At 62.1% G+C, this 43,426-nt stretch carries 38 protein-coding genes, 1 tRNA gene and 4 pseudogenes; 19 read left to right on the top strand and 24 right to left on the bottom strand.

All coding sequences use genetic code 11. From position 1 onward, the window contains the following. Positions 1-119: pseudogene (locus tag ACZIRK_RS38225) on the top strand (ISAs1 family transposase); the annotation flags it as partial. 175 nt (positions 120-294) lie between these two features. Continuing rightward, a complete protein-coding gene (locus ACZIRK_RS38220) occupies positions 295-996 on the top strand; it encodes a fumarylacetoacetate hydrolase family protein (RefSeq protein ID WP_474419273.1) in 702 nt (233 codons plus the stop codon). Positions 997-1,251: 255 nt separating this feature from the next. Here the strand turns inward: ACZIRK_RS38220 and ACZIRK_RS38215 are convergent, their stop codons facing one another. Continuing rightward, positions 1,252-1,626, bottom strand: coding sequence for an SPW repeat protein (locus ACZIRK_RS38215; RefSeq protein WP_474419272.1), 375 nt, complete (start codon positions 1,624-1,626; stop codon positions 1,252-1,254). Between the two features lie 22 nt (positions 1,627-1,648). After that, the gene (locus ACZIRK_RS38210; RefSeq protein ID WP_474419271.1) at positions 1,649-2,989 is read right to left on the bottom strand and encodes an MFS transporter; all 1,341 of its coding nucleotides are present in this window, start codon (positions 2,987-2,989) and stop codon (positions 1,649-1,651) included. A 404-nt stretch (positions 2,990-3,393) separates the two neighbouring features. On the opposite strand from ACZIRK_RS38210, the gene ACZIRK_RS38205 reads away from it, so the two are divergent. Beyond that, a complete protein-coding gene (locus ACZIRK_RS38205; protein ID WP_474419270.1) occupies positions 3,394-4,230 on the top strand; it encodes an alpha/beta fold hydrolase in 837 nt (278 codons plus the stop codon). Between the two features lie 106 nt (positions 4,231-4,336). Here ACZIRK_RS38205 and ACZIRK_RS38200 read toward each other — a convergent pair whose 3' ends face one another. From ACZIRK_RS38200 to ACZIRK_RS38145, 12 genes are all read right to left on the bottom strand, one after another. Next, positions 4,337-5,266, bottom strand: a complete 930-nt coding sequence (locus tag ACZIRK_RS38200) for an aspartyl/asparaginyl beta-hydroxylase domain-containing protein (RefSeq protein ID WP_474419269.1) — start codon at positions 5,264-5,266, stop codon at positions 4,337-4,339. Positions 5,267-6,378: 1,112 nt separating this feature from the next. Beyond that, positions 6,379-6,531, bottom strand: coding sequence for a hypothetical protein (locus tag ACZIRK_RS38195; RefSeq protein WP_165435298.1), 153 nt, complete (start codon positions 6,529-6,531; stop codon positions 6,379-6,381). A 163-nt stretch (positions 6,532-6,694) separates the two neighbouring features. Continuing rightward, positions 6,695-8,149, bottom strand: a complete 1,455-nt coding sequence (locus ACZIRK_RS38190; protein WP_474419268.1) for a flavin-containing monooxygenase — start codon at positions 8,147-8,149, stop codon at positions 6,695-6,697. A 148-nt stretch (positions 8,150-8,297) separates the two neighbouring features. After that, positions 8,298-9,725, bottom strand: coding sequence for an adenosylhomocysteinase (ahcY, locus tag ACZIRK_RS38185; protein WP_474419267.1), 1,428 nt, complete (start codon positions 9,723-9,725; stop codon positions 8,298-8,300). Positions 9,726-9,854: 129 nt separating this feature from the next. Further along, positions 9,855-11,051: a methionine adenosyltransferase gene (gene metK, locus ACZIRK_RS38180; protein ID WP_474419266.1), complete on the bottom strand. Its 1,197-nt coding sequence runs from the start codon at positions 11,049-11,051 to the stop codon at positions 9,855-9,857. 58 nt (positions 11,052-11,109) lie between these two features. Continuing rightward, the gene (locus tag ACZIRK_RS38175) at positions 11,110-12,465 is read right to left on the bottom strand and encodes a hypothetical protein (protein WP_474419265.1); all 1,356 of its coding nucleotides are present in this window, start codon (positions 12,463-12,465) and stop codon (positions 11,110-11,112) included. A gap of 241 nt (positions 12,466-12,706) precedes the next feature. Beyond that, complete coding sequence (locus ACZIRK_RS38170; RefSeq protein ID WP_208824341.1) at positions 12,707-13,825, bottom strand: cobalamin-independent methionine synthase II family protein; 1,119 nt, start codon at positions 13,823-13,825, stop codon at positions 12,707-12,709. A gap of 24 nt (positions 13,826-13,849) precedes the next feature. Continuing rightward, on the bottom strand, positions 13,850-14,566 hold the full coding sequence (locus tag ACZIRK_RS38165) for an ABC transporter ATP-binding protein (protein WP_474419264.1): 717 nt from the start codon (positions 14,564-14,566) through the stop codon (positions 13,850-13,852). After that, complete coding sequence (locus ACZIRK_RS38160; RefSeq protein ID WP_474419263.1) at positions 14,559-15,311, bottom strand: ABC transporter ATP-binding protein; 753 nt, start codon at positions 15,309-15,311, stop codon at positions 14,559-14,561. The genes ACZIRK_RS38165 and ACZIRK_RS38160 overlap by 8 nt, the downstream gene beginning before the upstream one ends. Continuing rightward, positions 15,308-16,339: a branched-chain amino acid ABC transporter permease gene (locus ACZIRK_RS38155; protein WP_474419262.1), complete on the bottom strand. Its 1,032-nt coding sequence runs from the start codon at positions 16,337-16,339 to the stop codon at positions 15,308-15,310. Before ACZIRK_RS38155 ends, ACZIRK_RS38160 begins: the two co-directional genes overlap by 4 nt. A gap of 8 nt (positions 16,340-16,347) precedes the next feature. Then, positions 16,348-17,217, bottom strand: coding sequence for a branched-chain amino acid ABC transporter permease (locus ACZIRK_RS38150; RefSeq protein ID WP_474419261.1), 870 nt, complete (start codon positions 17,215-17,217; stop codon positions 16,348-16,350). Positions 17,218-17,394: 177 nt separating this feature from the next. Further along, a complete protein-coding gene (locus tag ACZIRK_RS38145; protein WP_474419260.1) occupies positions 17,395-18,567 on the bottom strand; it encodes an ABC transporter substrate-binding protein in 1,173 nt (390 codons plus the stop codon). Positions 18,568-18,873: 306 nt separating this feature from the next. On the opposite strand from ACZIRK_RS38145, the gene ACZIRK_RS38140 reads away from it, so the two are divergent. Continuing rightward, positions 18,874-19,152: a hypothetical protein gene (locus ACZIRK_RS38140; protein WP_028164929.1), complete on the top strand. Its 279-nt coding sequence runs from the start codon at positions 18,874-18,876 to the stop codon at positions 19,150-19,152. Positions 19,153-19,174: 22 nt separating this feature from the next. Here the strand turns inward: ACZIRK_RS38140 and purU are convergent, their stop codons facing one another. Continuing rightward, the gene (gene purU, locus ACZIRK_RS38135; protein WP_474419259.1) at positions 19,175-20,038 is read right to left on the bottom strand and encodes a formyltetrahydrofolate deformylase; all 864 of its coding nucleotides are present in this window, start codon (positions 20,036-20,038) and stop codon (positions 19,175-19,177) included. A gap of 169 nt (positions 20,039-20,207) precedes the next feature. Between purU and ACZIRK_RS38130 the strand changes: the two genes are divergently transcribed. Further along, positions 20,208-21,050 (top strand): uroporphyrinogen-III synthase, encoded by an 843-nt coding sequence (locus ACZIRK_RS38130; RefSeq protein WP_474419258.1) that lies wholly within the window; start codon positions 20,208-20,210, stop codon positions 21,048-21,050. Between the two features lie 150 nt (positions 21,051-21,200). On the opposite strand, the gene fcl is transcribed toward ACZIRK_RS38130, so the two are convergent. From fcl to ACZIRK_RS38115, 3 genes are all read right to left on the bottom strand, one after another. Next, positions 21,201-22,157 carry a GDP-L-fucose synthase gene (gene fcl / locus ACZIRK_RS38125; RefSeq protein ID WP_474419257.1) on the bottom strand — a complete coding sequence of 319 codons (957 nt, stop codon included), beginning with the start codon at positions 22,155-22,157 and terminating at the stop codon, positions 21,201-21,203. Further along, positions 22,138-23,223, bottom strand: a complete 1,086-nt coding sequence (gmd, locus tag ACZIRK_RS38120) for a GDP-mannose 4,6-dehydratase (protein ID WP_130227074.1) — start codon at positions 23,221-23,223, stop codon at positions 22,138-22,140. Before gmd ends, fcl begins: the two co-directional genes overlap by 20 nt. A 150-nt stretch (positions 23,224-23,373) precedes the next feature. After that, on the bottom strand, positions 23,374-24,048 hold the full coding sequence (locus ACZIRK_RS38115; protein ID WP_474419256.1) for a Crp/Fnr family transcriptional regulator: 675 nt from the start codon (positions 24,046-24,048) through the stop codon (positions 23,374-23,376). Positions 24,049-24,381: 333 nt separating this feature from the next. Here ACZIRK_RS38115 and ACZIRK_RS38110 point away from each other — a divergent pair, with 333 nt between their 5' ends. The 6 genes from ACZIRK_RS38110 to ACZIRK_RS38085 all read left to right on the top strand — a co-directional run bounded on the left by ACZIRK_RS38110 (position 24,382) and on the right by ACZIRK_RS38085 (position 31,635). After that, positions 24,382-25,203 (top strand): ABC transporter ATP-binding protein, encoded by an 822-nt coding sequence (locus ACZIRK_RS38110; protein WP_474419255.1) that lies wholly within the window; start codon positions 24,382-24,384, stop codon positions 25,201-25,203. Beyond that, the gene (locus tag ACZIRK_RS38105) at positions 25,200-27,128 is read left to right on the top strand and encodes an AMP-binding protein (protein WP_474419254.1); all 1,929 of its coding nucleotides are present in this window, start codon (positions 25,200-25,202) and stop codon (positions 27,126-27,128) included. Before ACZIRK_RS38110 ends, ACZIRK_RS38105 begins: the two co-directional genes overlap by 4 nt. Positions 27,129-27,351: 223 nt before the next feature. Then, positions 27,352-28,245 carry a branched-chain amino acid ABC transporter permease gene (locus tag ACZIRK_RS38100; RefSeq protein WP_474419253.1) on the top strand — a complete coding sequence of 298 codons (894 nt, stop codon included), beginning with the start codon at positions 27,352-27,354 and terminating at the stop codon, positions 28,243-28,245. 2 nt (positions 28,246-28,247) lie between these two features. Further along, positions 28,248-29,321 carry a branched-chain amino acid ABC transporter permease gene (locus ACZIRK_RS38095; RefSeq protein ID WP_130227079.1) on the top strand — a complete coding sequence of 358 codons (1,074 nt, stop codon included), beginning with the start codon at positions 28,248-28,250 and terminating at the stop codon, positions 29,319-29,321. 49 nt (positions 29,322-29,370) lie between these two features. Then, positions 29,371-30,654 carry an ABC transporter substrate-binding protein gene (locus ACZIRK_RS38090; protein WP_474419252.1) on the top strand — a complete coding sequence of 428 codons (1,284 nt, stop codon included), beginning with the start codon at positions 29,371-29,373 and terminating at the stop codon, positions 30,652-30,654. Positions 30,655-30,795: 141 nt separating this feature from the next. After that, positions 30,796-31,635: an ABC transporter ATP-binding protein gene (locus ACZIRK_RS38085; protein WP_474419251.1), complete on the top strand. Its 840-nt coding sequence runs from the start codon at positions 30,796-30,798 to the stop codon at positions 31,633-31,635. A 14-nt stretch (positions 31,636-31,649) separates the two neighbouring features. On the opposite strand, the gene ACZIRK_RS38080 is transcribed toward ACZIRK_RS38085, so the two are convergent. Beyond that, positions 31,650-32,798 carry an AGE family epimerase/isomerase gene (locus tag ACZIRK_RS38080; protein ID WP_474419275.1) on the bottom strand — a complete coding sequence of 383 codons (1,149 nt, stop codon included), beginning with the start codon at positions 32,796-32,798 and terminating at the stop codon, positions 31,650-31,652. A 102-nt stretch (positions 32,799-32,900) separates the two neighbouring features. Between ACZIRK_RS38080 and ACZIRK_RS38075 the strand changes: the two genes are divergently transcribed. Continuing rightward, entirely contained in the window at positions 32,901-34,124 is a 1,224-nt protein-coding gene (locus ACZIRK_RS38075; protein ID WP_474419250.1) for a phenylacetate--CoA ligase family protein, read from the top strand. A gap of 507 nt (positions 34,125-34,631) precedes the next feature. Here the strand turns inward: ACZIRK_RS38075 and ACZIRK_RS38070 are convergent. The 3 genes from ACZIRK_RS38070 to ACZIRK_RS38060 all read right to left on the bottom strand — a co-directional run bounded on the left by ACZIRK_RS38070 (position 34,632) and on the right by ACZIRK_RS38060 (position 36,088). Further along, positions 34,632-34,817 (bottom strand): hypothetical protein, encoded by a 186-nt coding sequence (locus ACZIRK_RS38070; RefSeq protein WP_474419249.1) that lies wholly within the window; start codon positions 34,815-34,817, stop codon positions 34,632-34,634. Between the two features lie 145 nt (positions 34,818-34,962). Beyond that, the gene (locus ACZIRK_RS38065) at positions 34,963-35,574 is read right to left on the bottom strand and encodes a hypothetical protein (protein WP_474419248.1); all 612 of its coding nucleotides are present in this window, start codon (positions 35,572-35,574) and stop codon (positions 34,963-34,965) included. Between the two features lie 139 nt (positions 35,575-35,713). After that, complete coding sequence (locus tag ACZIRK_RS38060) at positions 35,714-36,088, bottom strand: hypothetical protein (protein WP_474419247.1); 375 nt, start codon at positions 36,086-36,088, stop codon at positions 35,714-35,716. Positions 36,089-37,244: 1,156 nt separating this feature from the next. Between ACZIRK_RS38060 and ACZIRK_RS38055 the strand changes: the two genes are divergently transcribed. From ACZIRK_RS38055 to ACZIRK_RS38045, 3 genes are all read left to right on the top strand, one after another. Further along, positions 37,245-37,598, top strand: a complete 354-nt coding sequence (locus tag ACZIRK_RS38055) for a hypothetical protein (RefSeq protein WP_474419246.1) — start codon at positions 37,245-37,247, stop codon at positions 37,596-37,598. Continuing rightward, positions 37,598-37,969: a hypothetical protein gene (locus ACZIRK_RS38050; RefSeq protein ID WP_474419245.1), complete on the top strand. Its 372-nt coding sequence runs from the start codon at positions 37,598-37,600 to the stop codon at positions 37,967-37,969. The genes ACZIRK_RS38055 and ACZIRK_RS38050 overlap by 1 nt, the downstream gene beginning before the upstream one ends. Positions 37,970-38,088: 119 nt before the next feature. Next, entirely contained in the window at positions 38,089-38,496 is a 408-nt protein-coding gene (locus ACZIRK_RS38045; RefSeq protein WP_474419244.1) for a hypothetical protein, read from the top strand. A gap of 49 nt (positions 38,497-38,545) precedes the next feature. On the opposite strand, the gene ACZIRK_RS38040 is transcribed toward ACZIRK_RS38045, so the two are convergent. Continuing rightward, positions 38,546-38,637: transfer RNA gene (locus tag ACZIRK_RS38040), tRNA-Ile, on the bottom strand. A gap of 356 nt (positions 38,638-38,993) precedes the next feature. Here ACZIRK_RS38040 and ACZIRK_RS38035 point away from each other — a divergent pair. After that, positions 38,994-40,062 (top strand): annotated as a pseudogene (locus ACZIRK_RS38035) (IS630 family transposase). Between the two features lie 60 nt (positions 40,063-40,122). On the opposite strand, the gene ACZIRK_RS38030 reads toward ACZIRK_RS38035, so the two are convergent. After that, the gene (locus tag ACZIRK_RS38030; RefSeq protein ID WP_474419243.1) at positions 40,123-41,019 is read right to left on the bottom strand and encodes a recombinase family protein; all 897 of its coding nucleotides are present in this window, start codon (positions 41,017-41,019) and stop codon (positions 40,123-40,125) included. A 1,180-nt stretch (positions 41,020-42,199) separates the two neighbouring features. Here ACZIRK_RS38030 and ACZIRK_RS38025 point away from each other — a divergent pair. The 3 genes and pseudogenes from ACZIRK_RS38025 to ACZIRK_RS38015 all read left to right on the top strand — a co-directional run. Further along, positions 42,200-43,032: pseudogene (locus ACZIRK_RS38025) on the top strand (YqaJ viral recombinase family protein). Then, positions 43,016-43,168: pseudogene (locus ACZIRK_RS38020) on the top strand (ERF family protein); the annotation flags it as partial. The pseudogenes ACZIRK_RS38025 and ACZIRK_RS38020, both read left to right, overlap by 17 nt. 92 nt (positions 43,169-43,260) lie before the next feature. Next, positions 43,261-43,426, top strand: a 166-nt coding sequence (locus ACZIRK_RS38015) for a transposase (RefSeq protein ID WP_474419274.1), incomplete at its 3' end; no start/stop codon positions are given.

Below are 43,426 nucleotides of genomic sequence, written 5' to 3'. Positions count from 1 at the left end.
GCAGGCTCGCGCTCAACATCCTTCGGTCTTGTCCTGGTCCCACCTCCATACGTCGAAAAATCAAGCGCGCCGGCTGGGACGACAGCTTCCTCCTCACCTTGCTCGGCCATATGCGATAGCCCTGCGCTTGCGGGAGAGGGTCTGGGTGAGGGTGTCTCCACGATGGGACTTTCCGTGGGGAGAGAACCCTCGCCCGGCGCTACGCGCCGACCTCTCCCGCAAGCGGGAGAGGTGAAGTAAGCTCGCCGCACCGATCGATGCCGTAACTCATTCACTCAACAACGAGAGCGCTTCATGACCGCCGCAGACTACGTCATCCCCGCCCCGCCGCAGCCTTCGCTCCCCGTCGTCGGCGAGACGAAATCCTTCCCCGTCCGCCGCATCTGGTGCGTCGGGCGCAACTACCTCGAACACATCAGGGAGATGGGCAATGACGAGCGCGCGCCGCCGTTCTTCTTCGCCAAGCACGCCGACATGCTGGTGCCTGACGGAGCTACCATCCCCTACCCACCGCTGACCAAGGACTTGCACCACGAGGTCGAACTGGTGGTCGCAATGAAGAGCGGCGGCCTCAACATTCCCGCCGACAAGGCGCTGGACCATGTCTATGGCTACGCCGTCGGCATCGATCTCACCCGCCGCGATCTGCAGATCGCCTCGCGCAAGAAGGAGCGTCCCTGGGAGATCGGAAAGTCCTTCGACTATTCGGCGCCCTGCTCTGCGCTGCAGCCCGCCTCCAAGATCGGCCATCCGTCAAAGGGCAGGATCTGGCTCACCGTCAACGGCAAGGAAACCCAGAAGGGCGACCTCACCGAACTGATCTGGAACGTGCCCGAGATCATCTGGCAGCTCTCCCAGCAGGTGAAGCTCGCCGCCGGCGACCTCATCATGACGGGAACACCAGCCGGCGTCTCCCAGCTCCAGCCCGGCGATCAAATGGAATGCGGCGTCGACGGCGTCGGCACGCTGAAGGTCTCGATCGGCCAGCCGGAGTAATACTCCGCCCTAACCACGCCAACCGCTGTCATTCCGGGGCGCGCGCAGCGCGAACCCGGAATCCATCAAGCGGCAGGTGACGGCGGAGAAATGGATTCCGGGCTCGAGCTGCGCATCGCCCCGGAATGACTGCCCCGTCATTGCTAAGCTTCGTAGCCCGGGTGGAGCGAATCGCAACCCGGGACTTTTGCGCCCGCATCGAGAGCGGCCCCGGGTACGCTGGCGCTCCGCCCGGGCTACGACCGGAATCGCCTACTAGCTCTCGGACTCCTCCGACGCGCCCGGGCCGAGATGCGTCTTCTCGTATTCCAGCCACAGCTCAAGCAGCGACATGAACATCACCACGCCGCCGGCGATGATGCTGAAATGCATTGCGCGGGTGTGCGCGAAGCCGAGCAGCCAGGGCGACACGATCAGCCAGCCCCCGACGAGCAGGTTGACCCATTCTTCCCAAGCGGAAAATGCAATGATCGCCGCTAGCGACAGGATCGCGATCGCCGCGCCGCTTGCCCGCAGATCGATTGCCGCCATCGGGTTGACACGGACAAACATCCACGGTGCCGCAAGCAGGAAGATCGCTGCCGCCAGATTGTAGAGATCGAGCGCCGATTCATTCCGCCATTTCAACATGCCCTTTCCTCCATTTGCTGCCTTATGCCCGCCGGTCGTGTGCGTCGGCCGTGTTGATGTCCTTTCCCGTGTAGTCGGTCATCAGCGCAGTCGCGACCAGGGTGATGACGGCGCAGATCGCGATGTAGATCGCGATTGCGGTCGCCGACTGGTACATGCCGAACAGCCAGGCCGCGATCAGCGGCGCCGGACCGCCGGCGATCACCGACGCGAGCTGATAGCCGAGCGATGAGCCGCTGTAGCGCAGGCGTCCGGTAAAGCTCTCCGCAATCAGCGCGGCCTGCGGCCCGTACATCATGTCGTGCGGGATCAGCGACAGGACGATCGCGAGGAAGATGATCGTCAAAGATCCCGTGTTGAGCATCGCGAAGTAGATGAAGCCAAAGATGCCGGTCACGACGGCACCGATCATATACATGTTCTTGCGTCCGATCCGGTCAGACAGATGCCCGAACAGCGGGATCGAGACGAACGACAGCACCGAAGCCGTGAGCACCGCAGTGAGCAGGAAGTCGCGCGAGACGTGCAGCGTGGCAATGCCGTAGGAAAAGACGAAGGCGGTGAAGATGTAGAACGGCGCCTGCTCGGCCATGCGCGCGAAGGCGGACAGCAGGATTTCCTTCGGATACTCCTTGATCACCGTCAGCATCGGCGTGCGGTCGAGCTTTTGCTCGGCCTGCAGTTTGCTGAACACCGGCGTTTCCAGAATGCCGAGCCTGATGTAGAGACCGACGACGACCAGGATGAGGCTGAGCGCAAACGGAAGCCGCCAGCCCCAGGCGAGAAACTGGTCCCCAGCCATCTGGCTGAACGCCAGAACGGCAAGATTGGCGAGGAACAGGCCGCACGGAACGCCGAATTGCGGCCATGACGCGATGAACCCGCGGGAGTGGTTGTCGCGCGCCCATTCCATCGACATCAGCACCGAGCCGCCCCATTCGCCGCCGACACCGACGCCCTGGATGAAGCGCAGCACCGTCAGGATCACCGCACCCCAGATGCCGACGCGCTCATAGGTCGGCACCACGGCCACCGCCGCGGTCGCCAGTCCCATCAGGAGCAGAGTCGCGATCAGCGTCGCTTTGCGGCCGATGCGGTCGCCATAATGCCCGAAGATCGCAGCACCGATCGGCCGCGCGACGAAGCCGACAGCATAAATGGCAAATGCCTCCAGCGTGCCGACCCAGGGGTCGGAGTGCGGGAAGAACAGCTTTGCGAAAACCAGCCCGGTGACGGTGCTGTAAAGGAAGAAATCATACCATTCGATCGCGGTCCCAATCGTGGAGGCGATGACGGCGCGACGAAGCTGGCGCTGATGCTCGGATGGAGTCAGTTGGGTGGCGTCGAGGCCGAGCGTTGCCATGGGAGCATCTCCCTCGGACAAGCCCCCCGGCAAATTTCACTTTGTTGGGTCGTTTAATCGCAAAACGATATGACGCGCCGAAAGTTCCATCGACCAGGAAATAGAGGCTAGAACTTTAGTCCAGCGGAGCAAGGATCTTAGGGCGGATTAGCGCAGCGTAATCCGCCGTCTTCTACGGGAGCTGGGGGCGACAGCTAGACCTTAAGCGGATCGGTTGGACCGAAGGCGAACATAGCCGCTTGTATCCTCGCAAGCATCGCGCCGCTTCATTCCTGCGCGGGGCGCAGCGATGCCCGCGCACGGCAAGAAGCTGACAGAAATTTAATATGGCCGCAGGACTTAGAGCCTTTTCCGTCACCCACTCAGCGAGTTAATACCGAAAAAAGAACGACGGGATGGAGGCAATGAAGCGAGGAATTGTCGTTTTCGCCTGTCTCTGCGCCCTTTCCGGCGCCGCCTACTTTGGCGTGAGCAAGTGGGGAATTCGGCACGAAAGCTTGAGCCTCTATGATCAGACCCGACAACGGCTGGTGCCGGTCGATCTTGCCGTGCGTGCGGATTACGAGATGAAGGCCAATGCCGGAATCTGGAAGCTTCCGGTCGCGATCATCAGCAACGGCAACACGGTCAAGAACACCGAATATTCGTTCCTGGAAAACGTGCTGGCCGCGGATGGATATCTGGTCGCCAGCATCCAGCAGGATATTCCATCCGACCCTCCGCTGATGACGAGTGTCGGACTACCCTATGTGGGCAGGATTGGCGTCTACAAAAAGGGCGAAGCCAACATCGGCTTTGTGCTCGCGAAGCTGAAGGCGCTTGAGCCCAATGCCGTCTACGATCATCTGACCCTCGTGGGCCATTCAAACGGCGGCGATATCGCCATGTACTACGCCAAGCAACATCCCGAACTGGTGTCAAAGGTGATCACGCTGGACAATTTGCGCGTCCCCTTCGTGCTTGACCACAGACTTAAGATCCTGTCGTTCCGCTCGAAAGATCCCAACTTCAAGACCGATCCCGGCGTGTTGCCGGCTCCCGAACAGGCCAAGAAGCAAGTTATCGATATCATCAATACGCAATTCCGGCACACTGACATGTGCGACCGTGGACCTTATTCCGTCAAGCACAGGATCCAGGCCACGCTCGACGAGTTTCTCACCAAGGGCAGCAGCAGCGAACTGGCGCCTGCGCCGACCGACAGTCCGCTCGTTGTCAACGCCGCTGCAGCGCTTCCCTAGAGCATGATCCGGAAAAGGACCGTGGGCGGATACGCGAAGCGTAATCCGCCATTCCACCATTGCACAAAAGACGGCGGATTACGCTTCGCTAATCCGCCCTACGCACTCACCGCAACGCCGATGCAACGATCAGCCCGAGGATCAAGACCGTCAGCGAATATTTCAGCGTGTAGTACACGTTGCGGTTCCACTCCTTGACCTTGCGGCTGGCGAGATGGACCTCGTAGAGCTTGCCGAACACCTTGTTGAGCACGCCGACATGTTCGCCGTCCACGTTCTGCGTGGCGGAGGCCTTGACGATGTGATGGCTGACCCAGCGGTTGATCGCGGTCATGAAGCCATACTTCATCGGGCGCTCGACGTCGCAGAACAGGATGATGCGGTTGACGTCGGTGGCGTTTTCGGCGTGGTGGATGAAGGTCTCGTCGAACATGAAGGCCTGGCCGTCGCGCCAGACGCATTCCACGCCGTCGACCATGATCCGACATTTGTTCGAGTTGGGGGTGACCAGCCCGAGGTGATAGCGCAGCGAGCCGGCAAAAGGATCGCGGTGCGCGCCGAGCTTGCCGCCGGGCGGCAGCATCGCAAACATCGCGCCGTGCACGGACGGAATCGAATTCAGCAATTCCACGGTCTTTGGGCACAGCGTGCGCGCCGAGGGCAGGAAGTCGTCATACCACTTCAGGTAAAAGCGCTTCCAGCCGCTCTTGAAGAACGAATAGAAGCCCCAGTCGTTGTTCTTGGCGGCTGCTCGGATAAAGCCCTCGTCGAACAGCCGCACCGCCTCTTCGCGGATGGTCTCCCAATTCTCGCTCAGCTTGGCGAGCTCGGGAAATTTCTCGACCGGGATCACCGGCGTGTTCGGAACGGCCGAGCCCGCATACATCAGCACATTGTAGGGCGCGAGATAGGTCGAGTGATCGCCGAGCTGACGCGCGAAGCGGAGCCGCTCGCGGCCGCGGAAATGCACATAAACTGTCGATGCCGCCAGGATGTAGAGGATAACAAGCTGCGGTGCGAATACCGTTTTCAGCATATCAGTCCCTGCCGTGGCCCCCAGCCACGTCCTGCGTCCATATAGCGCAAGCGGGTCCCGCAAGCCAATCCTGGAGGGGGCTTCCGGATCGCGCCGACCTGCGCGCAGAGATAAATTTTCCGTGCAATTTCAAAGCGAATCGGGCGGTCCAGTCCCTGTTCACCAAAATTTCCTGTTAACCCGTCGGGCAAATCACCTCTATAACCCGCGCCGTCTCACCCGATGAGAGGGGCGGATCGCGATCGTCACGAACGCGCGGTGAGATGCGGTGGACGCTGACGTTGCGACTGACGAGCGTGACATCAGCGGACGGCGAAGTCGTGTGGTCCTGGCGCCCCGACGCTGGCGCTAAGCTCGCGAGCAGCAAGAGCTGCCGCGGGTGACGGTGGCAAGAAAGCCCGGTCACCGGGGAGAGCGCGAAGTAAGTCGTAAAACCATCGCGCAGGGAAAGCCGGAATGCTTCGGTTGAACCTGTGGTCCTACCCCCGTGCTTTTTGTTGCACGGGACCCATGGGTGCAACCGGCACCCGGCTTTCCCTGCGCCCTCTGTCTTCGAGGAGGGTGAAACGAGATGCAAAGCTCGGGCGTAACGCGCCGCGAGAATGCGGAGTTACACCACCTCACACACTCCACCGTCATGCCCGCCAAGGCGGGCATCCAGTACTCCGCGGCGCTTCGGATCAGCCTCGAACGCTTCTGGAATACTTCATCGTCCGGTCAAGCCGGACGATGACAGTGGAGAGCTGTTTGACATTTGAATCAGAACCTCTCCCCTCGTCATTGCGAGGAGCGAAGCGACGAAGCAATCCACGCCTCCGCAAGCGGCGCGATGGATTGCTTCGCTCCGCTCGCAATGACAATGGCGAGGGCAGCGCACTCCAACCTGTCCCCTCACTCTGAGGAGACTGCGCAGCGGTCGTCTCGAAGGGCGAGGCCACCGGCGAAGCCTCATCCTTCGAGACGCGGCCAAATGGCCGCTCCTCAGGATGAGGGGCTAACGGCGCACGCCAAATTCGTAAGATGGGTAGAGCGAAGCGAAACCCATCATTCACGCCGCGTGCACTATGGCGATGGGTTTCGCTCCGCTCTACCCATCCTACGGCACGGCTCCCTCAGGCGCGCATCGCCTGCAGGCCCTTGAAGGTCAGGCGCTTGGGGTCCTTGATGCCGGCGAGGTAGAAGCGGCGGATGAAGGCAACGGCGGCGTCGCGGTCGCAATCGGTCAGCGCCACGAGGGCATCGACGGCAATTCGCTGGGCGTCCATGGGCTTCCTCATGCTATCAGCAGCCACAGGCCGTGCAGTGTAGGGCGTCTTGGTTAATCCGACGTTAACCGTCGCGGCAGAATGGCTGATTCGGCAGGAAGCCTGAATACGCAAACCAACCCATGGGACGCTTGGACACGCCGCGCCAGAACAACGAGGACTGTCACGAATACTGCATCACGCCGTCATCCACCTTGCCGTAGCGCAGGGAGACGATGTCGAGCGCATAGTTCTGGTAGAGCCGCCACGGCCGCTTCGAGCCCTGCTTGGGCAATTTCGCGATCGAGCGCTGGACATAGCCGGACGAGAAATCCAGCGCCGGCAGCGCCTCGATCGAAGGATCGAGATTATGCGCCACGCACTGCCTGAAACCGTGCCGGTCCATGTAGTTGATCAGACGGCAGGCATATTCGCAGGTGAGGTCGCATTTCAGCGTCCACGACGCGTTGGTGTAGCCGAGCGTCGCCGCGAGGTTCGGCACATCCGAATACATCATGCCCTTGTAGCTCAGCGTTTTCGCGAAATCGACGATGCGACCGTCGACGCTGACCTCGACGCCGCCGAGCACCTGCAGGACCAGCCCGGTAGCGGTGATGATGATGTCGGCCGGAAGCTCGCTGCCGTCCTTCAGGCGAATGCCGTTCCTGGTGAAGGTATCGATCTGGCTGGTGACGACGGAGGCGCGCTTCTCGCGGATCGATTTGAACAGGTCGCCGTCCGGCACGAGGCAGAGCCGCTGCTCCCACGGATTGTAGCGCGGCGTGAAATGCGTGCCGATGTCGTATTCCGGACCGAGCGCCATCTTGATGCCGCCGACGATGAGCTGCTTGGCGCGCTCCGGCTTGCGGCGGCAGAGCTGGAAGAAATACATGCCGAGCAGCACGTTGCGCCAGCGGATCAGATGATAAGCGAGCCCCGCCGAGAGATTGCGCCGGAGCTTGTTGGCGAGCGCATCCTCCGCCGGACGCGCCACCACGTAAGTCGGCGAGCGCTGCAGCATGGTGACATGCGCGGCTGTCTTGGCGAGCTCCGGCACCAGCGTCACCGCTGTCGCGCCCGAGCCGATTACGACCACGCGCTTGCCGGCGTAGTCGAGATGCTCGGGCCATTTCTGCGGATGCACGATCTGACCCTCGAAGTCGGCGGCACCAGCGAAGTCCGGCGTGTAGCCTTCCTCGTATCTGTAATAGCCCGAGCACATGAGGAGGAAATTGCAGGTGATGCGCACGATCTCGGCCGCGCCCTCGCCTGCCCTGCGCTCCGCCTCGACGGTCCAGCGCGCCTCGTCGGACGACCACGAGACACGCTTGACGCGATGGTTGAAGCGGATCTTGCGGTCGATCCCGTTCTGCGCCGCGGTCTCGCGTACATAGTTCAGGATGCGCGGCCCGTCCGCGATCGCCTTCGGTTCGGTCCACGGGCGGAACGAATAGCCGAGCGTGTACATGTCGCTGTCGGAGCGGATGCCGGGATAGCGGAACAGATCCCAGGTGCCACCGATGCAGTCGCGGCCCTCGAGGATGACGTAGCTCTTGCTCGGGCACTTCTGCTGCAGGTGATAGCCCGCGCCGATGCCGGACAGCCCGGCGCCGACGATCAGAACATCGAAATGCTCCATTGGGACCTCCCCAGGAGCCCGCAAGCGCCGCCGTCATGCCCGGGCTCGTCCCGGGCATCCACGTCCTTTCTGCGCCGCTAGTCAAGCCAGAACGTGGATGGCCGGGACAAGCCCGGCCATGACGCAGAAGGATCCCAGAGAGCCTGGATCAGTAGCGGTAATGATCCGACTTGTACGGCCCTTCCGTCTTGACGCCGATATAGTCGGCCTGGTCTTTGCGCAGCTCGGTCAGCTTGACGCCGATCTTGGCGAGGTGCAGGCGGGCGACCTTTTCGTCCAGCGTCTTCGGCAGCACGTAGACCTTCTTCTCGTACTTGCCGTTCTTGTTGTTGGCGAACAGCTCGATCTGCGCCAGCGTCTGGTTGGTGAAGGAGGCCGACATCACGAAGGACGGATGGCCCATGGCGTTGCCGAGGTTCACGAGGCGGCCTTCCGACAGCAGGATGATGCGGTGCTTGTCGGGGAATTCGATCTCGTCGACCTGCGGCTTGATGTTGGTCCATTTCAGATTGCGCAGCGACGCGATCTGGATCTCGTTGTCGAAGTGGCCGATGTTGCAGACGATGGCACGATCCTTCATCGCGCGCATGTGCTCGATGGTGATGATGTCCTTGTTGCCGGTGGCGGTAACGAAGATGTCGGCGCGCGGCGCGGCATCTTCCATGGTCACGACCTCATAGCCTTCCATCGCCGCCTGCAGCGCGCAGATCGGATCGACCTCGGAGACCATCACGCGGCAGCCGGCCTGGCGCAGCGAAGCCGCCGAGCCCTTGCCGACGTCGCCGAAGCCCGCGACCATCGCGACCTTGCCCGACAACATCACGTCGGTGCCGCGGCGGATGCCGTCGACCAGCGACTCGCGGCACCCATAGAGGTTGTCGAACTTCGACTTGGTAACGCTGTCGTTGACGTTGATGGCCGGGAACAGCAGCGTGCCCTTGTTCGCCATCTCGTAGAGGCGGTGCACGCCCGTCGTCGTCTCCTCGGAGACGCCCTTGATGTTCTTGGCGATCTCGGCGAACCAGCCCTTCGGCTTCTCCTTCAGGAGCCGCTTGATCAGCGCGTAGAAGATCTCTTCTTCCTCAGAGGCGGGCTTGTCGAGGAAAGCCGTGTCGCCCTGCTCGGCGCGGTAGCCGGCATGCACCAGCATGGTGGCGTCGCCGCCGTCGTCGAGGATCATGTTGGGCGTGCCGCCGCCGTGCCAGTCGAACAGCTTGGCGGTGTAGTCCCAGTATTCGGTGAGCGTCTCGCCCTTCACCGCGAACACCGGAATGCCGGCAGCAGCGATCGCGGCCGCGGCGTGGTCCTGGGTCGAATAGATGTTGCAGGAGACCCAGCGGATGTCGGCGCCGAGCGCGGCCAGCGTCTCGATCAAGACAGCGGTCTGGATGGTCATGTGCAGGGAGCCGGCAATACGCGCGCCCTTCAGGGGCTGCTTGGGGCCGAACTCCTCACGTGTCGCCATCAACCCGGGCATCTCGGTTTCTGCGAGCGAGATTTCCTTGCGGCCGAAGTCGGCGAGCGAGATGTCCTTGACGATATAGTCGGTGAAGCCAGGCTTTGTCGGGGCGTTCATCGCGAGATTCCTGTTGTTAAACTCGTCATTCCGGGGCGCCTCGAAGAGGCGAACCCGGAATCTCAAAATGATGGACAAGGATTCCGGGTTTGCTCGCTCTCGCGAGCGCCCCGGAATGACGTACGCTGCTTAGACTGCGCGCTTGAGCGGCTCGACGAGATCGGTCTTCTCCCAGGAGAAGCCGCCCTCATTGTCGGGCGTGCGGCCGAAATGACCGTAGGCCGAGGTCCGCGCGTAGATCGGACGGTTGAGGTCGAGATGGGTGCGGATGCCGCGCGGGGTCAGGTCCATCGCCTGCGCCACCGCCTTCTCGAGCTTGTCCTCCGGCACCTTACCGGTGCCATGGGTGTCGATGTAGATCGACAGCGGCCGCGCCACGCCGATCGCGTAAGCGAGCTGCAGGGTGCAGCGGTCGGCGAGACCGGCGGCGACAATGTTCTTGGCCACATAGCGCGCGGCATAGGCGGCCGAGCGGTCGACCTTGGTCGGATCCTTGCCGGAGAAAGCGCCGCCGCCATGCGGGGCCGCACCGCCATAGGTGTCGACGATGATCTTGCGGCCGGTGAGACCGGAGTCGCCATCGGGGCCGCCGATGAAGAACTTGCCGGTCGGGTTGATGTGCCAGATGGTCTTGCCGTTGATCCACTCCTTCGGCAGCGCCTCGCGCACATAGGGCTCGACGATGTCGCGAACCTGATTGGAGGAGAGATCCTCGACCAGATGCTGGTGCGAGACCACGATCTCGCGCACGCCGACCGGCTTGCCGTTCTCGTACTGCACGGTGACCTGGCTCTTGGAGTCTGGCCCCAAAACCTTCTCGCGGCCGGAGTGGCGCGCTTCGGAAATCAGCCGCAGGATCTTGTGGGCATAGAAGATCGGCGCCGGCATCAGGTCCGGCGTCTCATTGGTGGCGTAACCGAACATGATGCCCTGGTCGCCCGCCCCCTCTTCCTTCTTCTCGCCCGGCTGCAGCGCGTCGACGCCCTGCGCGATATCGGCCGACTGCGGATGCAGGAGGATCTCGATGTCGCAGTTCTTCCAGTGGAAGCCCTCCTGCTCGTAGCCGATGTCCTTGATCGCCTCGCGGACGGTGCTTTCGATCTGGTCGTTGGTTACCGACTGGGGCCCACGGGTTTCGCCGGCGATCACCACCTTGTTGGTCGTGGCGAGCGTTTCGCAGGCGGCGCGGATCTGCCACGGGTCGATGCCGGCTTTCGGCCCTTCCCGATAGAACAGATCGACGATCTCGTCCGAGATCCGGTCGCAGACCTTGTCTGGATGCCCTTCGGAGACCGACTCGCTGGTGAACAGGTAAGACGCGCGCATCAAGCAAACCCCTTGTTATGTCGACTTCCGACGTTTGTGTGAGTGTGTTCCTGACATGTCAGTCCCGGCGACGCGAGATGACGTAGGATTCGTCGTAGAACCAAAGCCCATTATGTTTGCGCAGAACGTCGCGGGTGGCTTCGAGAGTTCGGCCGCTTTCCGCCAACTCCGCCAACCGGTCGTCTTCAACCTGGGCGACATACACCGCCGCGTTCCACGCTGCAAAGGCAGTCGAGGTTCCGATCGAGCCGGTGACCTCGTTAGGCAAGGCTTCCATATCATAGCGAAAGATCGAGCGGTTATCCGCGTATGCGTTAAAGTTAAGGTCGCGCCCGGCCGACCCCAGCTCGTATTTGACCGCGCGCAGTATCTCATGGCGGCTGACGGCGAAAGGATTTTCTCCGGGCCACACGGCCTGGATAATTTCCAAACCCGGATCGTCGCCATGGGAGTGAATACCGATCAGGCGACCGCCGCTGCCCAAGGCGCGCGCCAGTGGCGCAATGATGCGCTTGGCCCGGAAATTCACCGAGGATTTCGCCCGGTATGGCTGGGATGCGATGACGAGGTCGAAATTGGCCTCGGTCTTGCCGGCCCGCGGGATGATCGAATCGAGCAGGAATCTCTGGTCCTCCCGGTAGAGCACCAAAACCACCGGACGCTCATAGATGGGCATCCCGGATCGTGGGCTGACGCGGGCACGCCAATTCTGCTCGAGAAACGGGCCGAGTTCCGCGATCTGGGCCTCGAATTCGCCCGACGAGCCGCCCCGCAGCGGCACCTCGTGCCAGAGCGTGCTGGCGGCCGCCACCGGGGATTTGGGGGTCAGCCAGGGCGCCTCGTCGTAATACATGTTGGTCAGCACGAACACGGTCGAAGGGTGCTCGAACAGCCGGTCCGGCACCTTGTCGAGGGTCAGCCGGACGTCCTCCAGGCTGAGTTCCTTGCCAGCCACGTAGAACGGCATATGAGGAAAGCGGCTATGCATGGCGCGCAGCACCCGCGCCAGCACCGTGCCATCGCCGACGCCGGCGTCGAACACCCGCAGCGCCGGCGGCCGGGGATGGATGGCGGAAAGCTCCAGCGCCACCCGCTGCGCGATCACCCGCTTCTCGCCGCAGGTATGGACGAACAGCAAATACCGCTGCCGGTTCTCGAAAAAACGGAAATTCTGCCGCGGATCGCGCTTCTCCAGCGGCACCACCAGCCCCCGCGGCGGCGCCACACCGCCCGGCGTCGAGGTGGCAATGAAGGCCTGGATGCGGTCCAGCGTGTCAATGGTGATCTTTTTGCCCTCCCGCAGCCGGTGCACCAGCTTGCCGTCATTGACCGCACGCCGGCCGAACGTGGACTCGGCCATGTCGGCCCCCCGGCAGAAGTCAGTGATCTGGCTCAGGATTTGGTCGTTCTTCATCGGGCCAAGAGAGTGGGACGCCAGTGGGCAGCGATAGAGCGTGATGTCTTCTTAGCACAAATTTCCCACTCTTTGAACCCCCTAGCCTCTCCCGCCACAGGGCGAGTGGAATGCGCAATCGCGCCGTCATTGCGAGCGAAGCGAAGCAATCCATTTCACCACTTGTCGAGGCCATGGATTGCTTCGCTTCGCTCGCAATGACAGGGGAGAAAGCGGTGCTCGCAGTGACGGCAGGCGGCGGCTACCTGCCCCACACCTCTTCGGCGACTTCCACCGCGAGCCTGAGCTTCGCCCATTGCTCGTCTTCGGAGAGGATGTTGCCTTCCTCGGTCGAGGCGAAGCCGCATTGCGGCGAGAGCGCGAGCTGGTCGAGCGGCGCAAATTTGGAAGCTTCCTCCAGACGTCGCTTGATGGCGTCCCTGCTCTCGAGCTCGCCGAATTTGGAAGTAATGACGCCGACCACCACGACCTTGTTGCCCTTTGGCAAATAGCGCAGCGGCTCGAAACCGCCGGCACGGTCGGAATCATATTCAAGGAAATAGCCATCGTAGTTAGTGCCGCCGAGCAGCGTTTCCGCCACCGGCTCGTAGCCGCCGGACGAAATCCAGGTGGAACGGAAATTGCCGCGGCAGACATGGGTCGAGATCACCATGTCGGACGGACGGTCCGCGATCGCGTAGTTGATGACGCGGGCGTAGATCTCCTGCAGGCCATCGGGATTGTCGCCGCGCTCGCGCGCCTTCTGCAATTCGTCCTGCGAGCAGAGATAGGCCCACACCGTGTCATCGAACTGCAGATAGCGGCAGCCGGCGTCATAAAACGCCTTCACGGCCTTGCGGTAGGTCTTGCCGAGATCCTCGAAGAACGGTTCGAGGTCGGGATAGACCTCCTTCGAGATCAGCTTGCGGCCACCGCGGAAGTGCAGCACCGACGGCGCCGGGATCGTCATCTTGGCCGTGACATGAGCCTGGTCGGCGTATTTCTTCAGAAACCTGAAGTGATCGAGCATCGGGTGGTCGTCGGGGAAATCCAATTTGTCGATCACGCGGATTGCGTCATGGCGCGTCTGCACGCCTGCGAACTGGATGCCGGCGTCCGGGTGGAACAGTTCGCAGCCGGTCAGCTTGGCGAGAAAATCAAAGTGCCACCAGGAGCGACGGAATTCACCGTCGGTCGCGAGCTTCAGCCCGGTGGAGGCCTGGCGGTGCACGACCTTCTCGATCTCGATGTCCTCGATCTTGCGCAGATCCTCGGGCGTGATCTCGCCCTTTTCAAGCTTGGCGCGCGCCTCCTTGATCTTCGGTGGCCGCAGCAGGCTGCCGACCTCGTCGGCGCGGAAAGGAGGTTTTGTTCGTTGCATGGTTTCGACTCCCTAGGGACGGAATTAATGCGCTTTGGCGCCGGAGACCCCAAGATGCCGCTCGAGCACCGTGGGATCGGCTTTCAAGGCATCGCTTGCCGCATCGTGCACGATTGTGCCGCGTTCCAATATCACGACGCGGTCCGCGAGCCCCAGAACCTTTTGCGCGTGCTGTTCTACGATGATCGAGCAGATACCACCAGAGCGGGTGATCGTGCCGAGCGCTTTCAGCAATTCCTCAACGATGATCGGCGCCAGTCCCTCTGTCGGCTCGTCCAAGAGCAGCACCTTTGGGTTCAAGGTCAGCGCGCGGCCGATCGCCAGCATCTGCTGCTCGCCACCGGAGAGCTGGTTGCCGAAATTGCCGCGCCGCTCCTTCAGCCGGGGGAACATCCGGTAGATCCTCTCCACCGTCCATGGCCCCGGCTGGGCCACGGCGGTCATATTCTCCTCGACCGTGAGGGAGCGAAAGATATTGCGTTCCTGCGGCACCCAGCCGACCCCAGCGCGGGCCCGCTGATCCGGACGCAGCGCCGTGATGTCCTGCCCGGCCAGCGCAATGCGGCCGCCGAAACGGCGGGTGACGCCGACGATGGAATTGATCAGCGTGGTCTTGCCTGTGCCGTTGCGCCCGAGCAGCGCCAGCACCTGGCCTTCGGGGAGCGACAGCGTCACGCCCGGCAGCACCACCGCCTCGCCATAGCCAGCACGCAGGCCCTCGATCGCGAGCAGCTCAGGCATCGGCCGCCTCGCCGAGATAGACCGCCTTCACTTGCGGGTCGCGCGCCACGGCATCCGGCGGACCTTCGGTCAATAGCGCACCGTTGACCAGCACCGAGATGCGGTCGGCGAAGGAGAATACGAGATCCATGTCGTGCTCGATCAGGAGCACCGTTACCTCGCGCGGCAGCGCGGCGACAGCGGTCAGAATGTCGTGGCGCTCGATTTCGGGTACGCCGGCGGCCGGCTCGTCGAGCAGCAGCACGCGGGGTCTGGTGGCAATCGCGACCGCGATCTCGAGCAGGCGCTGCTTGCCATAGGGCAAAGTGACGGTGGGCTCGTTCATGACGTCGAGCAAATGAAACCGCGCCAGGATCTCGACGATCTCGGCATTGACGTCTACCCGCGTCCCCATCCGCCGCCACCAGTCGCCGCCGCGTCCCATCCGTTCGGAGACCGCGAGCCCAATGGTCTCCAGTGGGGTGAGATCGGGATAGAGCTGGTTGATCTGGAACGTACGCGACAGGCCACGCAGCACGCGCTTGTGCACCGGCAGGTTGGTGATGTCGTTGCCTTCGAGCAGGATGCGGCCGGCATTGGGCCGCAGGACCCCGGTGAGCAGATTGATCACCGTGGTCTTGCCGGCCCCGTTCGGCCCGATCAAAGCGTGGCGGGCGCCCTGCTCGATCCGGAGCGAAAGGTCGCGCGTGACGCGCAAGCCGCCGAAGGTTTTTTCCAGTCCCCTGGTTTCCAGCGCGATCATCATGACGGATCGCTTTCGGGAACCACGACAACGGCCCGGCGACCGGTAAATTGCCGGATGATGAGGTTGGGCAGCCAAAGCGCCCAACGATGGATGCGGGCGCGGCCGACCAGAACGATCACGACCAGCACCAGCCCGATCCAGAACAGCCAATATTGCGGCGTGATGGTCGAAAACAGCTCCTGCAGCATCTTGAACACGACGGCGCCGATCAGCCCGCCATAGAGATAGCCGGTGCCGCCGATGACCAGCATCAGCATCAAATCCGCCGAACGCTCGAACGAGAACACGTCGAGCGAAGCCAGCGCCGTGGTCTGCGTGAACAGCGCGCCGGCGACGCCGGCATAGAACGCCGAGACGGTATAAATCGCGATCAATCGGCGATTGACGGGAATACCGATCGCGGCGGCGCGCAGCGGGTTGTTCCTGATCGCGCGCAGCGACAGCCCGAACGGCGAATGCACGATCCGCCGGGCCAGCACGAACAGGAGGAACAGCACGATCAGCGAGTAGAAGAAGCCGGTCTGGCCGAAGATGTCGAACGCAAAGCGGCCGAGGATCGGCTGCATCTCGATGCCTTGCAATCCGTCGGTACCGCCGGTGATATCGGAGAAGCGTTCGGCGAGCGCCTCCAGGAGCAGCGCGATGCCGAGCGTGACCATCAGCCGCGTCAGATCGACGCCGCGGATGACAAGAAAGCTCGTGAAGAAGCCGAGCACCATGGCAGCAAGGCCTGCGACCACGAGCGCGACTACCGGCTCGCTGATGATACCGTGCAGCGCCAGCAGCCCCGCGGAATAGGCGCCGACGCCGAAGAATGCGGCATGCCCGAGCGAGACGATGCCAGCATAGCCAAGGATCAGGTCGAGCGACAGCGCGAACAAAGCGAGCCGCACGATCTCGGTCATGATCAGGTAGCGGGATGGAAACAGGAAGCCGCAGGCGACGACCACGATCCAGAAGGCAATCTCGCCCGGTCGCCAGCGGGCGCCGGCAACCACATGCGTGGAAACGTCGGGAAGCGTGCTCATCGCACCCCTCAGCGCGCGGCCGTGCGGCCGAACAGGCCGTTCGGACGCCAGATCAGGATCGCGATCATGATCGTGTAGATCACGAAGGGTCCCATCTTCGGGACATAATACTTGCCGGCGACATCGCCGATGCCGAGCAAGAGCGACGCCAGGAATGGGCCGGTGATCGAGGAGGAGCCGCCCACCGTGACCACGATCAGAAAGTAGATCATGAATTTGAGCGGGAAATAAGGATCAAGGCCGAGGATCTCCGCGCTCAACGCGCCGCCGAGCCCGGCCAGCCCGCAACCGAAGGCGAAGGTGAAAGCGAAGACCTGCGGCACATTGATGCCGAGCCCGATCGCGGCACGGGGATCATCGACCGCCGCGCGCAGGCGGCTGCCGAAGCGCGTCCGCGCCAGGATCAATTGCAGCGCGACCGTGAGCAAACCGCAGATCACGATGATCATCAGCCGGTAGCGACCGATGCCGACCCCGAACACATCGAACTGCCCCTCGAGGGCCGCCGGCAATTTGATGAAGACCCGCGACGAGCCCATGGTGTAGTCGACCGCCGCGATCGACACGAAAACGAGACCGATGGAGAACAGCACCTGGTCGAGATGGCTGCGCGCGTAGAGATGACGGTACAGCGTTCGCTCAAGGACCACGCCAACCGCGGCACTGCCGACGAAGGCGAGCGGCAGCGCCGCAAAGAACGGCCAGCCGGAATTATTCACCAGCACCGCGCAGATGTAGCCGCCGGCCATCGCGAAGGCGCCGTGCGCGAGATTGACAAAATTCATCAGTCCGAGCGTCACCGCGAGCCCGCAGGCGAGCACGAACAGCAGCATGCCGTAGGCAATGCCGTCGAACAGGATGGTGAAGAGCGAGGTCATTTCATCCCCGATCAGCCAATATTGAAGAGTGGCGCACGTCCAGCGACCGCGTCATGGCCGGGCTTGTCCCGGCCATCCACGTCTTTCTCCCTGCAGAGAACAGCGTGGATGCCCGGGACAAGCCCGGGCATGACGTGGAGAGAACGCGGCGCGCATCCGATAATGACGAGCGCGGAGTCACTTCTTGGTCTTGCCGGGGTCCTTCACGGCTTCGAAGGTCGCGAATTCGACGTTGTAGAGTTCGCCGTCAACCTTCTCGACCTTGCGGATATAGATGTTCTGCACGATGTCGCGCGTCTCAGGGTCGATCGAGATCGGCCCCCGCGGGCTCTCCCACTTCATCCCCTTCATCGCCGCAATCAACTTGTCGCCGGTCACGTCACCGCCGGTCTTCTTCAGGGCTTCGTAGATAAGATGGATGCCATCATAGCCGCCCACCGCCATGAAGCCGGGCCGGTTGTTGAACGCCTTCTTGTAGGCGGCCACGAATTCCTTGTTGGTCTGCGAGGGATGTGCGGCGGAATAGAGATGCGCGGTGACCGCGCCGAGCGCGGCATCGCCCATATTATTGAGGAGATCGTCGTCCATGACGTCACCTGGGCCGATCACCCTGATGCCGCTCTTGTCCAGCCCGCGCTCGGCATATTGCTTCATGAAGTTGCCGCCCTGCCCGGCCGGCACGAACACGAACATGGCGTCCGGCTTGGAATCCTTCATCCGTTGCAGAAATGGCGCGAAGTCGGGATTAGCGAGCGGCACCTTGACCTCTTCGACGATCTCGCCGCCGCCGGCCACGAAATGCTCCTTGAAGGAAGCGAGTGCGTCATTGCCGGGCGCGTAGTCCGAGGTCAGCGTGGCCACCTTCTTGATGCCGTTCTTGACCGCCCAATCGCCGATGATGGTGGAAGACTGCGGCAACGTGAAGCTGGTGCGGACGATATAGGGCGAGCGCTCGGTAATGATCGAGGTGCCGGCCGCCATCACGATTTCCGGAACTTTCGCCTGGGTCGCCAGGGGCGCCGCGGCGAGCGCGGCCGGGGTGACGCCGAAACCGGCAATGATGTTGACCTTCTCGTTGACGATCAGCTCCTGGGCGAGCCGCTTGGTATTGTCGGGAACCGCGGCATCGTCCCTCAGGATGATCTCGATCTTCTTGCCGGCGACCGTGTCCCCCTTCTGCTGCATGTAGAGCTTGATCGCGTTGTCGATCTGTTTGCCGGTCGAGGCTTGCCCGCCGGTCATCGGCACGATCAGGCCGACCTTGACCGTTTCCTCCGCCCGGACGGGCACGACGGCCGCTGCGGCGGCAATGGCGCCTGCAGCCAGCAACAATTGACGGCGGTTGAACATGAACGCCTCTCCCCCTCATCGTTCTTGCGGATCGAACCGAGTCCCCGGCCCTGCCTCACCATAGCCCAGATTGTTCGGCGGTGTAGCGCGGCGAATGGCGTCGTCCGGCACCGGTTTGTCAAGCCGACGTATGGATGGTACCTGCGCGCTGACCGCCAGGAGCTGCCGATAGCTTAAGGTTCAATAATACCTCCAACAAGACCTGATACGGCTATCTTACCATTTCGAAACGAGGCTCCGCTGACCCGCGCCAATGGTTCGCGTAGTTAGGTCCAAATCTTCAAACGCAAGACACCCTGCATTGCGATGCCAACCAGCGCCCGCCCTCTCGCAACCCTCTTCGCCCTCGCTCTGACAGGCTGCGCCTTGGCCGGATGCGGTACCGTCAACGAGAAGCTGTCTGCCGGCGCGGCGGACTTCATTCCGGCCTGGGCGGGCGGGCTGCCCGCCGACGCCCCACCCCGGCCGGGGACCGCCAAATATGACGAATTCATGCGCGAGCGAGAACGCAAGCGGATGATGCCTGCGGCTGAGCGAGGCGACGAAAATAAGCCGGCACCGACCTCGCAGGACACCGCTCATTGAGGACTGACGAGCGCAACTGCGCTCAGTCGACGAACACCACCGTCTTGCGGCCGTTGGGGATCACGCGGTCCTCGAGATGGTAGCGGATCGCGCGGGCCAGCACCCGGCGCTCGATATCCCGGCCCTTGCGGACGAGATCGTCGGGCGTATCGCGGTGGCTGATGCGCTCGACGTCCTGGTCGATGATCGGCCCTTCGTCGAGGTCGCCGGTGACGTAATGCGCGGTGGCGCCGATTAGTTTGACGCCGCGCTCATGGGCCTGGTGGTAGGGGCGCGCACCCTTGAAGCCCGGCAGGAACGAATGGTGGATATTGATGCAGCGGCCGGCGAGCGTTGCCGACAATTCGTCCGACAGGATCTGCATGTAGCGCGCGAGCACGACGAGGTCGGTATTCGTGTCCTCCGCGAGCTTCCAGACCGCGGCTTCCTGCTCGCGTTTGGTCTCCCTGGTCACGGGCAGGTAGTGGAACGGGATATCACCGAAATCGAGGTGGTTGTAGGTCTCGCGGGGGTGGTTGGAGACGATCGCGGTCGGGATCATCTGCAATTCGCCGGTGCGCCAGCGATAGAGGATATCGACCAGGCAGTGATCGGATTTGGAGACCAGCAGCATCACACGGCGGCGGCTTGCGCGGTCGCGCATCTGCCAAACCATGCCGAAACGCTCGGCGATTGCGGCAAAGCCGGTCTGCAGCGCCGACAATTCGACCGCGAGGTCGGCGGCGGTGAAGACCACCCGCATGAAGAATTTCTTGGTTTCGATATCGTCGAACTGTTGGGCGTCCAGGATGTTCTGACCATTATGCGCGAGAAAGGTCGAGACCGCCGAGACGATACCGGGACGGTCGGGGCAGGACAGAGTCAGGACAAATTGGGGGTCGGACATGGCGATGGATCGAGACTTGGCTGATTGGGGTTTGGCCGATGAGGGCTTGATTGATTAAGGCTTGGGCAGCCGCAGGAACCGCGGATTTGCGGGCCCTGCTGTACCACCGCCGTCGCCCTTGCGCCAATCCCGCAGCAGGGGCCAAATTAAACTCTACGAGAGGCACATCATGGCTGACCGGCTGAACGGCTACCGCATCCTGATCCTGGAGACACGCGAGGAGGCGCAATTCTCCCGGCTGCTCACCGAACAGGGAGCCGACGTGCTGCAATGTCCGATGTTCGCGATCCACGATGCGCCGGATCCGGCGCCGATCGAAGCCTGGATCAGGCGCTGTATCGAAAAGCCATTCGACGATCTGGTGCTGATGACCGGCGAGGGCCTGCGGCGCTTGATGAAGGTCGTGCGCCGCGTCGGCGTCGAGCAGGAATTCATTGCAGCGCTGAGCAAGGCCCGCAAATTCGCCCGTGGCCCAAAGCCCGGCCGTGCGTTGCGCGAAATCGGGCTCGAGCCGCAGGTGACGACGGAGAAACCGACCTCGGAGGGCGTCATCGAGATGCTGTCCCGGATCGACCTGAAGGGCCATCGCCTCGGCCTCCAGCTCTATCCGGACAAGGATCACAACGCATTGATCGGCGCGATCAAAGCCCAGGGTGCGGAGGTCGATACCGTGCTGCCCTATGTCTACGATCCCAAGGCTGCCGACGCCAACATCGTCGCCGCCATCGACGAGATGGCGGAGGGCCGGATCGATGCGATCGCGTTGACCAATCTCGGCCAGGTGCGCCGGCTGTTCGAAGCCGCGCGGGCGCGCGGCTCTGAGGACAGGTTGCGTCAGGGCCTAGACCGAACCTCGATCGCCTCGGTGGGGCCGGCGGTTTCCGGCGAGCTCGCCTCGCACGGCCTGCGCACCGACATCGCGCCGGCGAACGACGCCTACTTCATGAAGCCGCTGATCTCGGCGATGGCGGTGGCACTCGCAAAACATCCGCCGCGAGTGGGGACGAGGTAACCACTCTCTTCGCCGTCATTGCGAGGAGCAAAGCGACGAAGCAATCCATGCCTCCGCACGTGGAGAGATGGATTGCTTCGCGGAACCTGTCATCGGGCGCGCGTTCGCGCGACCCGTTGGCTCGCAATGACGGGCTGTGAGGCTGGGGCGCTATTCCGCCGCCTGCAGGGTCTCGCTCAGGTATGCCCGATAGGCGAGCCTGATGCCGTCTTCCAGCGATGTCCTCGCTTGCCAGCCAAGCGCGGCCAGCCGGCTGACGTCGAGCAATTTGCGCGGCGTGCCGTCGGGCCGCGAAGTATCATAGCTGATCTCGCCCTCATAGCCGACCGTCGCGGCGACGACCCGGGCGAATTCCGCGATCGTGATGTCCTTGCCGGTGCCGATATTGACCAAGCCGCTGTCGGAATAGACCTTCATCAGGTGGATGCAGGCGTCGGCGAGATCGTCGACATAGAGGAATTCGCGCCGCGGCGTGCCGGTGCCCCAGACCGCAACACTCTTCGCCCCGGACGCTTTCGCCTCATGGAAACGGCGGATCAAGGCCGCGACGACGTGGCTGTATTCGGGGTGATAATTATCACCGCGACCATACAGATTGGTGGGCATCACGCTGATGAAATCCGCGCCGTACTGGCTGCGATAGGTTTCCGCCATCTTGATGCCCGCGATCTTGGCAATCGCATAGGGCTCATTGGTCGGCTCCAGCGGCCCGGTCAGCATCGAGTCCTCGCGCAGCGGCTGTGGCGCCAAGCGAGGATAGATGCAGGAGGAGCCGAAGAACATCAGCTTCTCGGTTCCGTTGACGTGAGCCGCGTGGATCACGTTGGTTGCGATCGCCAGATTGTCGTAGAGGAACTCGGCGCGCAGCAGGTCGTTGGCGGCGATGCCACCGACTTTCGCCGCCGCCAGGAACACCACCTGCGGCCGCCTGGCGGCAAACCACCGGTTGACCGCGGCCTGGTCGCGCAGATCGACTTCGCCGCGCGGCACCGTCAGAACCTCGACATCCTCCTGTGCAAGCCGTCGCACCAGCGACGAGCCGACCATGCCACGATGGCCGGCGACAAAGACCGTCTTGCCTTTCAGCTCAAACGGCGTGCTTGCCATTGGCGGCCTCCTGCCTGGCCTCGGCGAGGTCGCTCGCGACCATCTCCTTCACGAGCTGGGCAAAGCCGGTCTTCGGCTTCCAGCCGAGCTTTGCGCGCGCCTTGCTGGCGTCGCCGATCAAGAGGTCGACCTCGGTCGGCCGGAAATAAGTCGGGTCGATACGGACCACGGTCTTGCCGGATTTTGTGTCGACCCCGACCTCGTCAACGCCCTTCCCGCGCCACTCGATTCCGCGGCCGACTTCGGCAAACGCAAGTTCCACGAATTCGCGCACCGAGCGCGTCTCGCCAGTCGCCAGCACGAAATCGTCGGGAGCATCCGCCTGCAGGATCCTGTGCATACCCTCGACATAATCCCGCGCATGACCCCAGTCGCGCTTGGCCTCGAGATTGCCGAGATAGAGCGTGTCCTCGAGCCCGACCTCGATGCGGGCGACGCCGCGGGTGATCTTGCGGGTAACGAAGGTCTCGCCGCGAATCGGGCTCTCATGGTTGAACAGGATGCCGTTCGAAGCGTACATGCCGTAGGCCTCGCGGTAGTTCACCGTGATCCAGTAGCCGTAAAGCTTCGCCACGCCATAAGGCGAACGCGGATAGAACGGCGTGGTTTCCCGCTGCGGCACTTCCTGAACCAGGCCGTAAAGCTCCGATGTCGAGGCCTGATAGAACCGCGTCTCCTTCTCCATGTTGAGGATGCGGATCGCCTCCAAGAGGCGCAGCACGCCGATGGCATCGGCATTCGCCGTATATTCCGGGCTTTCGAAACTGACCCCGACATGGCTTTGCGCGGCGAGGTTATAGATCTCGGTCGGCCTGATCTGCTGCATCAGCCGGATCAGGTTGGTCGAGTCCGTCATATCGCCATAGTGCAGCAGGAACGGCACGTTGCCGACATGGGGATCCTGGTAGAGATGATCGACGCGCGCCGTATTGAACGACGACGAGCGACGCTTGATGCCATGGACGGTGTAGCCAAGGCCAAGCAGATATTCAGCGAGGTAAGCGCCGTCCTGACCGGTGGCGCCCGTGATCAGCGCGACACGTCGCTTGGAGTCCTGAACCGGCATGTCCTCTCCGAGGGCGCGGAACTGCGCCAGGTTGCGAATGGTCCGGTCTGTAGCATCCGGCCTCCGCGAAGTCTAATGCCATAACCCCGTTTGGATTCAGGACGTTAGGCGCGAGCTTTCGGGCAAGCTGCGCCAGGCCAGCCGGCTGGACTATTCGCCGTAGTGGCGGAGACGTTCGAGGTCGACGATGGTCACGCCGCCATATTCCAGCCGGAGGAGCCCCTCCTTCTCCAGCCGCTTCAGGCACTGGTTCGCATTCTGCCGCGAGATGCCGGAAAGCGCTCCGATTTCCTCCTGCGTGATCTCGAGATGGCGCGACAGCTCGGGGTAGAGAATTGGATTGAACAGGGAGGCGATGGAACGCGCCACTCGCGCGGTCGCATCCAGGGTACGGCCATATTCCAGCAGCGCAATGAACTGGCCAAGCCGCTCGTTGAGCTGCGCCACCAGGAAACGGTTGAACGCCACGCTGTTCTCGAACAGCCAGACGAAGGTCTTGCGGTCCATCATGGCCAGCCGCGTGTCACGCAGCGCCACCACATCGTAACGCCGCGCTTCGTTCTTCAGCACCGACCCCTCGCCGAACCAGGCGCCGGCGGTCAATCCGGCGAAGCTTGCGGCCTTGCCGCCGCGGGAGACGATGCCCATCCGCGCCAGCCCCGTCACCACGCCGGTCCAATAGTCAAAACGGTCGCCGCGCATGAAGATGAATTCATTGGTGCCATAGGATTTCTCGGTAATGCCGCTGCGCGCGACCTCGATCTCGCGGTCATCCAGCTCACGCGACCAGGCCGCGATGCGCTTCAGGTAATCGGCAGCAATCATGATCCCGTTGACTGTCGTCCGTCTCGTTATGTTGCGTCGCAACAATACACAGGCCGAACGAAATTTGGCGGCCAATTGTCGGGCACAAGACATTTCACCGTATCGCTTTGCCCTATGGAGGGCTACCGGCGCAATGTCATCTGCACGACACGCGTGGAAGTGCGGACGGGGCAAAGTGCCGGCTGCGGCGTTACCGCGCATGAACGGTGGGGTCCGCAGTGGAACGAGGCACCATTAGTCGGATGGCTTAGCCGGAACGGCCGATGTAAGATTATCGCTGTCTTTGCAACAAGAGACACAGAGCGCGTGAAGCGCCGCTTCTGGAGGGAATAGGTGGATTACACGTTGGAGGTGCGCGGGGTGTCGCTGCGCTTTGGTGGCGTCCGTGCGCTGACCGAAGTGAGCTTTGGCATCAAGCCCGGCGAATTGTTCTCCATCATCGGCCCCAACGGCGCCGGCAAGACCTCGATCGTCAACTGCATTTCCGGCCGCTACAAGCCGACCGAAGGTCAGCTTTTCTATCGCGGCAAGGATATCACGGGTCTCAATCCGAACGCCCGGCCCTCGCTCGGCATCGGCCGCACCTTCCAGAATCTCGCGCTGTTCCATCACATGAGCGTGCTCGATAACATCATGGTCGGCCGCCATCACCTGCTGAAGAACAATTTCATCACTGGATCGCTGTACTGGCTGACCGGCGCGCGGGGCGAGGAACTCGATCATCGCCGCAAGGTCGAGGAGATCATCGATTTCCTCGACCTGCAATCGGTGCGCAAGGCGACCGCCGGCACGCTTCCCTACGGCCTGCGCAAGCGCGTGGAACTTGCCCGCGCGATGGCGCTCGAGCCGCAATTGATCCTGCTGGACGAGCCGATGGCCGGCATGAACTTCGAAGAGAAGGAGGACATGACGCGCTACATCGTCGATCTCAACGAAGAGTTCGGCATGACCGTCGTGATGATCGAGCACGACATGGGCGTGGTGATGGACATCTCCCACCGCGTCATGGTGCTCGATTTCGGCCGCAAGATCGCCGAGGGCGATCCTGCGACCGTGCTCGCCGATCCCCATGTCAAGCGCGCCTATCTCGGCGAAGAGGACGAGGCACTGATCGATCCTGATCACGTGCCGCTAGCGCGGGAGAGCGTGGCATGATGGACCATGCCGGACGCGCCGCGCAGGCCGACACCTTCCCGAAGATATTACGGCTGAATGCAAGGGAGCATGGCCGCGAGATTGCGCTGCGCGAGAAGGATCTCGGCCTGTGGCGCGAATTCACCTGGGACGATTACCAGGCCCGCGTGCGCGATTTCGCGCTCGGCATGATCGAACTGGGGCTGGGCCACGGCGACGTGATCGGCATCATCGGCGACAACCGTCCGGACTGGGTGGCCGCCGAGATCGCCACCCACGCGATCGGCGGCATGAGCCTTGGACTTTACCGCGACGTGCTCGATGAGGAAGCGGCCTACCTCCTGAACTATGGCGAGGCGAAGCTGGTGTTCGCCGAGGACGAGGAGCAAGTCGACAAGCTGCTGGGGCTCGCCGACCGCGCGCCGCACTTGAAGCACATCATCTATTCCGATCCGCGCGGCATGCGGAAATATGACGACCCGCGCCTGATGGAAGCGAGCAAGCTTGCCGGCTTCGGCCGCGAGCGCGCCGCGTCCGAGCCGGGCCTCTATGATGCGCTGGTCGATGCCACTGGCGGCGAGGATGTCGCGATCCTCTGCACGACATCCGGCACGACGGCCAATCCGAAGCTGGCGATGCTTGCGGCCGGCCGCGTGCTCAAGCACTGCGCGACCTATCTCTCCTTCGATCCGAAGGGACCTGACGACGAATATGTGTCGGTGCTGCCGCTGCCCTGGATCATGGAGCAGGTCTACGCGCTCGGCAAAGGTCTGCTCTGCCGGATGAAGGTCAACTTCGTCGAAGAGCCCGACACCATGATGCACGATTTCCGCGAAATCGCGCCGACCTTCGTGCTGTTCGCGCCTCGGGTATGGGAGGCGATCGCGGCAGACGTGCGCGCCGACGTGATGGACTCGTCGCCGTTGAAGCAAAGGCTCTACGAGCTCGGTATGAAGACGGGACTTGCCGCGCTCGAGCAGGGCAAGCGCTCGGTCGTCGCCGACCAGCTTCTATTCCGCGCGCTCCGCGACCGGCTCGGGTTCACTCGGCTGCGTTCGGCAGCCACCGGCGGCGCCGCGCTCGGCCCCGACACCTTCAAATTCTTCCGGGCAATGGGCGTGCCGCTGCGTACGCTCTATGGCCAGACCGAATTGCTCGGCGCCTATACGCTGCATCCGCCCGGCGCAGTCGATCCCGATACCACGGGCATCGCGATGGCCGAGACGATCGAGATCCGGGTCGACAATCCCGATGTCAACGGCGTCGGCGAGATCGTGGTGCGCCACCCCAACATGTTCTTAGGGTATTACAAGAACCCGGAGGCATCTGTGGCGGACATCCAGGATGGCTGGATGCGCTCCGGTGATGCCGGCTATTTCAACGATAACAACCAGCTCGTGGTGATCGACCGTATCAAGGATCTCGCCGAGACCTCGCGCGGCGATCGCTTCTCGCCACAATATATCGAAAACAAGCTGAAGTTCTCGCCCTATATCGCGGAAGCGGTGGTGCTCGGCGCCGGCCGCGACGCGCTCGCCTCCATGATCTGTATCCGCTACTCCATCATCTCGAAATGGGCGGAGAAGAGCCGGATCTCGTTCACGACTTATAGCGATCTCTCCTCGCGTCCCGAGGTCTATGCGCTGTTGCGGAAGGAAGTCGAGACCGTCAACGCCTCGCTGCCGCCGGCCCAACGGATTTCCCGCTTCCTGCTGCTCTACAAGGAACTCGACGCCGACGACGGCGAACTGACCCGCACCCGAAAAGTGCGCCGTGGCGTCATCAACGAGAAATACGCCGACATCATCGACGCGATCTATCGCGGCGACGCGAACATTCCGGTCGATACGGTGATCCGCTTCCAGGATGGCACGACCCAGCGCGTGCGGACCACGCTGAAGGTGGTGGATCTCGCATCTGCGATGACCGCGGAGGCTGCGGAATGAGCGATCAGCAACAGCAACGCGCGATGCGAGTTGTGGTGCCCTCTCCCCTTGTGGGAGAGGGCTGCTCCGCAGGCAGACAAGGCCTCGACAGGGTGAGGGGTTCCCTCTCCACACTTCCGATGCGGAGACAACCCCTCACCCGGCTTCGCTTCGCGAAGCCACCCTCTCCCACAAGGGGAGAGGGTGCAGCGACGTTCCTCTCTTTCGTTAGTCGCAAATCAACATGAACCCCCAATTCCTGCTCCAGCTCCTGATCAACGGCCTCGTGGTCGGCACGCTCTACGGCGTGGTCGCGATGTCGTTCGTGCTGATCTACAAGGCGACGCAGGTCGTGAACTTCGCGCAAGGCGAACTGCTATTGATCGGCGCCTGGGTGTGCTGGGCACTGCTCGCCAAATACCAGGTGCCGTTCTGGCTGGGCATGCCGCTCACGCTGGTGTTCATGTTCATCTTCGGCATCGCGATCCAGATCGTGATCCTGCGGCCAATGATCGGCGAGCCTATCATCTCCGTCATCATGGTGACGATCGGGCTCTCGACAGTGTTCCAGGCCGCGCTGAAATGGATGTTCGGTGTCAATCCGCAGCCGTTCCCGCGTGTGTTCCAGAGCCAATCTGTCCACCTGTTCGGCCTCCAGATCCAGACCGTCTACGTGATGAGTCTCGTGGTTTCCATCGCGATGATGATCGGCATGGCCTGGTTCTTCCGCGCCTCCAAATACGGCTTGGCGATGCGGGCCACCGCCTACAACCAGCAGGTCGCGCAGTCGCTCGGCATTTCCGTGAAAAGCGTGTTCGCGATGGCCTGGGCGATCTCGGCGACCGTATCGGCGGTCGCGGGCGTCGTCGTGGCCGTCGTCAACGGCGTCTCTTCCGGCCTCTCCGCCTACGGCATCAAGGTATTTCCGGCGGCGATCCTCGGCGGGCTCGATTCGGTCGGCGGCGCAGTGCTCGGCGGCATCATCATCGGGCTGCTCGAGAATGTCGCGCAGTATGTCGACAGCCAGTACCTGCACTGGGGTAATCTCTACGAGATCGCGCCGTTCTACGTCTTGATCATCATCCTCATGATCAAGCCCTACGGCCTGTTCGGCACCAAAGACATTGAGCGGGTCTGACCATGGCGACGCGTTCCCTAATCCCCTCCGGCGACTTCCGCACCACCTATGCGGCCGACACCACGATCTTTCCGACCATCACCAGCCGCAATTTCGCGATCGCCGGCATCGTGCTGGCTTGCCTTGCGCCTTACGTCTTCTCGAACTACTGGCTCAGCATCTCGATCCAGATTGGCATCTTCGCAATCGCGGCGCTCGGCCTCAACGTGCTGGTCGGCTTCACCGGGCAGATCTCGATCGGCCACGCAGCATTCTTCCTGCTTGGCGCGTTCACTTCAGCCTATATCTCGAACAACGCGCCGATCCCGGTGTTCTTCGCCATTCCACTTGCGGGTCTCGTCACCGCGCTGGTCGGCCTGATCTTCGGCGTGCCGGCGGCACGGCTCAAGGGACTTTATCTCGCCATCGCCACGCTCGCCGCACAATACATCCTGCTCGATTTCTTCTCCCGCGCCGAATGGTTCTCCGGCGGCTCGGTGCCGGCGAGCGCCGAGCCATTTTCGATGTTCGGCTACACACTGCGCGGCGACCGCCAGTATTTTTATGTCGTGCTGGCTTACCTCATCGTCAGCTATCTTCTGGTCACCAATCTGATGCGCACGCGCGACGGCCGCGCGCTGATCGCGATCCGCGACCATTATCTTTCCGCTGAGATCATGGGCATCAACCTCACCAAATACCGAACGCTGTCGTTCGGTATTGCCGCGTTCTTCGCCGGCATCGCCGGCGCGCTCTATGCGCACTATCAGCTTGTCGTCTCGCAGGAAGGCTTCGGCATCGAGCGCTCCGTGCTGTTCCTGGCCATGGTTATCATCGGCGGCACCGGCTCGGTGATGGGCACGCTGATGGGCACGGCCTTTGTGGTGCTGCTGCCGGAGGCAATGGAGTGGCTCAGCCTGCAATTGAAGGGGAGCGCGATCGACAGGGCGCTGGAGCTCAACAACAACATCACGTTCCTGCGCGAGATCGCGATCGGGCTGATCATCATCGCGTTCCTGATGTTCGAGCCGGACGGGCTCGCGCACCGCTGGCGGCAGATCAAGGCATATTGGAAACTTTACCCGTTCTCGCATTAAGGTCGGGCAAGAACTACAAACGTATCAACGAATAACAGGAGGAAAGACCATGACGATTAGATCCCTTTTGAGCACGGCCTCGTTGGCACTGCTGATCGGCGGCGCATCCGTGGCGGCGCAGGCCCAGATCGCGATCGGCCACCTTGCCGACTATTCAGGCGGCACCTCTGATGTCGGCACACCCTACGGCCAGGCCGTCGCCGACACCTTTGCGTGGGTCAACAAGAACGGCGGCATCGGCGGCAAGAAGCTCAATGTCGATACCAACGACTATGGCTATCAGGTGCCGCGCGCGATCGCGCTTTACAAGAAATGGTCGGCGCCCGACAGCAAGGTCGCAGCGATCATGGGCTGGGGCACCGCCGACACGGAGGCGCTGACCGGTTTCCTCGCCCAGGACAAGATCCCGGATATCTCCGGCTCCTACGCGGCAGCGTTGACCGATCCGGTAGGCAGCAGCGGCAAGGCCAAGCCCGCGCCCTATAATTTCTTCTATGGTCCGAGCTATTCTGACTCGCTGCGCGCCATGCTGATCTGGGCGGCGGATGATTGGAAAGCCAAGGGCAAGCCGGGCAAGCCCAAATTCGTCCATATGGGCGCCAACCACCCCTATCCGAACGCACCAAAGGCGGCCGGCGAAGCCATGGCCACCGAACTCGGCTTCGAGGTGCTGCCGCCCCTGGTGTTCGCGCTCACCCCCGGCGACTACTCCGCGCAATGCCTCAGCCTGAAGAGCTCCGGCGCCAATTACGCCTATCTCGGCAATACGGCGGCTTCCAACATCTCCGTGCTAAAGGCGTGCAAGGCGGCGGGCGCCGACGTGCAGTTCCTCGGCAACGTCTGGGGCATGGATGAGAACGCGGCCAAGACCGCCGGCGATGCCGCCGAGGGCGTGATCTTCCCGCTGCGCACGGCGGTCGGCTGGGGCGGCGATGCGCCCGGCATGAAGACGGTGATGGAAATCTCCAAAATGTCGGATCCTTCCGGCAAGATTTACCGTCCCGTGCACTACATCGCCGCGGTCTGCTCCGCTCTCTACATGAAGGAGGCGATCGAATGGGCCGACAAGAACGGCGGTGCCACCGGCGAGAACGTCGCGAAAGGCTTCCACCAGAAGAAGGACTGGGTGCCATCAGGCATGGAGGGCGTCTGCAACGCCTCGACCTGGACCGAGAAGGACCATCGCCCGACCACGAAGGTCGATCTCTACCGCTCCAAGGTCACGGGCTCGACCGACGGCGATCTCAACGACCTCATGGGCAAGGGCGTGATCAGGCTCGAGAAGGTCAAGACCGTGGAGCTGCCGCGCAAGCCGGAATGGCTGGGGTGGTAAACTTCATCCCCCATAAGCGAGCGTCATCCCCCGCGCAGGCGGGGGATCCAGTACGCCGTGGCATCGGATCTGATCGCAGGCGTCTCTGGACTACTGTGTCACCCGCCTTCGCGGGTGACGACAGTCTGAGGTGATCCCAATATGACCCAAACCGTCGAAGCAAATCACCCGGCACCGACTGCGGTCCCTGCGCCGCCCCTCCTCAGCGTCAACAACATCGAGGTCGTCTACGACGACGTCATCCTGGTGCTGCGAGGACTGAGCCTCGAGGTGCCCGCGGGTTCGATCGTGTCGCTGCTAGGGGCCAACGGCGCGGGCAAGTCGACCACGCTGAAGGCGATCTCGGGGCTGCTCAAGACCGAAGACGGCGAGGTGACGCGCGGCGAGATCATCTTCGACGGCGAGCGCATCAACGGCATCGATCCCGATAAGATCGTCCGCCGCGGCATCTTTCAAGTCATGGAGGGGCGCCGCATCATCGCCGACATGACGTCGCTGGAGAATCTGCGGCTTGGCGCCTTCACCCGCAGCGACGGCGAGGTCAATGCCGACATCGACATGGTCTTCAACTATTTCCCGCGCCTGAAGGAGCGCACGGGGCTCGCCGGCTATCTCTCCGGCGGCGAACAGCAGATGCTGGCGATCGGCCGCGCGCTGATGGCGCGCCCGAAGATGATCCTGATGGACGAGCCGTCCATGGGTCTGTCGCCGCTGCTGGTCAAGGAAGTGTTCGCCATCATCAAGGAGATCAACCGCGAGCTCGGCGTTACCATCCTCCTGGTCGAGCAGAATGCGCGCGCGGCGCTTTCAGTGGCGAGCCACGGCTACATCATGGAACAGGGCAAGGTGGTGCTCGACGGAACCGCCGACGAATTGCGCGACAACGAGGACGTCAAGGAATTCTACCTCGGCGGCGCCGGCGACCAGCGCAAGAGTTTCAAGAACCTCAAGAGCTTCAAGCGGCGGAAGCGGTGGCTGTGAGTGTAGCCGGGTGCCTATTGCAGCACCTGCTCCGCTTCCGTAACCGCGCAAAGAACATGATAGAACGAAGACGCAGGGATGGTGTCGACCAGCGACTTGCCGTCGCGGTCGAACTGATCGTACCAGCCGCCCGCAACAGGGTGGCTCAGATAATGCCGCTCCAGGCGCGCCAATGCGGCGCGCGCCTCGTCGGCGGCAGCCGCCTCGCCGGCTTCGGCCTGCGCGATCCAGGCTTTGGCAATCTCGCTCTGCGGCCACAGGCGCCGAGAGTGACGCCGGATACGGCCCTCGACACTACCCTCGTCGGTGAGGCAGCCGGTCGCTTCGTCGCGGTAGCGCAGCGCCGACGCCAGCAATTCGCCCCGATAGCGCCCCGTCGGACAGCCCGTGATCCGTTCAAATCCCTTCAAGAGCCAGACCCATTCGGCCAAATGTCCGGGTTCGACGCTAATGGGCGGAATTTTGGACCAGTCGTCTTCAAAATATTCGCCAAGCACCTGGGTCTGCTTGTCATAGAGATTGGCAAGGAACAGCGCGAAAAACTCGCCGGCGCGTTGCTGGAACCCCAGATCATGCGTCGCGTCGAATACGGCGATCATCGCCTCGAACAGATGCATCTGCGGATTTTGCCGCCGCGGCAGGGACGCCGGCGCCCCCTCGAGAAAGCCGCCATTCGGCGAGCGCAGGTGCCCGTCGAGATAGGCAAGCAACGCATCGATCTCCGAGCGCACCTGCGTGTCGCGATCAAGTCCATAGACCGTGGCGAGCGCGAGCAGCACGAAGGCGTGGTCGTAGGTGTCGCGCCGCGCGTCCAGCACCCCGCCGTCGGCCGTCAACCTGTGGACAAAGCCCGGGCGGCCGTCCGGCGCCTTCGCCTTCGTCAACAGGTGATCGAGCCCCTTCAGGGCGATCTCGCGGCCTTCGGCGTACCAGCCCATCTGCGCGGCTTTGGCGTAGCAGTAGATCTGCCGGGCCTGAACGAATATGCGCCGCGGCGCCAGCCGATCGGCGCGGCCATCGGGGTCGAGCCGGTCGACGAAGCCGCCTGCCGCACCGTCCCAGCCTTCCGTGCACCACAACGGCAGGCAGTGCTCGATGACGCGACGCTTCAGCCGGCCGACGACGTCGGCATCGGAAGGGCCGCTCGCCGCGGCGGTCTGCATGTCTGCCATTGCACTTCCCGGAGCATCGCCAGTTCGGCGGGAAGCCGTCTGATAGCACGTCGAAGGCGGAGCGCAATTGGCGCGAACCCGTGAGGATCACCCATGACGGATCACTATGACGCCCGCGAAACCCGCGATCCCGCCCAGCGCGAGGCGGAACTGTTCGCCCTCCTGCCGGAGGTCCTGCGGCGGGCCATGGCGGCTCCGGCCTATGCCGACCGCCTCAAAGACATCGATCCCGCCACCATCACCAGCCGGGCCGCGCTGGCGCGCCTGCCGGTGCTGCGGAAGTCGGAACTCCCGGCCCTGCACAGGGCCGCCCCGCCCTTCGGCGGTTTCGTTGCCGGGCCGCCTGGATCGTTTGCGCGCCTGTTTACGTCGCCCGGACCGATCTTCGAGCCCGAGGCCGCCCAGGGCGACGCCTGGCGCGGGGCGCGGGCGCTGTTCGCGGCAGGCTTTCGTCGGGGCGACGTGGTGCTCAACACCTTCAGCTATCACCTCACCCCGGGCGGCTTCATCTTCGATACCTCCGCCCGGGCGCTCGGCTGCGCCGTGATCCCTGCGGGCCCCGGGAATACCGAGCAGCAATTCGAGTTGATCGAGGCCTACCGGCCAATCGGCTACAGTGGCACGCCCGATTTCCTGAAGATCCTGCTCGACGCAGCCGCGAGCGCCAGACGCGATGTGTCCTCGATCAAGCGGGCGCTGGTGTCGGGGGCGGCTTTTCCGAAGTCGCTGCAGGAGGAGATCAAGTCACGCGGCATCCAGGCCTATCAGGCATTCGGTACCGCCGATCTGGGCATGGTCGCGTTCGAGACCGAGGCCCGCGACGGCATGGTGGTGAACGAGGAGCTGATCCTCGAGATCGTCAGGCCCGGCACCGGCGACCCCGTCGCGGAGGGTGACGTCGGCGAGATCGTGGTCACCTCCCTCGACCCGCACCACCCCTGGATCCGCCTCGCACTGGGCGATCTTACCGCGGAGCTGCCCGGCGCAAGCCCGTGCGGGCGCACCAACATGCGGATCAAGGGCTGGATGGGGCGCGCCGACCAAACGACCAAAGTCAAAGGCATGTTCGTGCGACCCGAACAGATCGCCGAGATCGGCAAGCGTCATCCGGAGCTCGGGCGGCTGCGCCTGGTCGTGACACGTTCCGGCGAGACCGACGTGATGACGCTGAAGGCAGAAACAGCCGCGGCGAGCGCAGCCTTTCAGAGCGAGCTCGCAGCGACCCTGCGGACCGTGACCAAGCTCGGCGGCAACGTCGAACTGGTCGGCGCCGGCGCGCTGCCGAACGATGGCAAGGTGATATCGGACGAGCGATAGACGGCCATGAGCCAAGTCCGGGCTTGCCGACCGCAGCCACTCGACGCGCATTCTTGTCCAGGCCGGGAGCAGATAGGTCGCAATATTTCCGGTCATGCGCAAGTTTTCGTTCGTGAACTATCTATGTTCGTGACCGAGCAATAGCCTGTCGCTTCGGTGCGGTGATGCAGATTTTCAGCTTCGAACACTCTCTCCCGGTAGGCGTTCGTTAAGGATACCAGATGTGCTTGTGCTGACCGGCAAACATCTTCGTCAAGCATCGTGCATGAATGACGTAGTTGACAAGCATCCTGATCCCTCGCTCGTTGGGTTCGTTCTGGCAAATCCTCTTAGTCGGCTTTGGTACCAAAGGGCTGCCAACCATTTTCTGGTTAGCCTTGGCACACGATGAGCGTTGGAGTTCCAACTTCTTCCTCAGGCATAGTCGAGTGACTGCGCTTTAAACATGGTTGTGTACTTGCATACCTCCAACATGTGAGAAATTGGGTTCGTTCTGACAAATCGGTTTTACCTCCTACGTAGCTGAGATGCAGAGCGCTGTGCGTAGCGGTCCAGAGCAACTGACCGCCTCAGGTTGCGCTCGACCCCGCAGAGGTCTTGCGCGACAAGATGGTCCTCAAGCTGCTGGTCGAGCTTGGCGAGCTCGGTCTCGATCTGCACAAAACGGCGTGCAAGGGAGTCGAGATCGAGCATGACGTCGGATTTTGCGCCTTCGAGAGCCGAGGCAAGACCATGCCGGAGTGCATTCAGTCGGGAACGCGCTTTTCCCCCTCAGTTCGTGGTCCCGTACTTTTTGCAGCGTTGCGGCGGTTGGCTTCGATTTGCTTTTCCGTCGCCATCAGGCGGCTCCGGCATTTTGCGTTGCGCTGGCGCGACCACGCGCGAGCGCCCTAGCCGCTGCCCTGCGGATCTCCTCGGCGCGTCGAGCGTAGCGATGATCGAGCTCCTTTAGGAATGACATGAGCATTCTTTCAGCGACCGCGATCTGACGCTCGATCGCGTTGATGAGCGGCTGCGCTTGCAGGTAGCTCTCCGTTTCCACCGCATCTGGCGAGTAGCCGGCTTGGGAAAACGATTCCACAGATTTCTTCCGGCCCTCCTCCGAAGCGAAATATGTCCGCACCTTTTCATGAGCCGAGCTGTAGGCAAGAGATCCAGGCTCGGCGAGCCCATCTCTCGTCGTTCGGATATGCAAGGTCAAGACCGCGGCGGGGCGAAAGTGCGCAACGAGCTGCGCGCGTTGCCGTTCCAGTCGTTGCAGATTGAAGATCAGCTTCGTGGCCTCAAAGATCATGATGTACTCGGCACTAGTCTTGGGGCCCCGATCCGGGGAGTATTCGAGCTCGAAGAACAATTCGATGAAGTTCTTGCGCTTCTCACCCGGAAGCAGCGGCGTATTCTCGATCAGGGCGCGGATAGCTTGGGGAAGAACGCGCGGTCCTTCCTCCAACGGCTCATTTGCCATAAGGCATTTCTCCTGTGTCCACCGACACACGCGGGATTGCGTGACAAAACTGACCAAACCGCACGGCTGATCTGATTCCCAGTGGTTGTCCTGTGGGAGAAAAGGGGCATCGGTTCTAGGATCCTTATTGGAAATGCTCTGTCGCAATTCGCTCGATAGTCTCGATAGTTACGGGCGGCAGACCATGCGCCTTGAGGTGCTTCTGCAAAGGACCAATTACCATCTCTAAGAATCGGTAGAACGGGCCATCCTCGACAACGACGACCTTCGAGCCGAGGTCCGTCGTGGTCTGATGGCGCACGATGCGGCGGCCGCTCAGCGAGCGGTACGCGGAGGCGAGATATTCAGCCGCCAGCCAGTTGCCGACATTTTGCGGGCGCCCTCGTGGCCTGGGAAGCGCGACTGAAGCCGTTTGCGCGGCCCGCACGATGTTTCTGGATGTTGGGCGCCGTTTCCTTCCAAGAAAGCGGATACGGCGGCGACTGAGAAGGTCTTGCAAGTATGTGCCTGGAAGTTCTGTGCCGCGCCGGTAACGGGCAACAATTGCCTCAAATGCTTCCGGCGGCAGGTCCTTAGAGCGGAGTAGAACGGATTTGTTAGCGACGGCGGCGAGCCAAGCGGCGACAACTCCGGGGGCGGTCCGGTGCGCGCCGTTCGCAGCAATTGTTAAAGCGGTCGCGACTCTTTCGAGCGCACCTCTCTCTTCCTCGCTAAGCTTGCGGCTGGTTACAATGACCTCAATTGCCGGCGGTTCAGTGTCGTGCGTTTCATAAAACCCGGAGGCCTGCAGAATCGGGGTAGCTTGATTCTCGAGCTCCGCGTAGATTGTTTCCAGAGCTTATTCCAACCCGGCGCCGGCGGACAGCTTGTAGCGCTTGGGCACACACCTCCTCCGACGCGATAACCCCTCTCTTGTACATGACCAACGATCCACAGCAAACTTCGAAAGCACAGCGTGAGGCGCAATAAGCGTCCGAATCGACTAGATAAACTATCAGAGAGCACGGCCGTTGAACGGAAATGCTCAACCCCACCGTGGTGAGCGCCGAAAAGTTGAGCGAGCTCTTGAATGTTTGAGACCTGGCGCAGATTTGACACGAGAAAAGTCGCATCGTTGTTGCGCCGGCATCGCAAGTTGCTGCAAGACGAGCTCCGAACGATAAAGGTTCTGCTCGGAGCTCCAACTAAGACGGACCATGCGATCGTAGCCGAGCGAACTAGGAGTCTGGGGCAGCACTACACGCGCGCGCTCAACGATCACATTGAGGCATCGAAGGCGATACGTCGGAGCATCACCTTCCTCGACCTCCTCAAATTCGTGGACGTGGTCAAGGCGCAATCCGATCTCCTCGCAACCACGTCCGCTGTTTACCAATTCCTTGCTGAACGAGCCCAGCGCGAGGAAATGCGCCCTCTAAGGTGTTTTGTGAATCCCACTCAGCCGGAGGCCATTCCTCGAACCAACATGACACCTAAGCCTCGACCGCTCTCGTCGAGGAATTGCACACTAGCAGACCAACAGCGTTCAAGACTTTTTCGTGGTATCAGCTCTGTCGCCGAGTGGGCTATCAACCGGCCTCGAGGCGCTTGATTGTCGGAGTGGATAGCAGCCGGCATCCTGCCTTGATGTCCTGCTGCTCCAGGTGAGCTTGGTCATGGCAACGGCGTCCAATAGCGGGCGATTCGGCAGGATCCCTGATCCGAAATTGGCTCTCGAACCTGGGGTTCGAGGCGACAAGATCCTGTTGCTCGAGCCATTCGCGAGGCAACTGATCCATCGAATTTGCGTCAAACAGACCAACCGAGCTTTCCACACCGGCGCGAAGGCGATGGAGCGTCTTGCATCGCGGGCTCGCTTGCCGGCTCTGTGCAAGCCGGTCGAAAATACGTTCTCCGACGAAGTCACCGTGATGGGATCGACGCTTGCTGAGCTCGCCGGCCACATCCAGCGGAACGGCGGGCAAGTTGTCGGCGTTGTGACCTTGTCAATGCTGGCCGAAGCGGTGTAATGACAGCGCCGAAGACAGTGGTCCGAGAGATCGAAAGGAGGTTTGGAAATGAGGTTAGAGAACTCTTCCACCTCGATCCAGTCAGCCTCACCGCGGACGAGGCCCAATACTTCCTCAACTTCCGGGATGCTGACGCCGCCCGAACTCGACGCCTTGCAGCAGAGCGCGAACGAAACGATCGACTACGTTCGAAAGGAATTGGCGAGGCGAAAAGCCTCCTCATAGCAGACAACGCCGCCCCATTGGGCGGCGATTTTGTTTCTGGTCGCAGACTCTCGCCCGACGCCCGCGCCAACCTCGAACAGGCGCTCACGGACCTCGGGCGCAAGATCGCTCGCCCGTCCGTGCAGGCACGTTCGTCGACCCAATGAAGCCGCCGCAGGGCTAGGGCAGCTGCGGCGAAGACAAGCTGACCGCGGCCGGCTGCTACATCCCGGCACAGTCGCTCATCACTGTAGCGCTGGCCGATCCGGCGTACTCGCTGACACAGGTGCTCGACACCACCGTCCCCGAATCCTTCCATGCGCTTGAGGACAAGCTTCTCACCGATCAGGAGATGCAGCTCTTGAAGCGGGAGGACGCGCGGTTGCGCGAAGTGGTGCGCCGCGCCTTCGGTTTCACCGAGCAGCAGATCAGGGAGATCGCTGGCTTCGAGGTGCGCGAGCACGTCGGCGCCACGCGGAAACGCTGGCACTGGGCTCTAGACTGGGGAAGCAGCCACCAGCCGCTCCTTCTCGGCGGTGCTCCAGCGCCGCCGACGTTCTACCGACGCGATCACCTCAGTCGCCTTGCTCGCGTGACTACTCCTATGAATAGTCACGCGACTCACATTCTTTGGTCTTCGGCAAGGCAGCCGTCACCGGCGGATACTCTACGCCGACATCTCGGATTGCGATAAATGGCGCCTGCTGAGGGTGGGGATGAGAGCCGTTAGTTTTGGATTCGACTGGTACGGGGCGCCGGACTCGAACCGGCCCGCGAACAGCCATCTACTGCCTAAGGGGGTATAAATCCCTCCCGCACACCCGTGCTGCCCCGCGCGATCAGCGAGAACGGCGTATCGAGTGGTGAGCGTGGTGGAACTTCATGCAGAATTGATAACTGCCCCGTCACTCCTTGACAAGGCCCTCATCTTCGCTCGCCGCCCGTGCCGAACGCTTGAACAGAAAAGACAACGGCATGGCCGATCTGCCGACGGTGACAAAGGATGTCATGCCGGCACGCCGCCGCGAAGATAGGATTGCTCATCCGCAGGTTCTTCATCCCGCAGTTGACCAGCTCGGGCGTTGGCAGCAAATAATACCAACGGCATTGAGGTTTGACTCGATTTCGGGATTCCCAAATCAGTGAGTTTCTGACTCGATAGTTGCTCATCAGGAGAGAGGAGCGACATCGATGGGAGCGGCGGTGGCGATCACCCGGCTTGATTTGACGGCATCTGAGCTTCGCAAGGCGGCGCAAAGGGAGAAGGACAGTACGGCGGCGCGGCGGATGCTGGCACTTGCGCTTGTTCTGGAAGGTACGGACCGCCGGAAGGCGGCGGAGAGCTGCGGGATGGATCGTCAAACCCTGCGGGACTGGGTGCATCGTTACAATGTGGAAGGTTTGGCCGGGCTTCGATCGCGCAAGCCGCCTGGTCCTTCTGCGAAACTCACCGCGCAGCAGGAGGCCGAGCTGGCAGCGCTTGTCGCAGCCGGCCCCCATCCAAAGCAGCATGGGGTGGTGCGCTGGCGGCGGATTGATTTGCGCGACGAGATTGAGCGCCGCTTCGGCGTCACATTGCACGAGCGTTCGGTCGGCAAGGTCCTCGCAAAGCTCGGTTATCGCCGTCTCTCGGTGCGCCCGCGTCATCCGCAAACCGACGAAGCGGCCCAGGAGGCATTCAAAAAAACTTTGCCGCGACCGTTGCTGCAGCGCTCCCCGGTCACGCCCAAGGCAAGCCGATCGAAATCTGGTTCCAGGACGAAGCGCGGGTCGGCCAGCAGGGGTACGCTGACCCGGGTTTTGGGCCAGGCGCGGCTCGCGGCCACGCGCGCCCCGCGATCGGCCTTATGACTGGGCCTATCTCTTCGGGGCCGCCTGCGCCGAGCGGCGTATCGCGGCGGGCCTTGTCATGCCGACCGCCAAAGCCGAGACCATGTCGCTGCATCTGGATGCGATCAGCCGCAAGGTCGCCCCCGGCGCCCACGCCATCCTCGTCTTCGACGGCGCCGGCTATCACGGTGCCGGTGCGCTCGCCGTTCCACAAAACACCACCCTGCTACGCTTGCCGCCCTATGCGCCAGAACTCAACCCGATCGAGAACGTCTCGGAGTATCTGTGCGCAAACAAACTGGCCATCACCGTGTTCGATGATTACGACGACATCGTCGACAAAACCTGCCAAGCTTCGAACTTCTTCGCCAACGATCCGTCACGTATCGCCTCCATTACCGCACGCCCCTGGGCAACGGTCAGTCCTTGAGGCCGTTGGTATAATATGCAGCAATCGCGGTATCAGTGGCGTCGATTCGCGCCAGCAGCGTCAGATCGGAGGGGCCTGGCTGCTCGCGCGCACCCGCCAGCGAACGCGCCTCGAGCCGCATGAGGTCGGACGGGCCCAGCCGAGCGAAACACGGCATTCGTCGTTGATGACGACAATGCCGGCCCGGTCGACGATCGCCCGGCCGCCGAGCCGTTCGATGGTGGCAACGATCTCCGGGGCGATCCGGTCGAGTGCGATCCGATATTGGGCCGTTTTCGCAGCGCGGCGCCGGCGCGGTGCCGGCTGATATCCGGACAGCTCGTAGGCTGCCATTAGGGAGCCGAAGCGACGTCGATAAGTTTCGGTCGACGGCATGTCCTCGGCGGCCGCGACAATCGCGCGTGTGAGGTGGCCTTTCTCGCGTCCCAGAGCCGCCAATCGATCGAGCACCTCTTGGTCGGAACGCCGCTGCCGTCGTTCACGCAGGATCTCGTGCGCCTTTGCGAACACGGCAGGGCTGACAATCGGAGGAAATGCGTTGTCGCGCCGAATCCACATGTCCGGCGGATTGTCTACGCGCTGCTGCTTTAGCTTGAAGGATGTGCGGTTGAAGATCAGGTTGCCAGCATATTTCTCGTTCTCAAGAATCTTGCCGACAGTTTCGCCATTCCAGCGCAGTCCGCGACTGGTTCGGATCTGGTCAGCATTCAACTCGGCGGCGATCTCATGGAAATGCTTCCCCTCCTGGACAAAAGACCTGAACATGCGCTTGACCGTCTCGACTTCTCGGTCTGGACCGTGGACCAGCACGACACGATCGGTCTGCAGGCATTTCCGCTGGCCGTCCTCAAGCCGTGCTCTTACTGCTCCGCGGTCGTCGACCAATAGACGTCGCAGACCATAGCCAGACGGTCCGCCTCGCCAGAAGCCGAGCCTAGTGACGCGGCTCTGGCCCATGAATACGTTCACCGACAGCTGGCGGCTGAACTCGCCGGCCCTGACCCGAGTCAGGTTCTTCAGGAGCGTCGACGTCAGGCTGCCGTCGTTCTCGAACTGCTCGGCGCAGTAGTGAACCTGAAGCCCAGCCTCCCGGCAAATGAACTCGTAATAGGCGCTCTCGTCAGCGTCCTGGAACGGCCCCAGCGGCTGATATCAAAGACGAGGATGGCGTCAAAGTCCGCGCGGCCATCTCTGACGTCTCGGATCAGCGCCTGCAGGCCTTTTCTGCCGCCAATATCTAGGCCCGCTTCGTCCTTCATCGGCATAGGTCCGAACGATTGTGAAGCCTTTGCGGGCGGCGTAGGCGGCGATGACCTCCGTTTGGTTTACGGTTTAATACTTCTGGTGATCAGTCGACATGCGCACATATTGCGCCGCTCGAGCGGGACGTTGTATCGCTCCAAAGGCAATCGCCACATCCGTTTGCATGGCTACACCTTGCGAAGAGGCGACCTGATGTGGCGCTGGACCGAAGCTAGTTGCGGACGCCAAATGCTCCGTTTACGCGAAGCGCGTCAGTTGAGATCTAGATTATTCAATATTTTCGCAACTGCCGGCAGTGGCACGCGCAGAACGGCAGCGGTCGTAAGCGTCGGGACAATCTTGCTGCAACGAGGACTGAGACTCTCCGCTTAGAAGCTTGGGTCCCATCCATTCGCCGGCGAATTTATACAACCAGTAGTAGCGACGCTCCTGTACACAAAGCTTTTGAATTCTAGCTTAGGCATGGGCTCGTTCCTCCGCGTGCTAAAGCCGAACGTAAGGGTACGGCTGTGCAGCATCTAGCTGGAACGAACGAAGTCAGACGCGATCAACGCGTCGGTTTGCGCAGCCGCACGCCAGGACCTCCGCCGTTCTCGTCAATGAATTGAACGCCAGCATTTTCTAGAGCCCGTTGAACGGCGCGCTGATTTGCGGCTGTCATCGAGGTGAGGCCATCCGCTGCCTCAGCTCGCCGAACAGTGTTCGCCCCTACCGCCGACGCCTCTGCCAGATCCTCAGCACTCCACCTTAGCAGTGCACGAGCGGCACGAATCTGAGCGCCGAAAAGAACACCGTCGGCTCGCTTGATTTTTGTACCATCTGGGTAATTTTCAACCATATGGGGTTATATTCACCATCATCAAAGGAGCATAGAATGGAGTCGGTCAATTCAGCAAAGCCAATCTGGAATCGACGCTCGTTCATCGGCGGATCAGACGCTCGGATCATTGTGGGCGACAATGAAGGAAAACTTATGCAGCTATGGCGCGAGAAGCGCGGCGAGCTCGAGCCTGAAGACCTAAGCGAAGATCTCATCTGCAGCTCGGAAGCATCACGGAAGACCTAAATCGCACCTGGTACGAGCGTAACAGCGGCCACGCTGTCAGGGATGTGCAACGAAGGGTCTGCCATCCCATCCACAAATGGATGGCAGCAACCCTAGACGGTCGCGTCCAAGAGACCGAGGCGGTGTTCGAAGCCAAGTTCATGCTCCCTTGGAATTTCACTGAGGAAGCCGCCGCGGAAAAGCATATGGCTCAGTTGCAACACAACATGTGGGTAGTTGCTGCGCGTTCAGCCGTGCTTTCGATCATTACAGGCGGTGGTAAGTGGGTCGAGATCCACGTGCATGCCGACCCACTCTACCAACATCTCCTTTTGACAGCAGAGAAAAAGTTCTGGCGGTGCGTGCAGACAGGAGAGCCGCCTTCGCTTTTCGGGATCGAAGCGCCACGGCCACGGCTCGAAGCCGTAAGGGTTATCGACATGGGCCCGTCGAACTCCTGGGCAGAGCTCGCCGCGACCCACTTGCGAACTCGTACAGTGCATCAGAGTCACGAAAGCGCCAAAGCGGATGATCTCAAGAAACTGATCCCTGAAGACGCAAAGGAGGCGTTCGGACATGGCATCCGAGCAAAACGCTCGAAGTCCGGCGCCATCAGCTTCGACGCACTCCAGATGGAGGTCTCCAATGCATCAGTCCAGTGAGCGCATCGGCGCAATCGCGACGGCGCTTGCGAAGGCGCAGGCCGAGCTAACCAACCCCGAGAAAAACCTGGTCGCTACGATCCGCTCTCCTTTTCCGCGAGAGGAGGATCGTACGTTCCGCTACGCTTCGCTGGCTAAAGCGGAATGAAGTTAGCTTGAATCGATTTGGGATTCCCGAATCAGGCGGTTTCTGATTCACCATGCTGGCTGGGCTGGAGGCCGGCATGGATGGGCAAGCCTTACTCTTTGGATTTGAGGAAGCGGGTGGTTGCGGCGGTTGTGAGTGGAGGGCTGTCGTGCCATGAGGCGGCCGAGCAGTTCGGGATCGCCGTCAGCACTGCCATTGGATGGGTGCGCCGGCAGCGCGAGACCGGCAGCATCGCGCCCGGCAAGA

It is taken from the genome of Bradyrhizobium sp. Leo114 (assembly GCF_055229415.2).
This window is presented reverse-complemented; position numbering and strand designations above follow the sequence as displayed.

Bases quoted from the DNA above. Each gene is read 5' to 3' on its own strand.
- ACZIRK_RS38155 (WP_474419262.1), bottom strand. From the start codon at position 16,339: ATGAGCACGCTTCCCGACGTTTCCACGCATGTGGTTGCCGGCGCCCGC.
- ACZIRK_RS38090 (WP_474419252.1), top strand. From the start codon at position 29,371: ATGACGATTAGATCCCTTTTGAGCACGGCCTCGTTGGCACTGCTGATC.
- ACZIRK_RS38200 (WP_474419269.1), bottom strand. From the start codon at position 5,266: ATGCTGAAAACGGTATTCGCACCGCAGCTTGTTATCCTCTACATCCTG.
- ACZIRK_RS38050 (WP_474419245.1), top strand. From the start codon at position 37,598: ATGACAGCGCCGAAGACAGTGGTCCGAGAGATCGAAAGGAGGTTTGGA.
- ACZIRK_RS38195 (WP_165435298.1), bottom strand. From the start codon at position 6,531: ATGGACGCCCAGCGAATTGCCGTCGATGCCCTCGTGGCGCTGACCGAT.
- ACZIRK_RS38205 (WP_474419270.1), top strand. From the start codon at position 3,394: ATGAAGCGAGGAATTGTCGTTTTCGCCTGTCTCTGCGCCCTTTCCGGC.
- ACZIRK_RS38105 (WP_474419254.1), top strand. From the start codon at position 25,200: ATGATGGACCATGCCGGACGCGCCGCGCAGGCCGACACCTTCCCGAAG.
- purU (WP_474419259.1), bottom strand. From the start codon at position 20,038: ATGTCCGACCCCCAATTTGTCCTGACTCTGTCCTGCCCCGACCGTCCC.
- fcl (WP_474419257.1), bottom strand. From the start codon at position 22,157: ATGGCAAGCACGCCGTTTGAGCTGAAAGGCAAGACGGTCTTTGTCGCC.
- ACZIRK_RS38145 (WP_474419260.1), bottom strand. From the start codon at position 18,567: ATGTTCAACCGCCGTCAATTGTTGCTGGCTGCAGGCGCCATTGCCGCC.
- ACZIRK_RS38165 (WP_474419264.1), bottom strand. From the start codon at position 14,566: ATGCCTGAGCTGCTCGCGATCGAGGGCCTGCGTGCTGGCTATGGCGAG.
- ACZIRK_RS38100 (WP_474419253.1), top strand. From the start codon at position 27,352: ATGAACCCCCAATTCCTGCTCCAGCTCCTGATCAACGGCCTCGTGGTC.
- ACZIRK_RS38220 (WP_474419273.1), top strand. From the start codon at position 295: ATGACCGCCGCAGACTACGTCATCCCCGCCCCGCCGCAGCCTTCGCTC.
- ACZIRK_RS38215 (WP_474419272.1), bottom strand. From the start codon at position 1,626: ATGTTGAAATGGCGGAATGAATCGGCGCTCGATCTCTACAATCTGGCG.
- metK (WP_474419266.1), bottom strand. From the start codon at position 11,051: ATGCGCGCGTCTTACCTGTTCACCAGCGAGTCGGTCTCCGAAGGGCAT.
- ACZIRK_RS38095 (WP_130227079.1), top strand. From the start codon at position 28,248: ATGGCGACGCGTTCCCTAATCCCCTCCGGCGACTTCCGCACCACCTAT.
- ACZIRK_RS38130 (WP_474419258.1), top strand. From the start codon at position 20,208: ATGGCTGACCGGCTGAACGGCTACCGCATCCTGATCCTGGAGACACGC.
- ACZIRK_RS38170 (WP_208824341.1), bottom strand. From the start codon at position 13,825: ATGCAACGAACAAAACCTCCTTTCCGCGCCGACGAGGTCGGCAGCCTG.
- ACZIRK_RS38140 (WP_028164929.1), top strand. From the start codon at position 18,874: ATGCCAACCAGCGCCCGCCCTCTCGCAACCCTCTTCGCCCTCGCTCTG.
- ACZIRK_RS38175 (WP_474419265.1), bottom strand. From the start codon at position 12,465: ATGAAGAACGACCAAATCCTGAGCCAGATCACTGACTTCTGCCGGGGG.
- ACZIRK_RS38115 (WP_474419256.1), bottom strand. From the start codon at position 24,048: ATGATTGCTGCCGATTACCTGAAGCGCATCGCGGCCTGGTCGCGTGAG.
- ACZIRK_RS38210 (WP_474419271.1), bottom strand. From the start codon at position 2,989: ATGGCAACGCTCGGCCTCGACGCCACCCAACTGACTCCATCCGAGCAT.
- ACZIRK_RS38070 (WP_474419249.1), bottom strand. From the start codon at position 34,817: ATGCTCGATCTCGACTCCCTTGCACGCCGTTTTGTGCAGATCGAGACC.
- ACZIRK_RS38055 (WP_474419246.1), top strand. From the start codon at position 37,245: ATGGCAACGGCGTCCAATAGCGGGCGATTCGGCAGGATCCCTGATCCG.
- ACZIRK_RS38150 (WP_474419261.1), bottom strand. From the start codon at position 17,217: ATGACCTCGCTCTTCACCATCCTGTTCGACGGCATTGCCTACGGCATG.
- ACZIRK_RS38190 (WP_474419268.1), bottom strand. From the start codon at position 8,149: ATGGAGCATTTCGATGTTCTGATCGTCGGCGCCGGGCTGTCCGGCATC.
- ACZIRK_RS38080 (WP_474419275.1), bottom strand. From the start codon at position 32,798: ATGCAGACCGCCGCGGCGAGCGGCCCTTCCGATGCCGACGTCGTCGGC.
- gmd (WP_130227074.1), bottom strand. From the start codon at position 23,223: ATGCCGGTTCAGGACTCCAAGCGACGTGTCGCGCTGATCACGGGCGCC.
- ACZIRK_RS38030 (WP_474419243.1), bottom strand. From the start codon at position 41,019: ATGGGCCAGAGCCGCGTCACTAGGCTCGGCTTCTGGCGAGGCGGACCG.
- ACZIRK_RS38075 (WP_474419250.1), top strand. From the start codon at position 32,901: ATGACGGATCACTATGACGCCCGCGAAACCCGCGATCCCGCCCAGCGC.
- ahcY (WP_474419267.1), bottom strand. From the start codon at position 9,725: ATGAACGCCCCGACAAAGCCTGGCTTCACCGACTATATCGTCAAGGAC.
- ACZIRK_RS38160 (WP_474419263.1), bottom strand. From the start codon at position 15,311: ATGATGATCGCGCTGGAAACCAGGGGACTGGAAAAAACCTTCGGCGGC.
- ACZIRK_RS38085 (WP_474419251.1), top strand. From the start codon at position 30,796: ATGACCCAAACCGTCGAAGCAAATCACCCGGCACCGACTGCGGTCCCT.